Source organism: Chryseobacterium sp. YIM B08800 (genome assembly GCF_026163565.1).
GTDB lineage: Bacteria > Bacteroidota > Bacteroidia > Flavobacteriales > Weeksellaceae > Chryseobacterium.
On record NZ_JAPDKN010000017.1, the window covers coordinates 1 to 56563 of the forward strand.

General features: G+C 32.6%; 65 protein-coding genes and 1 riboswitch (1 of these 66 cut by a window edge). Of the genes, 29 read left to right on the plus strand and 36 right to left on the minus strand.

Translation table 11 applies throughout. The features are described from left to right. Positions 1–46: 46 nt before the first annotated feature. The 6 genes from OEW74_RS08145 to OEW74_RS08170 form a co-directional block, all read right to left on the minus strand. Entirely contained in the window at positions 47–2596 is a 2550-nt protein-coding gene (locus OEW74_RS08145) for a YfhO family protein (protein WP_265427996.1), read from the minus strand. A 63-nt stretch (positions 2597–2659) separates the two neighbouring features. Continuing rightward, a complete protein-coding gene (locus OEW74_RS08150) occupies positions 2660–2887 on the minus strand; it encodes a hypothetical protein (RefSeq protein ID WP_416207906.1) in 228 nt (75 codons plus the stop codon). Between the two features lie 87 nt (positions 2888–2974). Beyond that, complete coding sequence (locus tag OEW74_RS08155; RefSeq protein WP_265427997.1) at positions 2975–4021, minus strand: DUF6263 family protein; 1047 nt, start codon at positions 4019–4021, stop codon at positions 2975–2977. Positions 4022–4098: 77 nt separating this feature from the next. Further along, on the minus strand, positions 4099–4839 hold the full coding sequence (gene rlmB / locus OEW74_RS08160; RefSeq protein WP_265427998.1) for a 23S rRNA (guanosine(2251)-2'-O)-methyltransferase RlmB: 741 nt from the start codon (positions 4837–4839) through the stop codon (positions 4099–4101). Between the two features lie 50 nt (positions 4840–4889). After that, on the minus strand, positions 4890–5279 hold the full coding sequence (locus OEW74_RS08165; protein ID WP_265427999.1) for a four helix bundle protein: 390 nt from the start codon (positions 5277–5279) through the stop codon (positions 4890–4892). A 46-nt stretch (positions 5280–5325) separates the two neighbouring features. Further along, positions 5326–5796, minus strand: coding sequence for a DinB family protein (locus tag OEW74_RS08170; protein WP_219242418.1), 471 nt, complete (start codon positions 5794–5796; stop codon positions 5326–5328). Positions 5797–6047: 251 nt separating this feature from the next. Between OEW74_RS08170 and OEW74_RS08175 the strand changes: the two genes are divergently transcribed. The 9 genes from OEW74_RS08175 (at position 6048) to OEW74_RS08215 (ending at position 14378) form a co-directional block, all read left to right on the plus strand. Beyond that, the gene (locus tag OEW74_RS08175) at positions 6048–7052 is read left to right on the plus strand and encodes an AAA family ATPase (RefSeq protein ID WP_265428000.1); all 1005 of its coding nucleotides are present in this window, start codon (positions 6048–6050) and stop codon (positions 7050–7052) included. Between the two features lie 91 nt (positions 7053–7143). Next, on the plus strand, positions 7144–8007 hold the full coding sequence (locus tag OEW74_RS08180) for a DUF58 domain-containing protein (RefSeq protein ID WP_265428001.1): 864 nt from the start codon (positions 7144–7146) through the stop codon (positions 8005–8007). A gap of 80 nt (positions 8008–8087) precedes the next feature. Continuing rightward, positions 8088–8984, plus strand: coding sequence for a BatD family protein (locus OEW74_RS08185; RefSeq protein WP_265428002.1), 897 nt, complete (start codon positions 8088–8090; stop codon positions 8982–8984). Then, positions 8977–9969: a vWA domain-containing protein gene (locus tag OEW74_RS08190; RefSeq protein ID WP_265428003.1), complete on the plus strand. Its 993-nt coding sequence runs from the start codon at positions 8977–8979 to the stop codon at positions 9967–9969. The genes OEW74_RS08185 and OEW74_RS08190 overlap by 8 nt, the downstream gene beginning before the upstream one ends. After that, positions 9969–10976, plus strand: a complete 1008-nt coding sequence (locus OEW74_RS08195) for a vWA domain-containing protein (RefSeq protein WP_265428004.1) — start codon at positions 9969–9971, stop codon at positions 10974–10976. Before OEW74_RS08190 ends, OEW74_RS08195 begins: the two co-directional genes overlap by 1 nt. A 90-nt stretch (positions 10977–11066) precedes the next feature. Beyond that, entirely contained in the window at positions 11067–11801 is a 735-nt protein-coding gene (locus OEW74_RS08200; protein ID WP_265428005.1) for a tetratricopeptide repeat protein, read from the plus strand. Continuing rightward, positions 11801–13534: a BatD family protein gene (locus OEW74_RS08205; protein WP_265428006.1), complete on the plus strand. Its 1734-nt coding sequence runs from the start codon at positions 11801–11803 to the stop codon at positions 13532–13534. Before OEW74_RS08200 ends, OEW74_RS08205 begins: the two co-directional genes overlap by 1 nt. 43 nt (positions 13535–13577) lie before the next feature. Continuing rightward, entirely contained in the window at positions 13578–14180 is a 603-nt protein-coding gene (locus OEW74_RS08210; RefSeq protein ID WP_265428007.1) for a MarC family protein, read from the plus strand. Between the two features lie 3 nt (positions 14181–14183). Beyond that, positions 14184–14378 (plus strand): hypothetical protein, encoded by a 195-nt coding sequence (locus OEW74_RS08215; RefSeq protein ID WP_066681436.1) that lies wholly within the window; start codon positions 14184–14186, stop codon positions 14376–14378. Positions 14379–14449: 71 nt separating this feature from the next. Here the strand turns inward: OEW74_RS08215 and OEW74_RS08220 are convergent, their stop codons facing one another. The 10 genes from OEW74_RS08220 to OEW74_RS08265 all read right to left on the minus strand — a co-directional run bounded on the left by OEW74_RS08220 (position 14450) and on the right by OEW74_RS08265 (position 23205). After that, entirely contained in the window at positions 14450–15430 is a 981-nt protein-coding gene (locus OEW74_RS08220; RefSeq protein ID WP_265428008.1) for a chorismate-binding protein, read from the minus strand. Positions 15431–15454: 24 nt separating this feature from the next. Further along, positions 15455–16339, minus strand: coding sequence for a hypothetical protein (locus OEW74_RS08225; protein WP_265428009.1), 885 nt, complete (start codon positions 16337–16339; stop codon positions 15455–15457). A 13-nt stretch (positions 16340–16352) separates the two neighbouring features. Then, the gene (locus OEW74_RS08230; RefSeq protein ID WP_265428010.1) at positions 16353–17450 is read right to left on the minus strand and encodes an RNA polymerase sigma factor; all 1098 of its coding nucleotides are present in this window, start codon (positions 17448–17450) and stop codon (positions 16353–16355) included. A 1-nt stretch (position 17451) separates the two neighbouring features. After that, positions 17452–18528: a hypothetical protein gene (locus OEW74_RS08235; RefSeq protein WP_265428011.1), complete on the minus strand. Its 1077-nt coding sequence runs from the start codon at positions 18526–18528 to the stop codon at positions 17452–17454. Positions 18529–18579: 51 nt separating this feature from the next. After that, positions 18580–19047 (minus strand): hypothetical protein, encoded by a 468-nt coding sequence (locus OEW74_RS08240; protein WP_265428012.1) that lies wholly within the window; start codon positions 19045–19047, stop codon positions 18580–18582. Between the two features lie 63 nt (positions 19048–19110). Further along, positions 19111–19569: a protease complex subunit PrcB family protein gene (locus OEW74_RS08245; RefSeq protein ID WP_265428013.1), complete on the minus strand. Its 459-nt coding sequence runs from the start codon at positions 19567–19569 to the stop codon at positions 19111–19113. 117 nt (positions 19570–19686) lie between these two features. Next, entirely contained in the window at positions 19687–20115 is a 429-nt protein-coding gene (locus OEW74_RS08250; RefSeq protein WP_265428052.1) for a PaaI family thioesterase, read from the minus strand. Between the two features lie 109 nt (positions 20116–20224). Continuing rightward, on the minus strand, positions 20225–20821 hold the full coding sequence (locus OEW74_RS08255) for a 1-acyl-sn-glycerol-3-phosphate acyltransferase (protein WP_265428014.1): 597 nt from the start codon (positions 20819–20821) through the stop codon (positions 20225–20227). Positions 20822–21136: 315 nt separating this feature from the next. Next, positions 21137–22864 carry a PspC domain-containing protein gene (locus OEW74_RS08260; protein ID WP_265428015.1) on the minus strand — a complete coding sequence of 576 codons (1728 nt, stop codon included), beginning with the start codon at positions 22862–22864 and terminating at the stop codon, positions 21137–21139. An 11-nt stretch (positions 22865–22875) separates the two neighbouring features. Next, positions 22876–23205, minus strand: a complete 330-nt coding sequence (locus OEW74_RS08265; RefSeq protein WP_066681456.1) for a PadR family transcriptional regulator — start codon at positions 23203–23205, stop codon at positions 22876–22878. Positions 23206–23501: 296 nt separating this feature from the next. Here OEW74_RS08265 and OEW74_RS08270 point away from each other — a divergent pair, with 296 nt between their 5' ends. From OEW74_RS08270 to OEW74_RS08280, 3 genes are all read left to right on the plus strand, one after another. Beyond that, positions 23502–24194 carry an XAC2610-related protein gene (locus OEW74_RS08270; RefSeq protein ID WP_265428016.1) on the plus strand — a complete coding sequence of 231 codons (693 nt, stop codon included), beginning with the start codon at positions 23502–23504 and terminating at the stop codon, positions 24192–24194. Continuing rightward, the gene (locus OEW74_RS08275; protein WP_265428017.1) at positions 24172–24762 is read left to right on the plus strand and encodes an HD domain-containing protein; all 591 of its coding nucleotides are present in this window, start codon (positions 24172–24174) and stop codon (positions 24760–24762) included. The genes OEW74_RS08270 and OEW74_RS08275 overlap by 23 nt, the downstream gene beginning before the upstream one ends. A 73-nt stretch (positions 24763–24835) precedes the next feature. Continuing rightward, positions 24836–25066, plus strand: a complete 231-nt coding sequence (locus OEW74_RS08280) for a hypothetical protein (protein ID WP_265428018.1) — start codon at positions 24836–24838, stop codon at positions 25064–25066. A 120-nt stretch (positions 25067–25186) separates the two neighbouring features. On the opposite strand, the gene OEW74_RS08285 is transcribed toward OEW74_RS08280, so the two are convergent. The 6 genes from OEW74_RS08285 to OEW74_RS08310 all read right to left on the minus strand — a co-directional run bounded on the left by OEW74_RS08285 (position 25187) and on the right by OEW74_RS08310 (position 30415). Next, complete coding sequence (locus OEW74_RS08285; protein ID WP_074229813.1) at positions 25187–25570, minus strand: acyl-CoA thioesterase; 384 nt, start codon at positions 25568–25570, stop codon at positions 25187–25189. Between the two features lie 112 nt (positions 25571–25682). Further along, positions 25683–25861: riboswitch (cobalamin riboswitch) on the minus strand. A gap of 78 nt (positions 25862–25939) precedes the next feature. After that, positions 25940–26737: a hypothetical protein gene (locus OEW74_RS08290; protein WP_265428019.1), complete on the minus strand. Its 798-nt coding sequence runs from the start codon at positions 26735–26737 to the stop codon at positions 25940–25942. 33 nt (positions 26738–26770) lie between these two features. After that, the gene (locus tag OEW74_RS08295) at positions 26771–27430 is read right to left on the minus strand and encodes an ATP-binding cassette domain-containing protein (RefSeq protein WP_265428020.1); all 660 of its coding nucleotides are present in this window, start codon (positions 27428–27430) and stop codon (positions 26771–26773) included. Further along, complete coding sequence (locus tag OEW74_RS08300) at positions 27427–27705, minus strand: hypothetical protein (protein ID WP_265428021.1); 279 nt, start codon at positions 27703–27705, stop codon at positions 27427–27429. The genes OEW74_RS08295 and OEW74_RS08300 overlap by 4 nt, the downstream gene beginning before the upstream one ends. Before the next feature lie 65 nt (positions 27706–27770). Next, complete coding sequence (locus OEW74_RS08305) at positions 27771–28262, minus strand: YcxB family protein (protein ID WP_265428022.1); 492 nt, start codon at positions 28260–28262, stop codon at positions 27771–27773. A gap of 5 nt (positions 28263–28267) precedes the next feature. Continuing rightward, the gene (locus tag OEW74_RS08310; RefSeq protein WP_265428023.1) at positions 28268–30415 is read right to left on the minus strand and encodes an endonuclease MutS2; all 2148 of its coding nucleotides are present in this window, start codon (positions 30413–30415) and stop codon (positions 28268–28270) included. 248 nt (positions 30416–30663) lie between these two features. Between OEW74_RS08310 and OEW74_RS08315 the strand changes: the two genes are divergently transcribed. Further along, the gene (locus tag OEW74_RS08315; protein WP_265428024.1) at positions 30664–31167 is read left to right on the plus strand and encodes a GNAT family N-acetyltransferase; all 504 of its coding nucleotides are present in this window, start codon (positions 30664–30666) and stop codon (positions 31165–31167) included. Positions 31168–31176: 9 nt separating this feature from the next. After that, entirely contained in the window at positions 31177–31479 is a 303-nt protein-coding gene (locus OEW74_RS08320; RefSeq protein WP_265428025.1) for a hypothetical protein, read from the plus strand. A 90-nt stretch (positions 31480–31569) separates the two neighbouring features. On the opposite strand, the gene OEW74_RS08325 is transcribed toward OEW74_RS08320, so the two are convergent. From OEW74_RS08325 to OEW74_RS08335, 3 genes are all read right to left on the minus strand, one after another. Next, the gene (locus OEW74_RS08325; protein ID WP_265428026.1) at positions 31570–32070 is read right to left on the minus strand and encodes a hypothetical protein; all 501 of its coding nucleotides are present in this window, start codon (positions 32068–32070) and stop codon (positions 31570–31572) included. 67 nt (positions 32071–32137) lie between these two features. After that, positions 32138–33409, minus strand: coding sequence for a hypothetical protein (locus OEW74_RS08330; RefSeq protein ID WP_265428027.1), 1272 nt, complete (start codon positions 33407–33409; stop codon positions 32138–32140). A 28-nt stretch (positions 33410–33437) separates the two neighbouring features. Beyond that, complete coding sequence (locus OEW74_RS08335) at positions 33438–33974, minus strand: YceI family protein (protein ID WP_265428028.1); 537 nt, start codon at positions 33972–33974, stop codon at positions 33438–33440. A gap of 366 nt (positions 33975–34340) precedes the next feature. On the opposite strand from OEW74_RS08335, the gene OEW74_RS08340 reads away from it, so the two are divergent. Next, on the plus strand, positions 34341–34985 hold the full coding sequence (locus tag OEW74_RS08340; protein WP_265428029.1) for a uracil-DNA glycosylase: 645 nt from the start codon (positions 34341–34343) through the stop codon (positions 34983–34985). A 6-nt stretch (positions 34986–34991) separates the two neighbouring features. On the opposite strand, the gene OEW74_RS08345 is transcribed toward OEW74_RS08340, so the two are convergent. Then, complete coding sequence (locus OEW74_RS08345) at positions 34992–35471, minus strand: hypothetical protein (RefSeq protein WP_265428030.1); 480 nt, start codon at positions 35469–35471, stop codon at positions 34992–34994. Positions 35472–35480: 9 nt separating this feature from the next. Then, the gene (locus OEW74_RS08350; protein WP_265428031.1) at positions 35481–35972 is read right to left on the minus strand and encodes a DUF456 domain-containing protein; all 492 of its coding nucleotides are present in this window, start codon (positions 35970–35972) and stop codon (positions 35481–35483) included. A 117-nt stretch (positions 35973–36089) separates the two neighbouring features. On the opposite strand from OEW74_RS08350, the gene OEW74_RS08355 reads away from it, so the two are divergent. The 8 genes from OEW74_RS08355 to OEW74_RS08390 all read left to right on the plus strand — a co-directional run bounded on the left by OEW74_RS08355 (position 36090) and on the right by OEW74_RS08390 (position 44664). Then, positions 36090–37355 carry a mechanosensitive ion channel family protein gene (locus OEW74_RS08355; protein ID WP_265428032.1) on the plus strand — a complete coding sequence of 422 codons (1266 nt, stop codon included), beginning with the start codon at positions 36090–36092 and terminating at the stop codon, positions 37353–37355. Positions 37356–37402: 47 nt separating this feature from the next. Then, positions 37403–38395 carry a hypothetical protein gene (locus OEW74_RS08360; protein WP_265428033.1) on the plus strand — a complete coding sequence of 331 codons (993 nt, stop codon included), beginning with the start codon at positions 37403–37405 and terminating at the stop codon, positions 38393–38395. Beyond that, positions 38392–39117 (plus strand): pyridoxine 5'-phosphate synthase, encoded by a 726-nt coding sequence (locus OEW74_RS08365; protein ID WP_265428034.1) that lies wholly within the window; start codon positions 38392–38394, stop codon positions 39115–39117. The genes OEW74_RS08360 and OEW74_RS08365 overlap by 4 nt, the downstream gene beginning before the upstream one ends. Positions 39118–39202: 85 nt before the next feature. Further along, a complete protein-coding gene (locus OEW74_RS08370) occupies positions 39203–39994 on the plus strand; it encodes an alpha/beta fold hydrolase (protein ID WP_265428035.1) in 792 nt (263 codons plus the stop codon). A gap of 403 nt (positions 39995–40397) precedes the next feature. Then, a complete protein-coding gene (locus OEW74_RS08375) occupies positions 40398–41414 on the plus strand; it encodes an NAD-dependent epimerase/dehydratase family protein (protein ID WP_265428036.1) in 1017 nt (338 codons plus the stop codon). Next, on the plus strand, positions 41414–43186 hold the full coding sequence (locus OEW74_RS08380) for an AMP-dependent synthetase/ligase (protein ID WP_265428037.1): 1773 nt from the start codon (positions 41414–41416) through the stop codon (positions 43184–43186). Before OEW74_RS08375 ends, OEW74_RS08380 begins: the two co-directional genes overlap by 1 nt. A gap of 61 nt (positions 43187–43247) precedes the next feature. Next, entirely contained in the window at positions 43248–44306 is a 1059-nt protein-coding gene (locus OEW74_RS08385; protein WP_265428038.1) for a diphosphomevalonate/mevalonate 3,5-bisphosphate decarboxylase family protein, read from the plus strand. Between the two features lie 10 nt (positions 44307–44316). Then, positions 44317–44664: a hypothetical protein gene (locus tag OEW74_RS08390; RefSeq protein WP_265428039.1), complete on the plus strand. Its 348-nt coding sequence runs from the start codon at positions 44317–44319 to the stop codon at positions 44662–44664. 22 nt (positions 44665–44686) lie between these two features. On the opposite strand, the gene OEW74_RS08395 is transcribed toward OEW74_RS08390, so the two are convergent. Then, positions 44687–45106: a hypothetical protein gene (locus tag OEW74_RS08395; protein WP_265428040.1), complete on the minus strand. Its 420-nt coding sequence runs from the start codon at positions 45104–45106 to the stop codon at positions 44687–44689. Between the two features lie 140 nt (positions 45107–45246). Between OEW74_RS08395 and OEW74_RS08400 the strand changes: the two genes are divergently transcribed. Then, the gene (locus OEW74_RS08400) at positions 45247–45942 is read left to right on the plus strand and encodes a phosphatase PAP2 family protein (RefSeq protein WP_265428041.1); all 696 of its coding nucleotides are present in this window, start codon (positions 45247–45249) and stop codon (positions 45940–45942) included. A 36-nt stretch (positions 45943–45978) separates the two neighbouring features. Here the strand turns inward: OEW74_RS08400 and OEW74_RS08405 are convergent, their stop codons facing one another. Further along, the gene (locus OEW74_RS08405; protein ID WP_265428042.1) at positions 45979–47061 is read right to left on the minus strand and encodes an endonuclease/exonuclease/phosphatase family protein; all 1083 of its coding nucleotides are present in this window, start codon (positions 47059–47061) and stop codon (positions 45979–45981) included. A gap of 117 nt (positions 47062–47178) precedes the next feature. Between OEW74_RS08405 and OEW74_RS08410 the strand changes: the two genes are divergently transcribed. Together OEW74_RS08410 and OEW74_RS08415 are read left to right on the plus strand one after the other, a co-directional pair. After that, on the plus strand, positions 47179–47616 hold the full coding sequence (locus tag OEW74_RS08410) for a nuclear transport factor 2 family protein (RefSeq protein WP_265428043.1): 438 nt from the start codon (positions 47179–47181) through the stop codon (positions 47614–47616). Between the two features lie 6 nt (positions 47617–47622). Next, on the plus strand, positions 47623–48000 hold the full coding sequence (locus tag OEW74_RS08415; RefSeq protein ID WP_265428044.1) for a VOC family protein: 378 nt from the start codon (positions 47623–47625) through the stop codon (positions 47998–48000). A 90-nt stretch (positions 48001–48090) separates the two neighbouring features. Here OEW74_RS08415 and OEW74_RS08420 read toward each other — a convergent pair whose 3' ends face one another. Further along, positions 48091–48474, minus strand: a complete 384-nt coding sequence (locus OEW74_RS08420) for a DUF1634 domain-containing protein (protein ID WP_074229789.1) — start codon at positions 48472–48474, stop codon at positions 48091–48093. Further along, positions 48471–49301 carry a sulfite exporter TauE/SafE family protein gene (locus tag OEW74_RS08425; protein WP_074229788.1) on the minus strand — a complete coding sequence of 277 codons (831 nt, stop codon included), beginning with the start codon at positions 49299–49301 and terminating at the stop codon, positions 48471–48473. Before OEW74_RS08425 ends, OEW74_RS08420 begins: the two co-directional genes overlap by 4 nt. A gap of 87 nt (positions 49302–49388) precedes the next feature. On the opposite strand from OEW74_RS08425, the gene OEW74_RS08430 reads away from it, so the two are divergent. Beyond that, the gene (locus tag OEW74_RS08430) at positions 49389–49937 is read left to right on the plus strand and encodes a DUF1543 domain-containing protein (RefSeq protein WP_265428045.1); all 549 of its coding nucleotides are present in this window, start codon (positions 49389–49391) and stop codon (positions 49935–49937) included. Positions 49938–50089: 152 nt separating this feature from the next. Beyond that, positions 50090–51199, plus strand: coding sequence for a 5-(carboxyamino)imidazole ribonucleotide synthase (locus tag OEW74_RS08435; protein WP_074229786.1), 1110 nt, complete (start codon positions 50090–50092; stop codon positions 51197–51199). 49 nt (positions 51200–51248) lie between these two features. On the opposite strand, the gene OEW74_RS08440 is transcribed toward OEW74_RS08435, so the two are convergent. Genes OEW74_RS08440 through OEW74_RS08450 form a run of 3 tightly spaced genes read right to left on the minus strand, consistent with a single transcriptional unit; the run spans position 51249 to position 53134 of the window. After that, positions 51249–51602, minus strand: coding sequence for a hypothetical protein (locus tag OEW74_RS08440; RefSeq protein ID WP_265428046.1), 354 nt, complete (start codon positions 51600–51602; stop codon positions 51249–51251). 8 nt (positions 51603–51610) lie between these two features. Further along, a complete protein-coding gene (locus OEW74_RS08445; protein WP_265428047.1) occupies positions 51611–52174 on the minus strand; it encodes a hypothetical protein in 564 nt (187 codons plus the stop codon). Between the two features lie 42 nt (positions 52175–52216). After that, entirely contained in the window at positions 52217–53134 is a 918-nt protein-coding gene (locus OEW74_RS08450) for a DMT family transporter (protein WP_265428048.1), read from the minus strand. A gap of 137 nt (positions 53135–53271) precedes the next feature. Between OEW74_RS08450 and purE the strand changes: the two genes are divergently transcribed. After that, complete coding sequence (gene purE / locus OEW74_RS08455) at positions 53272–53778, plus strand: 5-(carboxyamino)imidazole ribonucleotide mutase (protein ID WP_265428053.1); 507 nt, start codon at positions 53272–53274, stop codon at positions 53776–53778. Positions 53779–53855: 77 nt separating this feature from the next. Here the strand turns inward: purE and OEW74_RS08460 are convergent, their stop codons facing one another. Both OEW74_RS08460 and OEW74_RS08465 read right to left on the minus strand, forming a co-directional pair. Continuing rightward, positions 53856–55406, minus strand: coding sequence for a BspA family leucine-rich repeat surface protein (locus OEW74_RS08460; RefSeq protein ID WP_265428049.1), 1551 nt, complete (start codon positions 55404–55406; stop codon positions 53856–53858). Between the two features lie 17 nt (positions 55407–55423). Continuing rightward, positions 55424–56563 carry the 3' portion of a BspA family leucine-rich repeat surface protein gene (locus OEW74_RS08465; RefSeq protein WP_265428050.1) on the minus strand. Its footprint extends 630 nt past the window's final position, so 1140 of the gene's 1770 nt are visible here — the last part of the coding sequence; its start codon lies off the right edge, out of view; it ends in the stop codon at positions 55424–55426.

Below are 56563 nucleotides of genomic sequence, written 5' to 3' on the forward strand. Positions count from 1 at the left end.
AATGAGATTCTTCACTGCGCTATGCTTCGTTCAGAATGACAGAAATTTACACAGATTTGTCAATTGAGATTTCAACTTGTTTTTTATCTTTTTTTCGGTAAATAAAATAAATTCCGAAAGCACTCAATGCGATGAATAATCCGAAGCAAAGAAGAGAAATCCATTTTCCGGTTTCGATGACTTGCGGTTCAAAAATCATTTTAATATGATGGTTTCCTGCCGGAACGTGTACTGCACGCAATAAATAATCGGCTTTGATGTATGGAACTTCTTTTTCATCAACAAAAACTTTCCAGCCATGAGGATAATAAATTTCAGAGAAAACGGCTAATTGCGGAGTTTTAGACTGAGATTTGAATTCCAATTCATTCGCTTCATATTTTGTTAAATTAATTGTAGCGGTTGAATCTGCCTGAACTGGTCTGTTATTGAAATATGATTTGTCGGAAGCATTAATAACAGCGGTTTTCTTACTGTCGATTTCTCCGATATATTTAATTTCTTCATTTGGAGTGTTTACAAATTTTAAATCACTTACAAACCATGCATTTCCATTGGCTTTAGGGTTCGGAACAACTTGTGGCTCTCCCGGATTTCCAAAAATCATGTACTTGGTGTTGAGTAAATTCAGAATTTTTGGAGTTTTTATGCTGTCGGGTTGTACGATATATTTATTTAATAGATCGTCATATCTTCTCAGTTTCACCGCATGATAACCTCCGATAGAAGCTTTGAAATAAGAAGTGTTGGTTTCGCTGGTAGTTCCTAAAACCTGATTGTAAATTCGGTAATGTTTTTTATCCTTTTCAGCAATTGTTTCCAAAGTTTTGTTCACAGGAATACTTGCTAAAATCGATTGTAAGTTGGCATTATCGCCTACTTTTTCAGCTAAATAATCTGATCCTTCAGTCTGGAAAGGGTTTTCAGCGAAGATCTTATCTACATAATTATCATCATTTAAATAACGCTTATTAACCGTCCAAAGATCAAATAAACTCACCAATCCAATAATAACCAAAGCGATGTTTTGATTTAGTTTTTGTTTTAAAGCAAAGAATAAAACGGCTACCGTAATTCCAACATACACTAATGCTTTGATAGCGTCTGTTCTGAACATACTGAAACGTTCATCAACCAGATAATCGAGCAGGAAAGGTGGTAAATATACTTTTTCGTTATCCGTTGCAAAACCTAAAATTGATTTTCCAAAAATAATTAAGATTAAAGTTAAACCTAAAGTTCCACCTCCAACATACGTAAGGATTTTCTTTTTGTAGTCTTCTTCTAAAGTTTCACTATTGAAAAATCTGTATAATCCGATAATTGCAATTAACGGGAATAACAATTCCACAACAACCAAAATAGAAGATGGCGCTCTGAATTTGCTATAAAACGGAACGTATTCTATAAAGAAGTCTGAAAGCGGCATGAAGTTGCTTCCCCAAGCCAATAATATGGTTAGAATTGTAGCACCTAAGATCCAGTAACGGTATTTTTTTGAGGCAAAAAAGAATCCTAAAAGTGCCAAGAAACAAACAATGGCACCTTGATAAGCCGGTCCGGAAGTTCCCGGTTGGTCTCCCCAATATGTTAAACTTCCAAATCCTTTAGAAATTCGGTCGTACTCGGCTTGAGAAGTTACATTATCCTGAACAAGCTGCTGTACTTTTTCCATCATCTCTTTTCCTTCAGGTTCCTGGCTTCCGCCTCCCATCAATCTTGGAATAAATAGATTTAAAGTTTCCAGCTGGCCGTAGCTCCACATCAAGATACTTTCTTTGTCCATTCCGGTATTTCCGGCAGTATGGGTCTCGGTATTCAGAATCTGTTTTCCTCTTACTGTTTCTTTAATATATTCGGAGTTTGCCATGATTCTTTGAGAATTCATTCCAACTCCGATTGCTAAAGCCGAAGCTATAATTCCTGATGAAATTAAAAAATGTTTCATCGGAACTTTCTTTTTTATTGCTCTTACTAATTCAGAAATAAATAAAAATCCTAAACCTAAGAACAGATAATACGTCATTTGCGGATGGTTTGCAGCAACCTGTAATCCGAAGAAAAGGGTAGTGACAATAAATCCGAGAACGTATTTTTTGCGGATATAAACCAATAAAATTCCGGCTAAAAGCGGTGCGAAATATTCTATGGTGTTTACTTTTCCGTTGTGTCCGGCTGCAATAATGATGTAAAAATAGGTGGAGAGCCCGAAAAATGTGGCTCCCAAAAGGGCGTATTTCCAGTTTCGGACGGCAACCATTCCTAACAGGAAAAATCCTGAGAACAATAAAAACAGATAATTAACCGGCCTTGGCAAAATATTCAGGTAGCTGTCAACTTTTTTAATGATATCGCCTTCAAAACGGCTTCCCATTTGATAAGTCGGCATTCCGCCAAACATAGAATCGCTCCAGTAGGTTTCTTTGTCGAAGTTGTTTCGATAATCAATCAACTCTTTTGCGCCACCACGATACTGTACAATATCATGCTGAAAAAGCTGTTTTCCTGTAAAAACAGGAGTAGAATATAAAAATGCTAAAACTAAAAATGCAATTAAAGAAATTGCAATGTATATAACGTTTTTGTTTTTTGCCATCTTGGTTATTAAGTAGATTTTATTTTAGATGTTGTAAAGATTCAAAATAATATTTAAATAAAACTATCTTTTCTCTTTCACCTCTTCATAGTCCACAGTTTCTGCGTCCCACTTTACTTTTTTCTCAATATTCACTTTTGAGTTTTTGGTTTCCTGCTGTTGATTGTTATTGGGTTTGAATCCCATGAAATTATAAAACTTTTTGAAGAAAATTCGCTTCAAAATATTCCAGACAAAAAAAATAACAATGGTTGCGAGAACGATCTCAAAAATTCCTTTGATAAAAGACATATTACTTTTTATTTAATAATTGAAAGTTTAAGGTTTTAAGTTGTAGAATCTCAGCTCTAAAACTTTCGGACACTCAAACCCTAAAACCTATTTAGATGAAGGGTTTACCATTACAGAAGAGTTTGAAACACTTTTCATAGACTGAGATTGTTTTCCGTCTGAAATAGTTTCTACCTGCGTTGTTTTTACACTGATGTTTTGGTTGTTAATCCAGCCTGTATTTTGATCAAACTTGATAGTTCCGTTTTGAGACAATTCACTGCTCATGCTGTGCGTCATCGAACCTTGAGATTTTTTCTCTTCTTTTTTAGGAATTCCACCAGTGATTGAAATTTCTACAATTCCGTTTCCTGCGCTTTTCAATGTATAGTTTGAAGTCACTTTAATTTTTCCTGCCTCGTCTGCATTTTCAGAAGTACTCCATTTATCACCGATTTTAGCTCCTTTTTTAGGAATTACCGAAAGATTTTTTTCAAACTGATCTTTCAATACTTTTTCGTTGAAACTTTCTTTAAGGCTTGCTACTACACTTGCTCTTTGGTTAGCATCTTTAACTAGATTCTTCAAAGCATCAGATATTTTTGTGTACACTGCTTCAAATCCGGTGATAGAAATTACGTTTCCTTTTGTATCCATCTTCATGTTCAGCTTATTTCCGGTAAGTGCTTTGTTTACATTCCAGATCATTTTCAGGTTGTCTTCTTTCGGAATTGGTAATTTTGTATCTACAACAACCGTTTTACCTTGTGCAGACTGAGAATTTCTCTTTCCGATCAGATTAATGGTCATATCGTAAACGTTTCCTTTGATATCATTTACGGTGAAGCTCATTTCGTCAGTAGATTCGCTGGTTCCGGTCATGGTTTTCCCTTGTGGATCAGTCATTGTTTTGGTATCTCTCTGATAAGTTGTTAAAGGATATGTTTTTCCTTTTTCAAGCTTAAAAGTTTGTTTGAAAACTCCCAAAGAATCTTTGATTGCCGCATCTGCTTTTACTTCTTTTATAGAATCTGCGGGAACTTCTACAGTAATGGTTTTTCCTGTTTTAGGATCTACTTTAGTGACTGTTGCTGTTTCCTTTTTACATGAAACAAGTGCTATTGAGATAAGCGCTAATGCTGCTATATTTTTCATATGGAATTTTCTTATTTCTTTAAGGTCATATGAAATCGAATTGCTCTCGATTTCATTAAATAATTTTAAAAGGTGAATTAAATTTTTGTGATTTTCTGTCTCATTGCTTCATATAAAATAGCTCCACAAGCTACAGAAACATTCAATGATTGTGTTTTTCCTTCTATCGGAAGCTTTATTTTTTCGTCTGAATGATGCAACACTTCTTTAGAAATTCCGGTTTCTTCATTTCCCATTACAATGGCGCAAGGTTCAGTAAAATCAACGTCGTAAATCAATTTTTGTGCCTTTTCAGTGGCAGAAAATACTGAAATTCCACTTTGTTGTAGGAAATCTACAACGTGAGCCAGATTTGTTTCTTTACAAATTTTGATATTATACATCGCTCCGGCTGAAGTTTTTATCGCATCAGAATTTACGGGTGCGCCTCCTTTTTCAGGAATTACAACCGCATCTATTCCTACACATTCTGCAGTTCTACAAATTGCTCCGAAGTTTCTTACATCGGTTAATCTGTCTAAAATTAAAATGAATGGCGTTTTACCTTCTTCAAATAATTCAGGAACAATATTTTCTATTCTGTGAAACGGAACATCAGAAATAAAAGCTACTACACCTTGGTGGTTTTTTCTTGTAAAACGGTTAAGTTTCTCTACAGGAACGTAGTTGGGACGTATTTTATTTTTTGCTAAAATAGCTTTCAGTTCCGCATAAATCTCTCCCTGCAATGCATTTTGTACAAAAATTTTGTCAATAGTTTTTCCAGCTTCAATAGCTTCCAATACGGGACGAAGCCCAAAAATAAAATCGTCTTTCATATGTATAGTTCAACGTTTAAGGTTTAAAGTTCAATGTTAAAATAGATTTGTTATTTAAACTTTGTCCCTTTCAAGTCTGTATTCTTTAAATAATTAATAAATGAGCCTATTTTTCTGCTCAGTAATTCTGTCTGTTCTTTTAAATTTTCAAATTTTTCAGGAGTAATAAAATTCCTGTCAAATACTCTGTATAATTGCGATCTGGTTTCTCCACATGATGCTTTCTCAATAGAAAGGAAGTTGATGAATTCTTTATTTCCATTTCTTTCAAATCCTTCAGCAATGTTATCCATGATTGAACCTGATGAACCATCAATCTGATTGCTAAGTCTAAAGTTGTTTTTAAGATTTGTAGTTTCAATAATTTCAAAAATCTCAGCGCATAAAATTCTAGATAATTTCCATATCTCCAAATCTTCGAATTTGTTGATTGTCGCCATAACTTTAAACTTTAAACTTTAAACTTTAAACTTCAAACCTTGAACCTTAATACTTTTCTCCTAAAATTGCTCTTTTCTGCGCCATTGCGTAGCCATAGTGCAGACTTTCGTGCATGTTGTTAAAAATAATTGCATCTTGAATACTCTTCAGATCCATCCCAAAACTTGTAGTGTATGGTGTGTAATCTGAAAAGAAATCACTATCGAAATCTTTCATTAAAGTTTTTGAAGTTTCGGTCAGTAAAAATTCTAAATCTTCTACTTCAGATCTTTGAACATTCAGATTCGGTAACGTTCCTTTTTTGTACGTTTCAATCCAATATTTATCAATTCTGAAAGGATTTCCACTCAGGTAATAATGCAACAATTGCTGTGTAGCAACGGTGTGAGCAATATTCCAATAGATATTGTTATTAAAACCATCAGGGATTAATAAAAGATCTTCGTGAGAAGTATCCTGCAGAATATCTAAAAGGTTTTTTCTAACCTGTCGGTGAGCTTGAAAATGATAATTCATTTTACAATATTTTAATCGTCAAAAATAGTTTAATAAACTGAAAATGACAATTCTTGACCGAAGCAATGATAGAAAATTTATAGATTTTTATGAAATAAGTGATTTTGTTGAGATAAATTTATTAAAAGACCGATTATTAACCTTACATTTAAGAAAGAAGATTTAACAAACTTTAACTCAAATATGGCATTAATTGTGTTGATTAGTGCAAGTATTTATCAGAAATTTACCCATTATTTTAATTCAAACTAATGTCAGATTCATATCAAGCAGAAGACATCCGTCAATTGACCGAAAAGGTTAAAGAACAGAATTATTTTTTTAATCTTTTGAGGCAGGAAATCAATAAAGCGATTATTGGTCAACATTACATGATTGACCGACTTTTGATAGGTCTTTTAGGGAATGGTCACGTTTTGCTGGAAGGTGTTCCCGGTTTGGCAAAAACTTTAGCGATAAAGACTTTGGCAGAAGCTGTTCACGGTGAGTTTTCAAGAATTCAGTTTACACCCGATTTGCTTCCTGCAGATGTGGTGGGAACAATGATTTACAATATCAAAGAAAATGATTTTTCGATAAAAAGAGGTCCTGTTTTTGCGAATTTTGTTTTGGCAGATGAGATCAACCGAGCTCCGGCAAAAGTGCAGTCGGCTCTTTTGGAAGTAATGCAGGAAAAACAGGTGACCATTGGTGACGAAACCATGCCTTTACCAAAACCTTTTTTGGTTTTAGCCACTCAAAACCCAATCGATCAGGAAGGAACTTATCTTTTACCTGAAGCTCAAAGCGACCGTTTTATGCTGAAATGTAAAATCGATTATCCTGAATTTGAAGATGAAAGAAAGGTGATGAGAATGGTTTCTACTTCGCATCAACCTGAAATTAAACAGGTGATTTCATTACAGAATATTGTTGAAGCAAAAGCAATTGTTAATCAGATTTATTTAGACGAAAAGATTGAGAAATATATTCTGGATATGGTTTTTGCAACCCGTTATCCTGAAAAATATGGTCTCTCTGAATTGAAAAATTATATAAGTTTTGGAGCTTCACCAAGAGCATCAATCAACTTAGCTATTGCTTCAAGAGCGTATGCTTTTTTGAAAGGAAGAGCTTTTGTAATTCCTGAAGATGTAAGAGCTTTAGCACAGGATGTTTTAAGACACAGAATCGGGCTTACTTTTGAAGCAGAAGCCGAAGAAATTACTTCCGAAGAAATTGTAAACAGAATTTTAGCGAAAATTCAAGCACCCTAATCGCAATTTGAAAATTTGAGAATGTAGAAATTTGAAAATTATCATCTTTCTCACTTTCAAATTCTCAAATTAGCACATTTTCAAATTGATTATGCAAATAAAAGATATTGTAAAAAAGGTCAAGCAAATAGAAATCCGTACCAGAAGGAAAACGGAAGCTACTTTGATGGGGCAATATCACAGTGCTTTTAAAGGACAGGGAATGACGTTTTCTGAAGTTCGCCCTTACCAATTCGGAGATGAAATTCGTAGGATTGACTGGAATAAAACGGCTCGTTTTCGTGAACCTTTCGTCAAAGTGATGGAAGAGGAAAGAGAATTGACCATGATGATTTTGGTTGATATTTCTGCATCAATGGATTACGGTACGAAGACCCAGTTGAAAAGAGAATATGTTGCAGAAATTGCAGCAAGTTTAGGATTTTCGGCAGCGGGAAATAATGATAAAGTAGGATTGATTTTATTTGCCGATAAAGTATATAAAGTGATTCCGCCACAGAAAGGAAGGAAGCATGTTTTATCGATGATCAGTCATATTTTGACAGCTGAATATGTTCCTACAGAATCAAAAATTGATAAAGCTTTAGAATATATGATGGGGATTTTTAAAAGAAAGTCTCTTGTGTTTTTGCTTTCGGATTTTGAGGATGATTACGATTCTAAAATTCTGAGAGTAGCTTCTAAGAAACACCAACTTTTGGGAATGAGAATTTATGACGAAAAAGATAACGAAATTCCCGATGTAGGTTACACTTTGCTATACGATGCTGAAACAGGAAATCAGGTTTGGGCAAATACTTCAAGTGCAAGATGGCGATACACTTTTGCTGAAGCACAAAAACAGAAACAAAGAAATCTGGAAGAAGATTTTGCCAATTCTTCCGCCGAGTTTATGAACATCAATACCGGAGAAGATTACTCAAAAATGTTGTATAATTATTTTCAGAAAAAATAAAATATTCAATAGGAGCGGACTTTAGTCCGCTTTACATGATAAAATAGAAAATAGGCTTTAGCCAAAATTTAGTATTTAAATTGAAAAAAATATTCTTATTACTCTCATTTTTTATCTGTGTAAATTCTTTTTCACAGCTTCTTTCTTCTAAACTGGAGAAAACAACGCTTGCTTTGGGAGAAGTTAATCATTTGGTGATAAAAATAGACAATCTTAAAAGTCGTGCGGTGATCACGGCTCCAAAAGATGAATTATTGCCTTTTCATTTTGAAGAAATTTCAGACAGTATCAGTATCAACGCCAATACGTATGAAAGAAAAATAGAATTTGCTGTTTATGAAGAAGGAGTTTTTAAAATTCCGGAGCTCGAATTTAAAGTGGGAGATAAGCTTTTAAAAACAATTCCTTACGAAATTGAGGTCATTAATACTGCGATGAAAGAAGATCAGATTAATGATATTATGAGTAATAAGGAAGTTGATTTGGAGATAACCGATTACTGGCAACTTTATAAATGGTATGTTTTAGCAGCTATCGTTTTTATCTGTTTAATATTTGCGATTGTAATGTTTGTGAAATACGGAAGAAGAAGTAAAGATTCACCTGTTGTAGCGACAAATCAGACTTTAAAAGAACTTGATTCATTAAAGAAGAAAAAATACATCGAAGACGGAGATTACCGTTCATTTTATGTGGAATTAATCGATATTTCCAGAAAATTCATCACCAAACAATACCGAATTCCTGCAGATATTTTGCTGACGGATGATTTAATTGTTTTAATGAAAGAAAATAATACGATTTCGCAGGAGAATGAAAAAATTGTGGAAGATGTTTTCTTAAGAGGAGATTTGGTGAAATTTGCCAAAACATTTCCTGATAAACAGTTGATGGAAAAAGATTTTACTGAAATAAGAGACTTTGTGCAGCGCTCTTCCAAGGATTTAGAATTTGAAAACCTGAGAAAAGATGTTTGATTTTGAATTTTACAGTCCGTGGTTTTTTCTTTTGTTTTTGGTGTTTATCCCGCTTTTATTTAGAGATTTAAGTCAGAAAAAAAGAAAAGGAATAAAAGTTCCCACTATCAAAAATATGAATAGCAGTAATGGTATTCTGCCTGTGCTTTTCTTATTGAAAATCTCAAAATATATTATTCTTTCTGCTTTGATTATTGCCATGGCAAGACCGAGAACTTTTTCGGTGTCTCAAGACAGAGATGAAACGAAAGGCATTGATATTATGTTGGCTGTAGATGTTTCGCTGAGTATGTTGTCTAAAGATTTTGAGCCGGATCGCTATGATGTATTGAAGAATATTGCAGTAGATTTTATCAACAAACGACCAAATGACCGATTTGGTTTGGTGAAATATAAGATGGAAGCTTTTCTGAAAGTACCTTTAACGTTTGATCATGATGCCGTAAAGGAAGAAATTGTGAATATGAATCAGCGTGAAATGGCAGACGGAACTTCTGTAGGAGACGGTTTGGCGGTTGCCGTGAATCACCTGATGAAAAGTAAAGCGAAAAGTAAAGTGATTATTTTGATGACCGACGGTGTAAACAGCCCCGTGAAAAATCTTTTTTCTCCAGAGCTTGCCGCGACTCTTGCCAAAGACAATCATATTAAAGTATATTGCATAGGAATAGGAACTAATGGCTATGCCTTAATGCCTGTTACTTATGATGAATTTGGATATATTTATGATGAAAGAGAAGTTTCTATTGATGAAAATATGTTGAGAGAAATTGCTGCAACTACCGATGGTAAATATTACAGAGCAGATTCTGAAAACAGATTGCAGGAAATTTATTCTGAAATTAATAAACTTGAAAAAACCGACATCAATATTTCTAAATTGTATAATTATGAAGAGTATTTTAAAATTTTTCTTTGGATCGCTTTAGGAATGCTGGTTTTTGATGCTGTTTTACGTTGGATACTATATAAATTTTTAAGCTGATGGATTGGTATTTAGGAAATTACTGGTATCTTTTGTTATTGCTGCTTCTGCCGCTTTTATCATTTTTTCTGATGAGCTATCTTCGTTGGAAAAAAAGGAAAAGAGCATTATTTGCAGAGACAAAATTCCATGAAAGTTTATTTGAAAAGAATTCAGGATTTATAAAATTATTTCCTGCACTTTATTTTCTGGCAACACTTTTCCTGATATTCTCAATTATCGACCTTTTAAGTGGAGCAGAAAAGATACAGACCAAGCAAAAGATGAATAACGTAATGTTTGTATTGGATGTCTCTAATTCTATGAATGCCGAAGATATTAATCCAGATCGACTTACTCAGGCTAAGAATCTTATCATCAATACAATGCATGAACTGAAAAACGATAAAATAGGAATTGTGATTTTTGCAGGTGAAGCGGTTTCTATCATGCCATTAACAACAGATTACAGTTCAGTAGAAAATTATATTACAGATTTAAGTACAGATAATATTACCATTCAAGGGACAGATTTTCTTTCAGCAATGGAAACTACAGCGACCAAATTTAAAAATATCAACAAAGGTGCAAGAAAAGTAGTTTTGATAAGCGATGGTGAAGATAATGAGGGGAACGACAACGCTGCAATACGATTAGCAAATAAAGAAGGAATAGCGATTACTTCTGTTGGGGTAGGAACTGATGAAGGCGCACCCGTACCGATTTATAAATATGGCCAGCTTATAGGCTATAAATTTGATCAGAATGGCGAAACTGTGATTTCTAAAAGACAAACCGGAGCTCTTAGAAAAATGGCAGAATCTACAGGCGGAACTTACATTGATGGAAACAACATGAATGATGCTCCTAAAAGAATTGCTGACGAAATCAACAGAACGGTGTCAGATACTGTTACAACGGTTAATTCTCAAAATGCTAATCATTATTATCAGTACTTTTTAGGTGTTTCTATATTCTTCTTTTTATTGATTTTCTTATTTAATCCTAAAAGAGATTTTAATATTTAAAAAGAAATCTATTTTTAATTGAATACTTTAACCCAATTTTAACAAATAAGACGCTGTTTCTTAACATATAAAGGGATAATTTTGCAAGGGATGAATACTAAAATTGTATTTTTAGCGTTACTATTTGCTTTTTCGTTCTCAGGTGCATTATTTGGGCAGGAAAGTTATAAGACTTTAGTCTTTGAAGGCAATCAAAAATTTAATGCTAATGACTATGATGGCGCTTCTTCAAAGTACATGGAAGCTATAAAATCAAATTCAGGTGATTTTACGGCACATTACAATCTAGGAAACGCTTTGTATAAAAGAAAAATGTATCAGGATGCGAAAGAAGAGTATGCAAAAGCAGAAAAACTTTCTCAGACTTTACCGGATAAAGCGGCAACGCTTCATAATTTGGGAAATACAATGATGCAGATGAATCAGCCGGATAAAGCCGCTGATTATTACAAACAATCTCTAAAACAGGATCCTTATAATGAGGCGACAAGAAAAAACTATGAGATTGCTAAGCTGAAGCAGAAGGAAAAAGAAAGGAACAACAGCAAGAAAGACCAAGGCTCCGGTAAAAACGGAGGCGGACAAGATAAAAACAAAGGAGAGAAAGGAGATTCTAAAAATCAAAAACAGGAGCAGGGCAACGGTCCTCAACAAAATAAAGGAGAGGATGATAAACCCAAAGGGAAAGGCGGCGAAGGCAAACTTCCCAAAGAAATAGAAAAAGCGATCCTGGACAGTATCAATGGCAGAGAAAGAAAAACTGCCAAAAGAATTTTAGACGAAAAATCTTATTCAAAGCCGCAAAGCAACGAGAAAGATTGGTGATGAAACAAAAATTTATTTACGCAATATTTACCCTTATATCTGTAATTTCTTACGGACAGGTACAACTGTCGATGAGATCTGATAAAACGGATTACAACGGTAGAGAAATCGTAAATCTTACCATTGTTTTAGAATTAAACGGAAACAATCTGGAGCAGAAAAGTAAAATCATGCTTCCGGATTTGTCTAAGTTTAATATGATCGGTAGCGGATCATTCAATCAAATCGTTAATGACGCCGACACCAATACGGCAATGGATCAATACATTACCCGAATCGCTCTTGAACCTAAACAGAAAGGGAAAATAAGAATTGGTTCAGTTCTGGTAAATGTTAACAACAAAATTTATAAAACCGAACCTTTTGATATTTTCATAAAAGACATTGATAAAAAACCAATAGCAAATATTGCTAACGACGTTTATCTGAATATGGAAATTGAAGACCGTGAAGTGTATCAGGATCAGCCTACAGTTGCCGTTTTGCGCGTTTATTCAAGAAATATAGATAATCTTAGAAGAGTAAAAAACGTACGACTTCCGCAGCAGGAAAATATCAATGTACATCCAATCAGTTTAAAAAGATCAGAGATTGATCCTTCCGGTTACGCCAATATGGCATCGCAGGTTTTGGCTGTTTTCATGGTGTTTCCCAACGAATCTGGTTATGTAGAAGTTCCTTCGGTTTCTGCTTTGGTAAACACTTTTTCAACTAAAAATAAAATTGCTTCCAATAAAGTAAGGCTTAATGTAAAAAAACTTCCTGAAGGTTCACCGGAATCTTTTAAGAATGCAGTAGGTAATTTTAAAGTAGATATTTATTGTTCACCAAAAGAAAAAATTGAAGCCAAAAAACCTGTAAATGTTACCGTAAAAGTATCTGGTGAAGGTAATCTTGCAGATATGAGTCTTCCTAAAATTGAAGAATCCCCAGATTATGAAGTGTTTGCTCCAAAAATTACTTCTCACGTAAACACTGGTCTTACAGGAATGAAAGGGGAAATTTTAGCTAAATATATTTTAATTCCTAAAAAAGCAGGTGAATTGGTTGTTAAAACAGAAGCTTTTGCTTTTTTCAATCCTGCGGAAAAAGAATATGTAAATCTTGGACAGGAAAAATTAGGCTTAACCGCTTTTTCACATGATCAGGTTTTAGAAGCAAGATCAACAGTGGAAAAGGTAAATGACTATACGAATACATTGCTTGAAACGGTTGATAGCCCGGTTTTGAAAACCACTTCATTTAAAGTAAAAGAAAAAAGTAAATTCAACTGGAATGTACTTTTTGTGAATATAGGTATTTTGATTGGCTTGTTTATCGTTTATATGCTTTTTAAATATTGGCAAAAAAAACAAAGTAAAATTAAAGAAAAACCAAGCCCAAAACCTTTAGGATCTGTTGCAGAAACAGAAAAAGAGATAAGAGAAAGCTTAAAAACCGACATCAACGATTATTTTGCTTACCTCGAAAACCTGAAAGCTTCCGGAGATTATCCTAAGTTTTTTGAAACCTTTGAAGAAATGGATGCAGAAGTAAGAAGCCAGTATTTCCAAAGCTCTAAAGAAGATTTTAAAGTGTTTCTTGAAAGACAAAACGGCAGATCTGTTGCAGAAAACTATCAGGAATTATTGCAAAAAGTTCAGATAGAGAAGTATTCTCCAATCACCTCAGAAGATTCTTTAAACGACTTGTTAAAAGATATTGTTAAATTATATTCCGTTATTAGTAAATAATCATTTTTTATTTATATTTTTGCGAAATTAATAATCGTAAGAAATGGAGGTTTTCAACAGTTTTTCTTTTAAAGAAGTAATTACCTGTTTTATGGTACTTTTTGCGGTCATCGACATCATCGGCTCAGTGCCGATTGTGGTAAGCTTACAGCAGAAATTCGGGCAAATTGAAGCCGGAAAAGCATCAATTACTGCCGGATTGATAATGATTGTCTTTCTTTTTGTAGGAAACAAAATCCTAAAATTTATCGGAGTAGATGTCAATTCATTTGCTATTGCAGGTGCTTTTGTTATTTTCGTGATTGCGCTTGAAATGATTTTAGGCATTGAAATCAACAAAACAACCGAAGCAAAATCTGCCTCCATTGTTCCGATTGCGTTTCCTTTGGTCGCAGGAGCAGGAACTTTAACGACTACTTTGTCTTTAAGAGCAGAGTTTCATGATATTAACATTATTTGTGGAATCATTCTCAATACAATTTTCGTATATTTGGTGCTGAAATCTGCGAAGTGGATTGAAAGGAAAATGGGAGAGGCGTCTTTGGCAATTCTTCAGAAAGTTTTCGGAATTATTCTACTGGCAATTTCAATTAAATTATTTACCGCAAATTTTGCGCAGCTGGTGCAGAATTATATAAATTTTTAGATCATGCAGAAGTTTTATAAAGTATTTTTAATCGTATTTGTCGTAATCATCGCTATCAATACGTATGCAATCGACTGGAATTCAGATATTACATCTGAAGATAATGTTAAATTTTTAATTTCAATCGCTTGTGGATTGTTGGGTGTTGGTTTACTTTTCATCCTGAATACTTGGAGTAAAATAGGCGCAAAGAAGTAATTCTTTGTAAATAAAATATAAAACCTCTTTCGTTTTGAAAGAGGTTTTTTGTTGGCTTAAATATTTTATTTTTATGAATGTATTATAACTAAATTTTTCAAAACAGCTTCAGACTTAAGCTCAGTCTCATTCCATTCTTTTTCGGGGTTGCTTTGAGCGGTAATTCCGCCTCCAACAAAGAGATGAACCGAGTTTTTATATAATCTTGCGCAACGTAGATTAACGAAATACTGAATGTAATCTTCTGTCTCAATTTTGATATATCCAGCGTACAATTCTCGTGGGAATTTTTCAACTTTTTCTATAACTTCTCTGCAAAAATCTTTAGGAATTCCACAAACTGCAGGAGTGGGATGAAGTTCCTGAATAATAGAATCTAAATCTTCAGGATTTATTTTTATCTTAAAATCGGTTTTTAGATGCTTAATATTTCCTGAAATATGATCGTAGGTTTCCGACTCTTCGACTTCGCTCAGAGTGGCAAATTTTTGTAAAATATTTCTGATATAAGACGAAACAGGTTTCTGTTCTTCAATCTCTTTTTCAGTCCATTCTTCAGAAACGGGAATTGTCCCGGCAATGCTCATCGTTTCAAACTTGTGAGTTGATTTGTTGAATTTTCCTAAAACTTCGGAAAAAGCTCCAATCCATGATGTTTCGCCATCGAAGAATAAATATTTAAATGCGTTAGGATAATTTTTGCACAGGTTGTTGAAACTTTCTTTTAAATCTATTTCATTAAAATCTTTGAAGATTTTTCTTCTGGAAAGTACCAGTTTCGGAAGATTATTTTCTTTGATAATTTCAATGACTTCTTCGAGTTTTTGCAAATATTCTTCTTGAGTTTCTGCAATAAACTGAGTTTCATCTTCCGGTAAAATTTTCGAACTGATCTTTATATTTTCAAATTCCGAAAGTTTTTTTTCAATAACTTTTCCGGCAATATCAATTTTTTCAATATTATTAAAAGAATGAAAGTTGATTGAATTTATAGTAGAATTTTCGTCTGTAGAATAGAGTTTCTCGTCAAAAGGAAATTTGAAATAGATCATAATTTTGAATCTTTCAGAAAACCATTATTTAGAAATAAAATAAGAAATTCCTAAACTGATTTTTCTTTCAGCAAAGGTATTATTAGTCTTAAAAATGTCAAAATCAAATGATGAGTTTTTTAAAGAAAGATTCTTTATTTTATAATGTTGATATTCCACATCAATCAAAAATCGACTGAATATTCGATATTGTAAACCTAAAGAAAACCCAAAATTGATTTGATTGCTTTTAAAGTCATCCAATTTATTCAGAACATTATTTTCCGGTACCAAAAACTGCATTTTGTAATTGTTTTTATTGACTAAAAATCCAACAAAAGGTCGCAGGTTTTTCCATTCGTAGATTGATTTTAACTGCAAAACATATTCAAAATGTTTATTGTTAAATCTTTGGAAGAGTAGAGGTTGATCATCTGCAGAAAAATAATAACCGTCGAGATAAGTTTCTTCTTTATTGGTATCGAGATCAAATGTAGAATTCCAATGATGAAGATTTGCGGAAAGCATTAATGAAAAATTAGGATCGATAATACTTTTAGAAACCCAAATTCCAAAATTTTGTCCAAATTGTTGATTTTTTTCTGACAGCATTTCTGCCCAGCTTGCTTTTTTGAAATCAACTCCTGCCTGAATTCCGTATTGAAAGCTTTTCGTTCTAAGTTTTTTTATTTGTTCTTCAAGTTGTAGTTTATCGAAATTTCTATTGATTTCTTTAATTTCTTCTTCCTCGATTTCCAAAGAAGAAAACATAAGATTTGCAGGTTTTAATTTTACTGCTTTTTCAAGATAAATAGTGTCGTACACAATCACTTTTTCATAAACATAAATGGTGTCTGTTTTTTTGCGTTGAGCAAAAGCGAAAGTGATGAATATAACAGAAAAAAGTAAAATTATTTTTCTTAAAAGCATTGTTGGTTTAGTTTTATCTTTCTATAAATACAGTGTCTCTCTGGATGATTTTTTTTACCACAATCACTTTGTGAGAAACGTTTTCAGCAGAATCTTTTTGTGTTATAGGCTTTGAAGATACTACGTTTTTTGTTGTAAAGGAACGATTTTCTGATTTTAAATCTTTATTGTTTTCTGAAACTGAATTTTGAACTGTTTTTACATTTTCTAAGCCTTCATTTAAAGGTAATTTATTGTCCGTATTTAATTTGATTTGGTTGATCGTTGCGCCACTTTCTATTGGTTTAGAGCTTGAAATGTTGGAATTAAATGTTTTTATTAAAGAATTTTTAGGACTAAAAAATAAAATAAACCCAACGATAATAATGAAGAAAGTAGTTCCGATAATTGCTTTCTGTTTCCAGAAATTTTCGGTTGAAGAAAACAAAATTGTATTCGAATCGATATCAGACGGAATTTCAAAATTTTTCGATAGCGGAATAGTAAAGTCTGAAAATTTACTTTGAAAATTTTGCGCCCATAACAAGCCACCAAACCCAAGAAAAACTAAAAGTTGTGCCGTTTTATTTTTCGGAGTTTCATGGTTGACGAAATGAGTCATTAAATAGCTTTGTACCGATTTTTTAGCTCTCATCAAATGAGATTTTGAAGTATTAATTGGAATTTTCAGCAAACTTGAAATCTCAGCGTGAGAATAGTTTTCGATATAATATAAATTGAAAACCGACTTGTGATGAGAAGGTAAACTATCGATAGATTGTAATAGTTCTTCTCTCGTAAAATCGTAGGCTAAAATATGTTTTTTTTCGTCCATTGCAGATGCGGTCATTTCGGTCAATGTATCTGATATTTCTGAGGTTTCGGATGTAATGAAGGTGTCTTTACTAGCCTTTCGGATAAATTGCAATGCATTGTTGACAACAATTTTTTTTAACCAACCGAAAATTGCTTTTTCATCTTTCAGTTGATGATTTTTCTGAATTGCCGTTATAAAACTATCCTGCACAATATCTTCCGCAGTCTGTAAATCTGTGATATATCTGCGACAAATCCCCAAAAGTTTTGGGGAATGGTCGAGGTAGATTTTTTGCCAGTTGAGTTTATTTTGCATTTTAATTTTGAACTACATAAATGGAGCTGAAACTTCCTGTAGGGTAAAAACCAGTTCCTGCGTTGCTTATACTCGTTATATTTTGCGATTCTATGTTATTTATGAATAGCTTAGCATTGTAGGTAGAATTTGGATTGTTGGGATTAGGATAAAGATTATTATCATATTTTATCATATAAATATTGTTATCTAATACAAACATATCCTGAATATAGGGTAATGTAGAAAATGTAGGAACAATTTCTACATTGTTTTTAAAATAATGTCCACCAGATGAACTTTGAATTGTATATAAATCATTATTCAGATTATGAGATATTATTTTACCCAATACATGAACTGGATGATTGTAATCACCAATTAAAGCATCTGTATTGGTACTAATATTTTTAGAATAATATTTAAAATTATTCTGAAATAATAAATGAATTCCGTTACCGTTTTTCGTAAAATTATAAACGTAGCTTGATGGTATTGAATTAAAGGTTCCATTCTTATAATAACCAAATTCTATATTTTGATTATTATTAATTTTTGAAGTAGAAACATATACATCTAAGCCATCAATAAAGATATTTTCTGTTGCAAAAGAATATGCACTTTTATGAAGTATGGTTTTTGTTCCGTTTTTCCAATAGCAAGTTTCATATCGGTCAAATGCGCTTGTTGTTACCGGGTTTTCTACATACCCTGAAAAATAAACATCGCCATTGTTTACGGTAAAAGATTTAATATAATACTGAACGTTATTCGGAATGTTAAGATATTGCTTAACGGTAGTTCTCACGTTGTTTTTCCAAAAATATTCTATTCCATTATTTGCTGTATTGGGTAGTGTAACTCCGGTAACGTAAACATCACTATTTTCAACCTTAATATTAATTGTGTTTATACCATCTCCATTGCTTAGATCAGTTTTAATCATATTTTTCCAAAAACATGCTTTACTGTTTTCTCTTCCTGCTATGTAAACATCATACGAAGCATTTTTTTGTTCAAGCCCTTCATCAATATCATTTTCCCTGCAAGAAAATACAAATGTTAACAATAAAATGAAAAGTAAAATTAAGTTTCTCATGGTCATTCTTTTCTTTAAAGATGTGGAAATGTAAAAAGGTTGCAGTAGATTTTAATTAAATATCACAGGTTTTTGAATTTTAGGTATTTTCACGATGTGATAGGGTTGAGTTACAACAGTTGTTACGTTTCCCTGAAGTAATTTTTCTACATCAATTTCAATATTCTGAGCGTTTTCATCAACGGTCATAATATCAACGGAATGTCCGCCGTTTGGATAAACTGCATCAATAACGATGATAACCATAAATTGATTAAAATCGATATTGGTTTCCGTAAAACCTGCCGAAGGATGATTGTTTGGACTGTCTATTTGATTTAAAAAATTATTCCATTGCGTAGAGGTTGTAATCACTGTGTTTTGTTGGGCTGCGTAATTTCCCACAAAGTTTCCCTTTCCAATTAACTGAAAATTAATTTGGTTTTTGCTCTCCAATTGTTCCTCGTTATCGTGATTATCACTACAGGAAATCGTCATAAAAAAGATGGAACATAATAAAAGAAGTAAATGTTTTTTCATGATGTATAAATTTAAGGGTTTCTTTATATAAGATGAAAAAAAATAAAAAGGTTGCAGGAGGCTTTAATTAAATATTAAAGATTTAGCTGTTTTAGGAATTTTCACAATATGATAAGGCTGAGTGATAAAAGATGTGACGTTTTCATTTAACGATTTCTCTACATTGATAGTAATATAACTAGGGTAGTCTTCCATTTTCGTAATCTCGATTGAGTGTCCACCGCTTGGATAAGTTTCATCTACTACAACGATAACTATAAATTCGTTAAAATTAATATAAGTTGTTATAAAACTAGCAGAAGTTTGATAAGTTGTGCTGTCTATTTTATTCAGAAAATTATTCCATTGTATAGAGTTTGTAATAATGGTGTTTTGAGGATTAACGTAATTTCCTATCAAATTTCCTTTTCCAATCAATTGAAAGTTAATTTGATTTTTATTCTCAATGTTTTCATCATCATTACGACATGAAGTTACAATGAATAATACGGAATATAATAGAATAATTAAATGTTTTTTCATGATGTGTAAATTTATGTTTTTCAATTACATAATAAATGAAAATCTAAAAGTTTTGTTGTAACATAATAAAAAAGACTCAAAAATTTGAGTCTCTAAATTTTATTTAAAATAAATTTCTTATCGGTTGATAATATTGTTCGTCATCGTCGTATGATTGATCAATTGACCTTTTTCGTCACGAATCTCAATCTCTGATACATGCATTGTTTTTCCTTTTCTGATGAAACGTGCGACTGCAGTTACAATTCCGTCTTTTTTACTTCTTAGATGATTAGAATTGATATTGGTTCCTACACCAAAATATTTGCTTCCGTCGATAAAAATATTAGAAAGGCTAGAACCCATTGTTTCTGCTAAAACGCAACTTGCTCCACCATGCATAATCCCGAAAGGTTGATGAATTTTTGGTGAGACAGGCATTGTTGCGGTAAGTGTTTCGTTTTCCACATCGATGTCGATAAATTGTATTTTGAGTGTTTTGGCAAAAGTTTCTTCACCCCAATTGTTGATGAATTCTAATATTTCTGCCTTGGTTTTATCTTTAATGTACATTTTTTATGGGTAATAAGTAATTGGTAATGATTAATTTTTTAAGTAAAAAGTAAAAAGTAAAAAGTAAAAAGTAATTTTGCTCCTAACTCCTAACTCCTAACTCCTAACTCCTAACTTCAGCATCGTTCCCCATAATATCCGGATTCCAGTTGGCGGGAATTTTTGGACCGATATCGTTTTTAATATAATAATCCTGAATCTCCTTCATTATCTCAGCGAAACTTGCTGTTTCCAGTCTTTCATAAGGGATTTGGTAACCTAAATAGACAATATTTCTTTTAAAATCACCTGCTGCCAAAACAATAGGAACTTTAGCTGCTAAAGCCATGTGGTAAAAACCTTTTCTCCATTTCGGAACCCAACTTCTTGTTCCTTCAGGTGTAATTACCAAGCTGAAATCTTCTTTTTTAAACTCATTAGCAACAAAATTAATAAGATCGTTTTTCTGGCTTCTGTCGATCCCGATTCCGCCTAAACCTCTTACTACTGCTCCATACCAAGCTTTAGTATGAGCATCTTTGATGATGATTTTTAGTTTTTTTCCTAATTTCCAATAGGCTAAATTTCCCAATAGATATTCCATATTGTGAGTGTGTGGTGCTACAACGAGTATACAACGATCGAGATTGTTGACATCGCCCTGCAAAACTACTTTCCAACCTAGAATTTTTAGCATTAAACTGCCTATCAGTTTTTTCATGTATTTTATATTTAAAACAAAAAAGTATAACCAAACTTTGGATATACTTTACAAATATATTGAAATATTGTCGCTCTTAAAACAAACTGCTAATTAAATCTGCGATTTTCACTGCAATTTCTAAAACTACTTGTACCATGACGTTAAATTTTTTTGTGTTTGTTTTTATGGAATTTGAATATACGAATATAATACTTTTTTATGACATAAAATAATTTTTTTAGAAAAATATTTGTCTATTTCTGAGAGTAGAAGAGTGTGAATTTCAAACGGTTGTCTTTCATTCACACCTTCCGTCACTCTCTGAGGTTTGAATTATTTGGTTTTTATAGAAACTTTGCTGTCTCCGTCTTTGATTTCGATGCTTTTTATTTCGTTTTCGTTTTGCTTGATGATGTTTTTGATAGAGTCAATTTTCTTCTTGGCATCTCTTTCAGAAACTTTTACTCCATTGATAATTACGCTATCTTTATCATCTGAATTGTACTCGATAGTAGAACCATTGATAGAGATTTTGTTTTTTTCGATGCTGATATTTCCGTTTTCGTTATCATCAGACTCTTCATTATCGTTGATTCCGTTTCCATCGGTATCGCCATCAAAATTCATCTGATCTTTTTTCAATGGAATTACCACTGCATTTTGTGGAATTACCAATTCGTAATCAATGCTGTAATCTCTGAAACGGTGCTCGTAAGGATATTTAACGTAGTTTGGAAGTATCACTTTATTATCTACAATTTCTACAGGAACACTTACGTTTAAAGGGTAATTATAGCCTTTTGCTTCTTTCTTTATAATTAGATAAGGTGTTTTGATATCCGCTTTTCTTGTCACATCTACATGAATCCAGTCTTTTTTGAAAACAGAGTTTTTGTCAGAATAAAGATCATCGTCGTATGCTGTAAAATTCTGAGGAATCGTTACGTTTTTCATATCAACATAGATGGTATCTGAGGTTGTATTGATGGCAACTTCTTCCACATCTTCTTTATGACCTTTAAAAATCATATCTCTTTTTGCCATACTTACTCCAAAGTAAGCGCCTAAACCCATTAAAGAGATAAATAATGCTCCTAAAACCCAACCGATATTTCTAAGTTTAGTTTTTGGCGAGAAGATTTTAATACTCAACAGACTGAATAGAATAGCCGGAATTAAAGATCCTACAATGATAATTGCTGCTAAAACATTATACAGTCCGTCGTCATCGAAATAGAATTTCATTTCATTAGCTCCCGGAAAATTTGAATCAATTCCAAAAAGTCCGAATACCACAAATACTCCTATAATACTTCCTACTGCCATCAAAGCGAAGAATGCACCGATAATATATTTTAAAACATTCCAAACTCCGTTTCCTGCGTTATTGATGTAAGGTTTGTTTTCGGTGAAAATTTCACCCGCTCTTGTACTTGTTTCGTTGGCAAACTGTACAATTTTGCTTGATTCTTCTTTTAGATTATCAAAATTTAAAGGTTTACCCTTCATCTTAAGAAAATCTGATGCAGATTCTGCTTTTGGTAAAACTGCCCAAAGAATAAAGTATAAAATAATTACAAGGAAAGATGATCCCGGTGCAACCCATAAGAATAAAAATGCACCTACCCAGATTAATCTCATCCAAGAAATTTCCATTCCGGAATATGCTGCTAAACCTGCGCAAACCCCTGCAATTTTTTGTTTCTCAGGATCACGGAACAATTGTCTTTTGTCTGTGTAGTTTGTTCCTGTAGAATTATTCTTATTCGATTTTGTATTTTTTTCTGAATAATATGCTTCTTCTTGCTCTTCTATTTTCTCAGGAGTACCAATCTGTGCAATTACTCTTTCTACATCACCGTCGTTGATTACTTCGCGTTTTCCTAATGAATCTCTGAAGATTTCAACCATTCTGATTTCTATATCGTGAATTACCTCATCAGCTTCAGAAATATCCAAAGAGCTTCTCAGAGCATTCAGATAATCGCTAAGCTTTATGTATGCGTGTTCTTCTATAGTGAAAGAAAAACCTGCGAGTCCTATTGAGAGTGTCTTGTTCATAGCTTTTGTTTTTAAAGTTTTTGAGTGATTTGGTTTACAGAATCTGTTAATTCTTTCCAGGTGATTTGAAGTTCAGATAAAAACGTTTTGCCTTTTTCTGTAATTTGATAATATTTTCTGGGAGGTCCTCCTGTAGATTCTTCCCATCTGTAGGAAAGAAATTCTCCATTTTTCAATCTTGTTAAAAGAGGGTAGAGGGTTCCTTCCACTACATCCAGTTTTCCTTTTTTCAGCTCATCTATTAAATCAGAAACATACATTTCGCGATTGTTGATAAGGCTTAAAATACAGAATTCCAGAATCCCTTTTCGCATTTGCGCTTTGGTATTTTCGGTATTCATCTTTAATAGGTTTTGTTAATTAGTTATATAATTTTCAGTTTTCGGTTCCTAGCTAGTTGAACCTATTCCGATTTTACATTACAAAGATATGTAATTAAAATGGTAATATGCAATACAAAGTAGTGAAATTATTTTTAAAATAAATTTAAATAACTGAAAATCAGACTAATAATTTTCATTCATGATTTTGAACTATTATTAAATATTAGAAATAAACTGAATATTTGAGCTCAAATTTTTATATTTGTTATAGATTTTTCGGGTTTTAATTTGAAAAATTATAAAAACTACCAACCATGAATTACAAGAAATTTCTAATGACATTCGTTCTTTTAGGAGGACTTTGTAGTGCGCAAAATTATTTTGAGTTAATCAATGTTTCCAAAAGCTTTAATGTTGTTGTCAACATAGAGACGTGTACTGAAAGGAAATGTAGTGGAAAAGCAATAGTTGATCTTTACGATAAAAATACAATGAAGAAATATCAAAGTTTCTCTTCCAGTGATTTTTATTTAGATTTAAATGAAAACCAAAAACCTGTTTTTGATTCGTTGAAAAATTCGGTTGTTTTTGGTGATTTTAATTTTGATGGAGCGGAAGATCTTGCCATTAGAAACGGAAATACGAATCATCAAAGTCCTTTTTATGAAGTATATTTGAATGATAATTCTAAACAGCAGTTTGTGTTGAATGATGAACTGACGAATCTTGTGCGTTCAAATTCCGGAATGTTTAAAACAGATCCAGAACATCAACGAATTATTGCTTATCTAAAAAATGGATGTTGCTGGAATCTTACCTCAGAATATTTATTGGTCCCCGAAAGAGGATTATTAAAAGTATTAGAATTTGAAGAAGATACAAGAGATTCTAAAAAAGTGACAACCGTAAAAAGAGAATTTATAGATTACAAGTGGTTTGCAAAAACGACAATCTATCCTAGAGAACTATATTTTAAAGAAGAAAATGAAAATACAGAAAGAAATTGATTTTATCCTTGCAGTAGACGCATTAAAAAATGTGCAGAGACGAAATTACAATGCAGATGATTCCAGAAGAGAAAACACAGCCGAACATTCGTGGCAGATTATTATTTTAGCCCAAATTCTTTTTCCTTACGCCAAAAACAGAGCAGATATCGATTTGTTGAGAGTGATCAGAATGCTTTCTATTCATGATTTGGTGGAAATTGAAGCAGGTGATACTTTTCTTTTTGATGAAGCAGCGATGATTGGGAAATTTGAAAGAGAAAAACAATCTGCTCAGAATATTTTCGGAATTTTAGACGAGCCCATTCGTTCAGAATTTTTTAATCTTTGGCTTGAATTTGAAGAAGAGCAAACTCCCGATGCCATTTTTGCTTGCGCTATCGACAGAATTATGCCTTTTATTCTCAACTCTTACACCTCCGGAAAAAGCTGGACTGAAGCTAAAGTTACGGAACTTCAAATAAGAAATATGCTTGAAAATGCAATCAGCAGAGCTTCAGACGAAATGGGTGAAGCTTTTCATTATCTGATGAATCTTAATCTAGAATCTGAAAAAGTAGCAAAATAACAAAACATATCATTAAAATAAAGAACTTTTAAATTTTTGGTCTGCAGATTGTTTTTGATACATTAAAAAAGTTATGCAAACAAAAGATTACAATCGGGAAGAATTACAATATCATCAAAGTGAAAATAATTATACGCTTATCGTTCCTAAGAAATTTCTCAGTGCTAAAGATATTATAGTTAAGAAAAAAAATCCTGATGGAAGCTTTTCTACTGCTGATGTAGAAGTAAGAGATGAAGACAATCATATATTGATAATAACGACCATTCCTATAGATATCCGTCTTGAAATTTTAGAGGAATAAATTGATTATTTTACAAAATTATAAAAAGTTTCGGTGGGCCAAAGGCCCACCGAAACTGCGAAAAAAACATTTGAATTTAAAATCGAATTTCGGCGACCGAAGGTCGCCGAAATTCTTTATTTATAGTATTTGAATTGGTTTCTTAAACTCATCAATCGCCACAAAAGTAAAATCTCCCACAATGGCTTTCTCTCTTTCGTAAGAATACATTTGCTCGGTGTAGATCTCAACATTCACTTTCATACTCGTTTTTCCAACGTGTGAAACTTTTCCGATTAATTCTACAATCGTTCCTGCAGGAATAGGTTTTTTAAAATCGATTTTATCGCTGCTTACGGTTACTACGCGTTTTCTTGCAAATCTTGTTGCGGTAATAAAGGCAACTTCATCCATCAATTGCATAGCGGTTCCTCCAAAAAGCGTGTCGTAATGATTGGTTGTATTAGGGAAAACGGCTTTGAAAATTCTGGTTTCCGATGATTGAATTCTTTCTTCTGTAGTCATATTTCATTATTAATTAAAGCGAAAATGAAATGATATTGGAACCAACAGAATTATTCAGGAACATGAAATTCCTGAAAAGACTATAAGATCAATCAACTTCAAATCGCGAAAGTTTTTGTCTAAAGAAAAAGGCAGGTCTCCTGACTTGTAACATCTTTATTCCTTCCCATGCTTTTGCACAGTGGTTTTTTATAAAGACTTCGGTTACTTACAGTTGCGCGACAGTTCGTGATTTTCACACGATTCCCTTTTAATCTGTAGTTAAACAGAACCAATTTCCCGAAAAATATCAGCATAAAGCGATATGCTAAAAGCTAAAGACTTTTCGGTTGCAAAAATAAGAATAATAAAAGAATATATGGTAAAGAATTATTCCGGGTTGCTGTAAATAATCTGGCTGATTGCTCTACCTTCCTTAATTGTCCAGAAAGTAGTGTATCTGTGTTCACCCGAACCATTAATCATATAAAGAAAAATATGATCGTCATCAATTGAAGTAACTCCCATGTTTTCAAAATCCATTGTAGGATTAAACATGTTTTTAATCGCTTCTCTTACGAAAACAGAGCCTCTTCCGGGTTGTTGTACACGGATTGATTTTATTTCCTTTAGATCTTCAGGAAGCTCCTTTCCAAGTCCCCAGGTTTTTTGTTTGTCTATTTTAACGATATTTCCTTCTGCATCTTTTTCCTGTTTTTTAAATTTTGCGCTTGAAGGATAAATATCAATCACCACTTTCGTTCTTTGAGCAGTCGGTATTTTTTGATTATTATTGTCGGTAAAAGTAATCGATCTTCCGTTTTTAGATAATACCGGAGTAAATTTTGGAAGCTGATCGATAAATGCAATACGACCTTTATTCACCATTCCTTCTTTATTAAGACTATCGTATCTCACAAATGGTTTCGGAAGCTCTTCTTTTTCAGGATATTTTATCCAGATCCATTCAGTTTCTCCGGGAGCGGGTTTTACATATACAAAAACATCACCTCTTTTCATCCTGATTTTATCAACGATTTTGCGGTAATCTTCTTTATGTACACGTACCATTGCATAGCCTTCTTCGGCCTTTACAACACCAAAAGGAACTTTATCTTGGGCGTTGATTAAAGTACAAGAAAAAATACTGAATATCGATAAATAGATTGCTTTGTAGATGAAAGTCATTGTAAATGAATATTTATGGCTCAAAGATATAAATTAAATATTTTTTGGAAGATAATTAAACCTTTTCAATTCTGTTAAATCTTTAATTGGTTTTAAATGACCATCAGAAAGAAGAAAAATATCATCTGAAATATCTAAAACATCATGATATTGATGATCCGAAATAATAAAACCTTTATCAGTTTGTTGTTTAATAATTGTTTTTATTTCAGCTACTGCTTTTGGAGAAAGGCTGTGAAAAGGCTCATCCAGCAAAATAAATTCTGCTTTAGAATAAATAATCAGCAAAACTTCTACAATTCTGAGCTCTCCTCCTGAAAGTGTATTCGGAGTTTCATTTAAAAATGGTTGAATAAATCTCGATTGAGAAATTTTTGTACTGTTTTCCTTATCACAAAACAAATAAATAAGATTTTTGATCTTTATATTTCTCGGTAAAAATGAATATTGAGGTAAATAAGCGATTCTGTTTTTTCGGCCAGATTGATTTTTTAAAATTATATTATCGAATTTTATATATTGTGTATCACCTTTAATCGTTCCAAAAATAATTTGAAATAAAGTTGATTTTCCGGAACCGTTTCTTCCTAAAAGTCCTGAAATATTTCCGGTTTCACAGCTTAAGTAAATATCTTTCAGAATATCTTTTTCACCAAAAGATTTTGTAATACTGTCGATGTGAAGCTTGCTCATAGAATAGCCGAAATAAGTTGTAAGATAATACTAAAACTAACTGTAATCATCCAAAGTGATATTCTTGAAAATCCAAAATTGGCATAGAAAAGATATTCGTTTTTCAGTCTTAATTCATAGATGAAATAATGCATCAACGAGAAAATAAATAAAAAACCAAAACTAAAATTTTTAAAATCTATTCCTGCAGGAATGGAGGCTAATATCGAAAATATAACTCCCGGAATAAGAAGTTTCCTGTAAAAAATCCACAATATTTTAAGATTGACAAGCATGTTCAAAAATAGAAATAAAAACAAAAGAGAGCATCATTATTTTGGCGCTCTCTTTTGTTTTAAAATTAATTATTTAAAAGCTTTGCTTTCACATTGCTATTTTTAATCATGTTTCTGAGTTCTGAAATCTGGCTATGAGAAAAGTCTTTTTTCGGAACCATATTCATCGTCGTTTTACTTTGATAAATCAAAAACCAGTCTTTGGTTTCTTTTATTTTGTAGACTGTATTCCAAGTGAAATCGCCATCGAAAGTTTCGCCTTTTGTAAAAACTTTTTCATCAGTGAAAGTATAGGTAATTTCTTCCTGAATTTTCTTGTTAGAATAAAAAGCATTTTTCAAACGGAAATAAGAACGAATGATGATAAAAATAAAGGCCACAACAAACCAAATCGATGCAGATTTCAAAATATTCTGCGTATCATTTTCAGTATTGTAAAAATTTAAACCCAAGAATAAAAGGATAATGAAAGAGAAAATAATAATTCTCGGCATTGAATTCTTAATATTAAAATTCAAAAAATCCTTAAATGTAATATGGGTTTTTGCTGTTATCATTTTGATTAAATCCTTTCCAGTTCGTCTGCATCAATCGTTGTCTTAAAAGTACCGTAATTGACCGTCACTTTATTTCTCGAGATTTTTTCAATCGTTCCTACACTTGTACTTCCGGTAATTCTCACACGTTGCCCGATTTTCATCCAGACAGCGCGGTCGGTTTTACGTTTTTCTTCGATTTTTTCGTTGGTTTCAGTAATCTTTTCGATAACTTCTTCCTTCTTCAGTTGTTGGGTAATTTTTCTTTTTACCACCTGAAGTCGTTTAGTTTCATCTTTATCTGCACCAATCTTTCTGAATTTTTCCTGCTCCAGAATTTTTACGAAATCTTTCACAACATCTTTCCTCGATTTACCTTTTACATAGCTGTCGATGAAGCCTTCTATTTTAGTTCCGAACTGAAGCTTACGATGCTCATCTTCGTACAATTTCTGAAAATTGAATAGCTTTTGCTGTAGCTGCTCATTCAGTTTTTGCAGATTATCACGCTTATCTTTTACCGATTCTTTTCTTTCGGCAAGATCAGTTTTCAGTTTTTCAACTTCGTATTTTTCCTGTTGAAGCTTTACAATCGTTTTATCTAAATTCACAATATCATGTTCCACTTTTTTCTTAGCAGAATGAATTATAAATCTTGGGATTTTATTTTTTTCAGCAACTTCAAACGTAAACGAACTTCCGGCTTGTCCGATCTCCAGTTTGTACATCGGTTCAAGTGTCTCTTCATTGAAAAGCATTGCCGCATTTTGCGCATTCGGAAGCTCTTCTACAACCAATTTGATATTGGTATAATGCGTCGTAATAATCGCAAAACTTTTCTTATCATAGAAAAACTCAAGGAAACTTTCAGCCAAAGCACCACCCAATTCAGGGTCAGAACCAGTTCCAAATTCGTCGATCAGTAAAAGCGTATTTGCATCGGCTTCACGGATGATCCCACCCATTTTCTTCAATCTTGATGAATAGGTCGAAAGGTGATTTTCAATAGATTGATTATCCCCAATATCGGTCATTATTTTATCAAAGAAAAACATCTCAGATTTCGGATGTGTCGGAACTAAAATTCCGCTCTGAATCATTAATTGAAGCAATCCTACAGTTTTCAGGGTAATAGATTTTCCTCCTGCATTCGGTCCGGAAATACAGATGATTCTGTTGTGATCCGTTAAACTTAATGTTTGTGGGAAAATAGTTTTGTTTTCCGCTTTATTTCTCAAAAACAACAAAGGATGAAAAGCTTCTCTTAATCGTAACGTTTTATGACGGTTGATTTTCGGTAAAACACCGTTAATTAACTCTGCAAACTTCGATTTGGCTCTCGTTAAGTCAAGATCGAAAATATACATTTGATATCTCCAAAGCTGAGGTTGAAATTCTGCCAATTCTGCAGTTAACTTTCTCAGAATTTTATCGATTTCCTTTTTCTCTTCTTCCTGACTTTCTTTAAGTTTAAAATGATGCTTTACCACAGAATCTGGCTGCATATAAGTGATAGAACCTGTTTTTGAAAGTCCTAAAACTCTTCCTGCGACTCTTTTTTTGTATGCAGATTTTACCGCCAAAACTCTTTGGTCATCAATAATCGTTTCTCGAATATCATCTAGAAATTCACTTTGTCCGTAATTGAACAAAGCCCTGTTGAAATTTTCTGTAATCGCTTTTTTAGCATGTTGAATTTCTGTTCTCAACTCTTTCAAAATCGGAGAAGCTTCACTTTTTACTTCACCAAAACGGTTAAAAACTTTATCAACTTTATCAATGATTTCCTTTTTAAATTCTAATGCAGAAACATCCTTAATCAAATTAGGAAAAGTTTCGGGCATTGTTGGGAAAAACTTTTGCAGTTTCCCGATTTGCTCCGTTAATGTTTTTATTTTGATAAAAGCAGAATTTTCCAATCGATAATTTTCGATCAGCATTACTTTTAGCTCAGTTTCAATATCTTCATATTCATCAAATGGAATCGCATTCGAACTTTCAAAACTTGATAAATATTCTGAAGTTTTTTTTAATGAAACTTCTGCTTCGTCAATTTCCATCGGACGAAGTTCAAGGATTTTATCTCTCGTCTTCGGAGAATATGCAAAAGGAGCAATTTCCGCAAGCAATTGCGGAAATTCTAGTTCGTCTAAATCTTCTTTATTTATATACACAGTGCAAATTTAGTGAGAAAATGTGAAATTAATTTGAAAATGAGGTAATTTGAGAATTTGAAAATGTATTTTTAAATTTTCACCATTAAGGTTTTATTAAAGAGTTAAGGATAGTAAGCTGATTTTCAATTTTGACATTTTTGCTTTAAAAAGATCTATTTGATTTTCCTTAATGACCTTAACTTCTTAAACTGTCTTAATGGTTCAATTTTCAACTAACTTCAATATGGTTTTATTACTTTTGAAATATGAAACTGGAAACCGAACGATTAGTTTTAAAATCAATCAACGAAAATCACGCAGAAGATATTCTGAAGATCCGCAGTAATGCGGAAATCAATAAGTTTTTAAAAAGAATTCCGCCACAAAACAACTATGATGCGTTGAGTTTTATTTTAACAATTAAACAACGAGTTGAAAATAAAGAAACGATTTTCTGGGGAATTTCTTTAAAAAATCAACCGGAGCTTATAGGAACAATTTGTCTGTGGAATTTTTCTGAAGATCGAAAAACTGCCGAAGTTGGCTATGAATTGTTACCTGATTATCACTGGAAAGGAATAATGTTTGAAGCTTTGAAAGCAGTTTTGAATTTTGGTTTTAAGGAATTATATTTAAATGAAATTTTAGCTTTCACCAATAAATTTAATGAAAATTCAAAGTCATTACTTCTAAAACATCAATTTACTTTGGAAGAGGGGAGGGTTGATGAAGGTTTTCCTGAAAATTTGGTTTTTAGTTTAAAGAAATAATTTAATAAAATGGCAAAAATAATTATTAACCGCACAACAGAATTTTCAAATTTAATAAGGTCTATAGAGATTTATTTAGGAAATGAAAAAATAGGAACAATCAGAGATGGAGAATCTAAAGAGTTTGAAGTTGAAGCAGGAGAATATGAATTGAGGGCAAAGATTGATTGGTGCGGTTCAAATAAAATAAATTTTACGATTAGAGAAAATGAAGTTCTTCGATATAACTTGAGTGGAACCAATCCTTTTTTCGGCTTATACTATATTACTTTTGGAAAAGACAGATATTTAAGATTAAAACCGATTAAATAAAAAGCCTGTCACAAACGCAACAGACCTTCTCAATATTAACCAAATTCGATTGATTTGAAAGTATAAAATTATTAATAGAATGTTTTTCTTTTAAGTGGCATCCAATGCGAAGACTAAATTTAAATCGTCTTTTACAACAATCATTCCGCCCATTTTTTTCGGAGGTTTTATATTGAAATCACTGAACTTCACGGTTCTTTTTCCGGTGAGTTTTCCGTTTTCCATACAAAGGGTGATATTGTAGATTTTGCTTTTGTTCATCATCCTTACTTCAATTTGGGTGTTGTAAATATTTTTGTTTTTATCAATATTCAGAAATTTTATATTTAAGTAAGGATGTTCATCTGCAGAAAGCGTTTTCTTGAAATCTGAAGTCATTATTTTATGATGGCAATCAAAGTCATCTACTTTTAGACTGAGATTTGGAAGTTGCTTATTGCTTAAGTTTAAGGCAAGATTTGATATTTTAAAAGACGTATTGATACACTTAAAACTGTTGATGTTTGTATTTCCGTTAATCTGAACGAAATTTTCCTGTGCAGAAATAAAAATTCCGAGAAAAAACAGAATCATAGTAGCTGAAGTTTTCATAATTCTGGTTTTTTAAATCGGGGGAAGTAGCTGTCGGAAAATATTCCCCCGATTCTGGTTATGTAGTTTAGAAAGATATTGCTGCTTCCAAAACAAACCCGTTGAAACCGCCTTCATTTAAGATGCTTGTTGTAGGATAGCCGTTGTATTTTTGATTGACATATTCTACTTTGGCAAGAATATTTTTAGTCATAAACCAACCTCCGCCAACATTGTATCTTGTAACATCTACTTTGTCTCCGGTTGCCAGTTTGCCTTTTACCATATTGTATCGACCTCCGAAATAAAGATTATCATCATTTCCAAATCTGTATAAAAGTTCTGCTGCATATTGATTCCAGGTTCTTCTGTCGGTTTCTGTGAAATTTCTTCCTGATGCATTTTCAAAAGTTCCGAAAAACTCAAGACCTTTATATCTTACGAACGGATTAATCATAAATGAAATCACTTTGTTTTTGAAATCCGGAACTATTTGCCCAGATCTGAAGTTTGAAGAAGAAGTTGCTGCTGCATTTTCCATTACAAAATAATATCTAGATCCGGCTCTGTCGCCATCGTAAAAATCGAGTCTTTGAGTATCTGCTGCGTTGTAAACTGATCCGGTTAAACGTACTCTCAAATCATTGTTAAGTTGCTTGTCATAACCTAATTTAGCATAAACTGACGGACTTGTTCCTCCTGTTGCATTCTGATTAAGTCTTCCGTTGGTAACACCACCCATTCCTATGAAACCATCTTTTCGGTAATATAATTCGGCAAAAATCATCGTTGCATAAGCATCCATCAGATAATTTCCTACAAACGGGTTTTGTGTGGTATAAGCATTGTCGCTTCTTCTGAAATGCGCATCACCGTAGTTAATTTCATCATGACCAAATTTAATGGTTGCATGTTTCATAAAATCACTTAAAAAATCTTTTTGGATGAAATCTAATTTATCAATCTGAATGTAACCACCTTTTACGTAGGTTTCATTGTGGTGACGAGAAGAAAGAAATGTTCTCAGATGTAAATTAATACCATCATATAACGCAACGTCTAAATCTAGGTTGGCCGTCGGAAGATTAAAGTTGTTTCCAATATCGTACAATTGAGTGGCAGGAACAGTTTGGTCAGCTCCGCTTTCGTGTTTCAACCCTTGAAATTGAAGAGCAAAAGCTCCGCCGACTCTTACTTTTAGTTTTTCAAAAGTGGTCACAGAATCTTTCGGATTTTCAAACATATTGATTCCTCGCTGATCTCTCGGTTTCAGATTGTCTAAAGGGAATTGCTGCGCATTTACAAGGCTTGTGAGTAGTATTGCTCCAAGTAGTCCGATTTTTATAGTAGTTGATTTCATAATGTTTATTTTTTTAAGTTTATTCAAATTACTCTGCTATAATGTTCACTTTTACAGTGACTACATCTCCAGTTTTTACTCCCATAAATCCGGGTCTTTCCATTCCGAAGTCTGAAAGTTTAAGTGTTTCGGTTCCGTTGATGGTGTAAGTGTTTGCATTTTTTACGACAGTTACAGGAAATGTTACGTTTTTAGAAACTCCTGCGATGGTCATTTTACCACTAAGATTGCTTTTTCCAACAGCGATTGATGATGAACTGAAAGAAATAGTAGGAAACTTATCTGCTTTAAGTGCGGAATGAGCTTTATTATCCATCATTTTACCTTTTTTGCTGGTAATATTTTTTACAGGAATGGTAAATGTTGCATTTGAGATTGCGTTTCCATTGACTGTTCCTGAAAAAGTAGCCGAAGAACCATTCATTTCCCAATCATGAAGAGAAGAAGTTCCGTTGATGATAATCGAAGTCGTTTTTTGATTTATTTTTTGAGCAATTCCAAATTGAGAAAATAGCAAAGTTCCGCATACGATTGTTGCATTCAAGAATGTTCTTAAATTTTCCATATTCTTAAAAATTATTGATTATTTTATTAAATGTTTGTCACTTTTCTTATGGTAAAGGTCGTGTTATTGGTTAAATATCACTAATAATTTAATATGATAATAATCTTATGAATTTTTGTATTTGAATATTTTTTAATGAAAATCAATTATGATTATCATTTTTATTAATAAATAATTTAACCTAACGAATGTTAGTTAGTTTTTGTGAATTGTTTTTATTGAAAAAATAAATCATACAAAACTGATGACGAATTTTTGTGATGAAAGTCAGTAGGAATTTCTTGTCAGTTTTAGCTTGAATCGTTAATTTATTAAGTGAAATAGGCAGAAGTTTAATATCTTTGAAGAGGATTTTACAGAATGAATATGGCAAACTGGACAGAAATTTTAGCCCCAATAAAAAGCACAGAATATTTTACTCAACTTTGGGAAAAAGTAAAACAAGAGTATGCAACAACAAAAGTATTCCCTCCGAAAAATCAGATTTTCAGAGCGTTGGAATTAACTGCTTTTGAAGATGTGGAAGTGGTAATTATTGGTCAGGATCCTTATCACAACGATTTTCAGGCAAATGGTTTGTGTTTTTCAGTTTCAGAACAGGTTACAGCGCCACCTTCGCTTAAAAATATTTTCACTGAATTAAAAGACGATGTAGGTGTAGAGCGAACTTCAAAAGAATTAGATGACTGGGCAAAACAAGGTGTTTTGTTATTAAATGCAACGTTAACCGTTCGTGCGCATTCCCCAAACTCTCACAAAGATTTAGGCTGGGAAAAGTTTACCAATTTTATTATTAAAGAAATTTCAGATAAAAAAGAAAATGTAGTTTTCGTTTTGTGGGGAGCTTTTGCACAGAAAAAAGCCGAATTAATCAATCCGGCTAAACATTTTATTATAAAATCGGCGCATCCATCACCTTTTTCTGTGTACAGAGGTTTTTATGGAAGCAAACCTTTTTCGAAAATTAACGAATATCTTGCTTCAAAAGGTAAGAAACAGATTTCCTGGTAAATATTTTTAGTTATTTTCTTTAGTGATTTCAATTCCTATTTTATACAATCCTGCGAGAGATTTTGTACCATTTTGTGCTGTAGGATGAGGTGTAATTTCTTTTAAAGAAATCGTGTATCCGTTAAATGACTGCGTTTTGTGGTAATCTTTACCTTTAACTTCTGCGGTTGAGAACTGTAAAGTCATAGGTCTGCTTGTGGTGCTCATTAATTCAATATTCGCAACGGCAACTCCTGCCCAAACGCACTGTGTTCCTTCAGGACAGCGGCTATCTTCTGCAATGTTTTTGAAGGTGACATTCATCTGGAATTCCTGCAAGAATTTATTTTCTCCTTCACGGAAATAGATAATCTTACCTTCTTTTTTTAGAGGTGTTTCGTTCACAATGGTAGCTTGTTGGGTTGTAGTTTGTTTTGTGGTTTCTTTTTGTGCATTGCAGTTTACTAAACTGACAACACTTAAACCTATGATTATATTTTTATACATTTTTATAAATTATATGACGTTAACGATGTCTAAAATTACAACTAAAAGCATTGCAATTCCTACAACTAAACTAAATCCTGTTCCATAAATAAAACCAATAAAAGCTCCTTTTGTAGATTTTAATGCTTTGTTCATGTCTTTACTGTCGTGTAAAAGTTCACCAATAAAAACTCCGGCAAACATTCCTACCAAAAACCCGAGAGGAATTGGAATGAAAATACCTACAATGGTACCGATAACCGATCCGATGCTTCCCCACCGTGTTCCACCATATTTTCTGTTAGTTTTTGCAGGGATTACATAATTTAAAACCGCAGAAGCAAGAGTCAGAATCACGAAAGCCCAAATGTAAAGAACCGAAAGATCAGAATCTGTCCCGTATTTATAAATTAACAATCCGGCAAGACTTAAAACAAGACCAGGTAAAACGGGTAAGAAAGTTCCTAAAATTCCAAGAATTAAAAGAATGATGCTGATGAAGCTAATTAAAGTGGTATCCATTATGATTGAATTAAATATAAACTAATTTAAATATATTTTAATTTTTGGGATGATAGTTGCTGATAATATTGAGATTTATAAACCAAAATCATTCCTAAATTTCCTAAATTTGTTGTAATGAAAGACGAAATAAAAGATACCAAAAGTTTTTTTCAGGAAACTAGTGAACAACTTTATATTTATGTAAGTAAAATCTCTCCATCAGGAATGGACTGGATTTTTCATATTATTGTTAAGATTGGATTGCTGATTGCTATTTTTTTATTGTTTGATTTTATTTTTAAGCTCATCATCAATTATACTTTTCGGTTTTTTCGTAACGAAAATAAATTTCCTGTTTTAAAATCTGTTTATCAGTCGAAGATTACTAATTCGGTTGCACATTTTATAGCATTGAGTTTTATTGCTTCAATGCATGAATTTATTTTTGTAGGTGCGCTTACCAAAACCACAGTTTTTATTCATCGTTCGGTTAATTTAGGTATGGTTCTTATCCTCGCCGGAATGCTCTATCGCTCTTTAACAGGTTTTAGATATTATTTCACAATTCAACAGGATTATTATAAAGTGATGGCAATCAATGCTATTTCAGAAACGGTAAAGATTCTGGGGATTTTTATTTTTACTGTCGTAAGCATTTGTGTGATTTTTGGTATTAAAGGAACTACAATTGTTGGAAGTTTAGGAGCGATAACGGCGGTTTTGGTTTTGGTTTTCAGAGACACTATTTTGGGTTTTGTAACGGGTATTCACGTAGCGACTTCTAAAAGTTTGAAAGTAGGCGATTGGATCGGAATTCCTAAATATAATATCGAAGGAAATATTTTGGATATCAGTTTGTTAACTACGAAAATTGCCAATTTCGATAAAACAATTTCCTCCATTCCAACGTACGATTTGTTGACTACTGAGATAAAAAATCTTCAGGTAATGTCTGAATCGAATACCCGAAGAATTAAAAAATCTATTTTCTTTAATATCAATTCTTTTAAATTTTTAAATAATGAAGAAATTGAACGTTTAAAAGAAATCAATCTTATTTCAGATTATCTGAATGATAAAACTTCTGAAATCAATCAGGAAAAAGAATCAATCAACCATAAAGATAAAGTGATTAACGGAAGACAGCTTACCAATGTTGGAGTTTTCAGGTATTATGCACAAAAATATCTGGAAAATGATCCTGAAATCGATAAAGAAAGTGCGATTATGGTTCGTCAGTTAGAAATTACCACACAAGGTCTTCCGATGGAGGTCTATTGTTTTACCAATGATTCGAATTGGCAACGTTTTGAGGAAATTCAGGCAGATATTTTTGATCATTTATTGGTTGCATCAAAAGAATTTGATCTTCAGATTATGCAGATAGGGTTAAAAGTCTGATAATAGAAAATAGGTATCTTTGGCGTTTTAACAACAATCTGAATTCAATGAATGTTAAGTCTGGGGTAAATAATATTGAGCTTTTAAATTGTTTGATGCTTATGCTTTCAATGTTGATCGCTTGTGTATTGCCTTTCGAAACTTTTTTATTTTCCTATGCAGTTTTGGGGCCATTGCATTATCTTACAGAGTTGCACTGGCTTAATAAGAAAGATTTTTTTCTTCCAACAAGAAAATACATTTTCCTGTTTATTGCTTTGTCTGTGTTTATTGCTTTGTCTGTGTTTATTATTGTTTTTATTCTGCTTAATTCATTTAATATTTTCACTTCTTATAGAGCCGGTATCTCAGGTTTGCTTTTGTTTCTTTTCTTCTTATTTTGTGTATATCTTTTGTATATATCAAAATCGGTTTTATTAAAAATATTTCTTATACTTTTAATAGGGTTTACCTTGTTCTTGTTTTATGTAAAAGTAGGTGTGTTTGTTTTGTTAGGGCTATTTTTACCTACAATTCTGCATGTTTACCTTTTTACGGGATTATTTATGCTGATGGGATATTTTAAATCTCCTAATATTGTAAGCCTTATAAGTCTTATTCTGCTTTTTGTTGTCCCTTTTGCTATTTATTTTCTGCCATTCGAAAATTTTATTCTTCAATCTACGATGGGTGGAGAAAAAGTCTATACTGCTACAAGTTTTAAATATATAAATGAATCGTTTGTTTTTTTATTAGGAACTGATAAAGAATCTGAAAAAATATTCTTTCTAAAAGCACAGATATTTATTGCTTTCGCTTATACTTATCACTATTTAAATTGGTTTTCTAAGACCTCAATTATTGGGTGGACAAAGACATTAAGCTTAAAAAAAATGATTTTGGTTTTAGGAATTTGGATTTTATCAATAGCTTTGTATCTGTATAATTATCAAACAGGTTTGACGGTTTTATTTTTACTTAGCATGATGCATGTTCTTGCAGAATTTCCTCTCAATGCTTTGTCTATCAAGACTGTTTTCCAGAAACTTACAAATAAATGACAAAACTAAGTGTAAACATTAATAAAATTGCCACTTTAAGAAACGCAAGAGGCGGTGAAACACCAAGCGTAACTGAGGCTGCAATAAAAATTCAAGAATTTGGTGCACACGGAATCACCATTCATCCAAGACCTGATGAAAGACACATTACCAGAAAAGATGTATATGATCTGAAGCCTTTGGTAACGACTGAATATAATATTGAAGGAAATCCTCACAGAGAATTTATCGACATGGTTTTAAATGTAAAACCTGAACAAGTTACTCTGGTTCCGGATGCAGATGATGCTATTACGTCAAATGCAGGTTGGGATACTAAAAAACACTTTGATTTTTTAAAAGAGATTATCGCTGAGTTTAAAAATGCAGGAATCCGTACTTCTATTTTTCTTGATCCTAATCCTGAATTGGTAGAATATGCTGCAAAAACCGGAACTGATAGAATCGAATTGTACACAGAAGCGTATGCAAAAAATTATACGATCAATAAAGAAGAAGCGATTAAACCTTATTATGAAACGGCTGTAAAAGCTGCTGAATTTGGTTTGGGAATCAACGCAGGTCACGATTTAAGTTTAGAAAATTTAAAATATTTTGCGGACAATATTCCAAACCTTTTAGAAGTTTCTATTGGTCATGCTTTGGTTTCTGAAGCTTTGTACATGGGAATGGAAAACACGGTTCAGGCGTATTTAAAAAGATTAGCAAAATGGGATAAATAGAAACTAGAAGTTAGATATTAGAAATTAGTTTTGCGCACTGTTTTACTAACTTCTAATATCTAATTTCTAACATCTTATAAAAAATATGGAAATTTTACATTCAAAAATATTTGGCGAAAACTTGTCGTCAACACCGCTTTTAGTATTTCACGGTTTGTTTGGAATGCTTGATAATTGGGGAAGTTTCGGAAAAGAATTGGGCGATTTTTTACCAATTCATTTGATTGATTTAAGAAATCATGGCAGAAGCTTTCATTCTGAAGAGATGTCGCATGATGATTTGGCAGATGATATTGCCAATTATATGAATCATTACGGAATTGAAAAAGCTCACGTTTTAGGACATTCTTTGGGTGGAAAAGCTGTTATGCAGTTTGCCATTAATTATCCTGAAAAAGTAGAAAAATTAATCGTTGTGGATATTTCTCCAAAAGCTTATCCGCCGCATCATCAGGGAATTATCAAAGCTCTGGAAATGGTAGATTTTAATACCGTTACTTCCAGAAGTGATGTTGAAGCGGTTTTAACTCAATATATTCCTGAGAAATCAACGATTCAGTTTTTAGCTAAAAATCTGTATTGGGAAGAGTCTGGTGATAGTAAAAAACTTAACTGGAGATTTAATCTGAAAACGCTTGCAGAAAAATACAATCAATTTGTTTCTAATGCAATCAAGTATGGAGTTTTTCAAGGTGAAACTTTATTTATTGCCGGTGAAAAATCAAATTATATTTTACCGCAGGATGAGTTTTCTATTAAACAGCAGTTTCCAAAAGCTCAGTTTGTGAAAATCAAAAATGCTGCACATTGGGTTCAGGCAGATAATCCCGTAGATTTTGCAACTGTATTAAAAGATTTTCTGAATTTAAATAATTAAACATCTGTTTTAAATATTGTTAAATTTTTCCCAATTATTTTATTTTTAAATATTGTGAATTATTTTATCGTATATTAGATTTGTCAAGTTGATAATAGTATTTGCTTTATGAAAAATAATTGATTGTTTAATTTTTATTTTAATAAAAATATTTTACAAACTTGATATGTTTTAATATTGAATTCATATTTAACAAATTTATATCAGAAAGGAAACTTAATACTTAGGTTTCCTTTTTTTATGACCTCAGATAATCTGAATAATTATGAAAATCTAATGAGTTTTGACTGAAAAAGTTGCAAATTTGCACAAATTGTTTTTCGGTTGAAATTCAACTCAAATCAATTCTTTATAAAAAATAAAATCGACCCAATTTTGAAGGTCATCAATTAGAGTTAAATTCATGGTTTTTGTAACAGGAGCAACAGGAATTTTAGGCAGAGTCATTGTTTTAGAGCTTTTGAAAAAAGGTAAAAAAGTGCGTGCTGCAAAAAGACCTTCAAGCAACATCAATGAAGTAAAACATTCTTATCAGTTTTATACCGAAAATCCGGATGATTTTTTCAATAAAATCGAATGGATTGATGTCGATTTTGATGATATTAATGCTGTTGAATCTGCCTTAAATGAAGTTACTGAAGTTTATCACTGTGCTGCAAAAGTAAGTTTTCATCCGAAAGATGAGAAAGAGATGTATCACACCAACATTAAGGCTACAGAAAACCTTCTTTTTGCCTGTGAAAATTCTACAGTAGAAAAATTTCTTCACGTAAGTTCAATTGCTGTGCTCGATTTATTGAATGAAAAAGGCGAGCTCGACGAAAGTTCAGACTTTAATCCTAAAGAAGAACATTCGGCTTATGCCATTTCAAAGCATCTTTCTGAAATGGAAATTTGGAGAGCTTCTGCAGAGGGTTTAAACACAATTATCATCAATCCCGGAATGATTATCGGAACCGGAAACTGGGGAAAAAGCAGCGGCGATATTTTTCCGACTTTTGAAAACAACAGCTTTACTTTTTCTGGCGGAACAAGCTATGTTGACGTAAGAGATGTGGCTGAAATTTCAATCCAGCTAATGGAAAATAATGCTTTCGGAGAACGTTTTATCATCGTTTCTGAAAGTAAAAAATACGCTGATCTTGGAAAACAGATCAGAACAAAATTAGGGTTAAAAGAAGCCAGAATTCTTTCAAAAAGTATTTTGCAAATCGGAAGAATTGCCAATTGGTTTTTCGGATGGGTTTTTCCTCAACTGAAAATGGCCACCAAGTCAAATATTGATGCAGTTTCTTCTCTCAATGTGATTTCTAATCAGAAAATTAAGGATCAATTGAATTTTAAATTTATTCCGGTACAGGAAAGCATCGATTTTCATCTCAACAATTATATTAACGACAAAAAGCTGAACAAAAAATAATGAATCTTGCAGAGGCAATTATTAAAAAAAATATAGAAAAGCATCCTTTAAAATCGGCAGTAGGTTTCAAAAAAAAGGAGGGCTGGAAAGAATTGAGCTGGAAAAAATTTGGCGAAATTGTTTTTAAAACCGCCAATGCGCTGAAAGATTCAGGTGTTGAGGAAAATGATAAAGTAGCAATTTATGCAGATAATTCTGCAGAATGGATGATATTTGATCTTGCTGCTATGTCGATTGGTGCTATTACAGTTCCTATTTATTCTACCAACAATGCAGAGCAGGCAGAATTTATATTGAAAGATTCGGGTGCAAAAATTGTTTTGGTCGGAGATCAGGTACAATATGATGGCTGTCTTGAAATTTTGAAAAAAGAAAGCATCGATAATCCGCTTAAAACAATTATTGTTTCTAAAAAAGCAGTGTGGATTAAGAAAGAATTCAGCAGTTTTTACCTTGAAGATTTTATTGCTAAATCTTCTCCGGAACTTGAAGTTATTTCTAAAAATGAAGACGATTTAGCCACTATTATTTATACTTCCGGAACTACAGGAATGCCAAAAGGAGTGATGTTAACGCATGGAAATTTCACTAAAGCATTCGATGCGCATTTTGAGTTTTTTAAATTTAAAAATTTCGAAGAAGAACTTTCATTGGCATTTTTACCCTTAACGCACGTTTTCGAAAGAAGCTGGAGCTTGCTTTGTTTATACGGAGGTGCAAGAGTTTATTTCCTGGAAGATCCGAAAAGTATTGCCAAAGCTTTGGAAGAAGTAAAGCCAACGATGATGTGTGCGGTACCGAGATTTTTCCAGAAAGTGTATGCTGGAGTTTTAGAAAAAGCAGAAGAAGGTTCATCGCTAAAAAAGAAAATATTTAATTGGGCTTTAGAGATTGGAAAACAAACCGGAGAGTTTAGAAGAACAGAAAAACAAATTCCATTCGGTTTAAAAATAAAAGAAAACTTTGCAGAATTGCTGGTTTACAGCAAGATTAAAGAAAAAATGGGCGGTAGACTTTGGTTTATGCCTTGTGGTGGCGCTTCTTTGTCGCCGGAAGTTACTCAGTTTTTTGAATCGGTGAACATTCATCTTACCGTTGGTTACGGCCTTACGGAAACTACCGCGACTTTAACAGCTTTTCCTTTCACAAATTTTGAACATGGAAGCTGTGGAAAACCTTTGCCGGGTGTAGAAATTCGTATTGGTGAACAAGACGAAATTCAGGCAAAAGGAAACGGAATTATGAAGGGATATTACAATAAACCCGAAGACACCGAAAAAGTTTTCACTCAGGATGGTTGGTTCAAAACCGGTGATGCCGGAAAGTTTGATGAAAAAGGGAATCTTTTTATTACCGACAGAATCAAAGACCTGATGAAAACATCCAACGGAAAATATATTGCCCCGCAAATGATCGAAAATTTGTTGACCAATAATAATTTCATCCAGCAAATTGTTTTGATCGCAGAAGGTAAACAATTTGTTTCGGCTTTAATTGTTCCAAATTTTGAGTTTTTGAGCGATTATCTTAAGAAAAAAAATATTTCGTTTACCAATTGGGAAGAATTGGTAAAAAAGAAAGAAATAATCGATTTTTACAAAGAGAAAATAAACGAATTACAACAGCATCTTTCTGATTTCGAAAAGGTGAAAAAATTTACTTTAATGCCTGCCGAATTTGAAATTGGTAGCGGAGAAATCACCCCAACTTTGAAGATCAAACGAAATATCGTGCTGAAAAAATATGCAGATATTATTGAGAAAATGTATTAATTTGAGGTTGAGATTTAGGTTGAGACAAAAGGTATAAAATTAAAAGTTTAGTAATTAAACGATGACAACACAAGAATTTTTAGGAAAAGAAAATTTTACGATACAAAATAAAACAGTTTCAGAAAGCTGCCCGTCAAATATTGCCTTAATCAAATATTGGGGGAAATATAAAGATCAGATTCCGGCAAATCCGAGTATCAGTTTTACATTAAATCATTGTAAAACAAATACAGAGATGGAGTTTGTAGCCAATGAAACATTTTCTGTACAAACTTTTCTTGCAGGAAACAAAGAAGTGAAATTTGCCGAAAAAATTGAAAAATATTTTAAAAATATCGAGCAGTATCTTCCTTGGATTTTAAAAGGAAAATATATCATAAGAACCGAAAATACATTTCCTCACAGTTCAGGAATTGCGAGTTCAGCATCAGGTTTTGGAGCGATTGCAAAATGTCTGATGAAATTGGATGAAAGTTTTTCCGGAAAAAATTCAGATGAAGAATCTTTAACGAAAGCATCTTTTTTAGCAAGATTAGGAAGCGGAAGCGCTTGCAGAAGTCTTTACAACGGGTTGGTTGTTTGGGGCGAATCTGATGAGGTTGAAGGGAGTTCAGATCTGTTTGCTGTACAATATCCTAATTCTGAAATTCATGATATTTTCAAAGATTTTAACGATTGGGTTTTGCTGATCCATGAAGGAGTAAAAAGCGTTTCTTCTACAGTTGGTCATGGTTTGATGAATACCAATCCTTATGCGGAAAGAAGATTTCAGGAAGCAAGAGAAAATTTTGTTCCTATGAAAGAGATCTTGAAAAGCGGAGATATGCAAAGTTTTATAAAATTAGTAGAACACGAAGCCTTGACGCTTCATGCCATGATGATGATGAGCGATCCGGCATTTATTTTAATGAAAACAGGAACTTTAGAAGTGATCAATAAAATTTGGGATTTCAGAAGAGAAACCAATTTGCCGTTATTCTTCACTTTAGATGCGGGTGCAAATGTTCATTTACTTTTTCCAAATGACGGTTCAGAGGAGAAAATAAAAACTTTCATCGAACAAGAATTACTTCAGCATACTCAGAAAAATGGAGTAGTGAAGGATGTGATGAAGTTTTAGAATGTATTTTATGAAAATTAAAGTAAAAGCTCAGTTTATAGATTATTTATTGATAGTAATTGCAAATCTAGCTTTTGCTTTAATTTTTATTTTTGGATATTATAGATTAGAATGGTTCGGTGTCATTCCGGGATATGCACCTTATAATTTTGCATTTAATGTTGGATTGATTCTTCCACTTACATTTGTCTCTTTTGTTTTGTCTGTTTTTGTTTTTTTTAGAACTTTACAGAATTGGAAGAAAAGACCAAATAAATTAGATAATTTTTTTTTGATTTTTTTCTCTTTGCCAAGTATTACTTTAGTTATTAAGGTTTTTATCTCTCTGGTGTTTCATATTTTCACTTCCAATTATTAGTTTTGAAGGGGGTATTAAAGAATCAATTGCTGTTGATCATCTTTCTCAATTTAAGATAATAAAAGATCCAAATTAAAAAGTTGATCCAAGGAATAATGATAAAGTATTCTTCAGCTGAAAACTCTGAAAGACTTACCAAAATTAAAGACAGATAAAGAAAATAGCCTGCGAAAAATGCCAGAAATACAAAGTATTTACTTTTTCTGATTTGTTTGAACAGAATTAAAAAGGCAGGTAAACTAAGAAAAACTATAAGTATCTGAATTCCTATTGCAATTCCGTATTGCAAACCACCAAAACAGTTCATTTTCGGTCTGCCATCTTCATAATGATTTGGAGTTTGCATATCGATTATGATTAAAAATACAATCATAAAAATGGTTCCTACCAAAAAACTGGCAAGTATTCCTGAACCTATTACTTTTGCGATTTGTTTTTTCATATTCAGTCAGAATCAATCTATAGGTTTATAGATATGAAAATTATTTATCTTTTTTAAATTTAAAAAAAGATAATCTTTCTTTTATAAAATAATTTGCATCAAATTTGCAACCCAAAATTACTTAATAAACAATTCAATTTATGCTATTCAAAAATGAATTTCTGAGTGATTTCTCAACCTATCTCAAAGATAAAAGAAAAACGCTTTTTCTGTGTTTTTCTATTTTTTTTATTCTTGTTTTTCTTCTTTTGAGTTTTTATGTGGTTGATTCTTCTCCAAAATCCTGGGATCTTCTTGTTTCTCAGGAACTGCAGGAAGAGCCAAGTGCGATTTTAGACGTTTTAATGAAAGGCTTCAGTTGGTTGGGAACCGTTTATGTTGCAGCAGTTATGGTTGTTGTATTTTCTTTGATTTTCTTGATATTTAAATATATCAAAGAAGCTCTTTTTGTCTTGTCATGCCTTTTATCAGGCGGTGTAAGTTATGTTTTAAAAATGCTTATCGATCGTCCGAGACCTACAACAGATTTTGTAAGAATTGTTGAAGAAACGCACTATCAAAGCTTTCCGAGCGGTCATGTTTTATTTTATACTGCTTTTTTCGGGACATTGATCGTGATTGCAATCTCTTCGGGAATTTTAAAATTATCCTGGAAAATAATGATCTCTGCAATCTGTTCGGCAATGATTGTTTTGGGAGCCGTTTCCCGTATTTATTTGGGTGCACATTGGTTTACAGATGTAATCGGCGGATTCATCGTTGGTGTTCTTTTCGTGATGTTTACAGGAAGTGTTTATCTCAGAAGTATAAAGAAATCATCTCTTATTCAGGAATAATTATTCCATTAGAATTGTTAAACTTAATTTATACTTTTAATCTTCGATAACGACTGCATCACGTTCCCCATCTTCTTCTTTTCCTTCTTCGATCATTTCTTCAGCTTCGGCAATTTCTTCAGAATCTGCCTGCTCTACACGCTCTTCCTGGTCATCATTGTGATGGTCGATAAAGAATTCACAATAAATTGGAAGGTGATCTGAACCGAAATTTTCTAATGTTTTTAAATCTTTAATGAAAATATCTTCACTGTGAAACATCAGATCGATAGGAAATCTAAAAAGCCAGTATTTTGCATGAAAAGTAGATACAAAAGCATGACCGACTCTGGGATCAATCAAATGACTTGTTTTTCTGAATAAGATAGAAGATTTAGACCAAGCAACATTATTGAAATCTCCCACAACAATCACCGGTTTTTTTATTTTGGTAACTCTTTTTGCAACGCTGAGAATATCGCCATCTCTTTCTTTTGAAGTTTCTTCTTCGGTCGGACTTGGTGGTGGAGGATGAACTCCAAAAAATACAAATTCAAAACCATCTTCGGTTTTTAAATGTGCTTCAATACTCGGAATATCATCCGCTACAAAATAATGCGTTTTCGATTCTTCAACTTTTATTTTAGAATAAAAATGCATTCCGTAAGTATTTTCAAGCGTTACTTTATGTTGGTAAGGATAATCTTTTTCTAAAACCTGAAGCGCTTTTTCCCAATCGCCGTTGCTTTCCATTGTTAGAAATATATCTGGCTTATTTTTGTTAATGAGATTAATAAATTTTTCAAAATCAGTATTAAATTGATACACATTAGCCGAAATGAAGTGATATTTCTTAGACGATTGATTGGTTTGTGGATGTTTTTTTACTTTATAAAGCGGAGTATATTTAATCAGCGTAATTCCATGATAAATAATCATTGCCAATAATAAACCTTGCAGATACCAGAAATAATCTGTCTTTTCGATGATAAATCCTAAAACGAAAGTAAAAATAGTAAAATAAGTAATCTGAATTTTACCAAAATCGGGAAACCGAAAAATCCAATGTGGGCTCGGAATTTTTGGCAATACGGTTAAAATCAGCAATAAAGCACTTAGAACTAGGTAAGTTTCCCACATATTTCTTTAGATATATAAATAAAAATAAGATATTTTCAGGTAATTTCGTGCCAGTTTTGATGTAAACAGTGATGATGAGCGATATATTTTTTAATTTTAAAGTTTAAAACTCATAGTATGGGAAAGTTCTTTATCGTTTTATTGTTTTTAAGCTCATTCTGTTTCGCTCAGAAAACTGAAAATGATGCCATAAAAGAAAGTGTGGAAAAGCTTTTTACAGGTATGAAAAATGCAGACACCATCATGATAAGATCTGTTTTTGCTGACAATGCAATTTTACAGACGATAACAAAAAATGATGTGGTGAAAACAGAAAAACTGGGCAATTTTCTATCTTCTTTTTCTAAGTTATCAAAGAATGATGCAGACGAAAAAATTAAATTTGAAGCAATTCATATGGATGGAAACCTGGCGAGTGTTTTTACACCGTACGAATTCTATTACAAAGGAAAGTTTTCACATTGCGGAGCTAATAGTTTTCAACTTGTAAAGCAAAATGACGTCTGGAAAATTCAATATTTAATCGATACAAGAAGAACAAACTGTAATAAATAATTTTAAATGAAAATCCATCATATCGCCATTATCTGCTCAGATTACGAAGTTTCAAAAAAGTTTTATACCGAAATTTTAGGTTTAAATATTATCCGTGAAGTGTATCGAGAAGAAAGACAATCTTATAAACTGGATTTAGCCATCGGAGAACATTACGTTATCGAGCTTTTTTCTTTTCCTAATCCTCCGCAACGACCTTCAAGACCAGAATCTTGTGGTTTAAGACATTTAGCTTTCTCTGTGGAAAATGTTAATAAAAAACGCGAAGAATTAATTCAAAAAGGATTAAACTGTGAAGAAATCCGCATCGATGAGTTTACCGGAAAAGAGTTTTTCTTTACGCAAGATCCGGATGATTTACCGCTGGAATTTTATGAGAATTAAATTAAGATACCAGATTTTAGATGTCAGATCCAAGACTTAAATTACTGTTTGTAAGTCTGATGTCTAAAATCTTGCGTCTATTATCTATTATTAATGTGCATAACCCGTAAAGAAACTAATCGCCATAATTGCCAAAACAATTGAAGAAATGATTACATAAACATAATCTTTTTCTTTAAGATAACCGATTAATGCAAAAATGATCCTCATTAAAGGCGTGAAAATAAGCATCAGAATTCCCAGTTGAATAATTGCCATTCCTTCACCTTTGCAAAGGGTTTCCCAAAAATGGCTCCAGACTTTTTCTGAAGAAGTTCCCATGTCGAGAAGCTTGTATTTTCTGGGCATTTGAAAGCCTTCCATGAAAAGCTTCACAAAACCAATCAATGAAGTGATAACCGATAAAATAACGCCCAAACGAAGGAGATTTCCAACAGAACGGTTAAGATCAACATCTGTAAAATCTTTTCTCATGAGAAATTGCTTCTAATACCGTTATACATCATATAAACTGAAAGAATCGTAATAACAATTGCGAAAAATGTTTTCAGTTTTTTTGTTTTTGAAACCATTAAAGTCTTAGATCCTATAAAACTTCCAACCACAACACCTACTAAAACGGGTGCTACAATTACAGGAATAATTTCTCCTCTCTGGAAATAAATCAATGAACTTGCAACAGCAGTTACACCAATCATAAAATTACTGGTCGTTGTAGAAACTTTGAAAGGCAGCCTCATCATATTATCCATTGCCAATACTTTCAAAGCACCGGAACCGATACCTAAAAGTCCGGACATTGCTCCTGCAAACATCATCATAAAGAATCCGGGAATGGTATTTCTTGCTGCATAGTTTTTTACAACACCTTTATCGGGGAATGTTCCGTATAATTTCAGTTTATCTTCCAGGCTTCCTTTAATTAAAGCTTCCTGATGGTCGGGTTTTCCTTTAAGATTTAAAATAACTGTAAGCAAAAGAATACTTGCGAATATAATCCCGATGGTATTAGGATTTAGCATTCCGGAAACTAAAGCTCCCACAATTGCTCCTGAAGTGGTTGCAATCTCCAGAAACATTCCGATCCTCATATTGGTAAAGCCTTCTTTTACGAAAGCAACGGCTGCTCCGGAAGAAGTTCCGATGACCGAAATTAATGAAGCACCAATTGCATAATGCATAGGAACACCGAAACCAAGCGTTAATAAGGGGATAATGATAACTCCACCTCCCAAACCGGTGAGCGAACCTAAAAGCCCGGCCGAGATAGCGCCAAGAAAAAGAATAATGATCTCCGACATGGTACAAATATAAAACTATTGCGGTTTTCAGGCAAACATTCATCCAAGATTATTTTTTGCCGTATTTTTGCAAAAATAAAATTCAAAATGAAGTTATTTTATATCATCCTTGGTGCAACGCCAAAAGGCAGAAATATAGAACAACATGATGTTTTCTTTGGTATCGCAGAAAGTCTCAAAGATTTAGTTCCGGATATTAAAGATTTCTGGAAAGAAGCCGAAGGGAAAATTCATCTCGACTGTTATCAGGAAGTAAAATTTGCTGATGGTTTTGAAGTAAAGATCGTAGAAAAAGGAGAAGAAACTTCAGAAGATCAACTCTATTTTATCAATTTAGGCGGTTATAAGAAAGGTTATTTTGAAGAATTTCATGAGCAACATTTGATGGTGGGAACTTCAATGGCAGATATTGTGAAAAAAGCAAAACAGACCGATTTTTATAAAACGATGGGTTTTGAAGGTGCGGTAAGTCATATTGACGATAAACACGGTGTTGATATTGATGATATTTTTAATGTCAACGATATTCTTCCTGAAAAAATGAAAGAAAAATATTCAATTGTTTTAGTGAAATCTGATACTGAAAATCAGGAAAATCCGGTGGGATTGGGGTATTTGAAAATTGATAAAATATAGCTTCATTCTGTCATTCTGAATGTAGAAAAGCGAAATGAAGAATCTAAGCTTTTTAATTTTTTTAGAGATTCCTCCTTCGTCGGAATGACAATTCGGATGTTTAAAAGCTTTATTAAAAAAAATTAAATCTAATAGAAAAAATAAAAGTAAAAATGAAAATAGGAATTTTGGGAGGCGGACAGCTCGGTAGAATGTTGATTCAGGAGGCGCTGAAGTATGATGATGAATTTTACACGTTAGATCCGGCTGCAGATGCACCTTGTCATAATATTTCGCATTTTACACAAGGGAGTTTTAATGATTACGAAACCGTTTTGAATTTCGGAAAAGATAAAGATGTAGTAACTATTGAGATTGAGCACGTGAATGCAGATGCTTTGGCTGAGCTGGAAAATCAAGGGATAAAAGTGGTTCCGAATGCACAAATCATTAAAACCATTCAGCAGAAAATTCTTCAAAAGCAATTTTATAAAGCTCATGATATTCCAAGTCCGGATTTTGAAATTATGGATGGAAGCTCAGACGAAATAAAAATGCCACTTCCTTTTGTACAAAAAATGAATACAGGTGGTTACGACGGAAAAGGGGTTCAGGTTATCCGTACAAATGAAGACATGAAAAATCTTTGGATACAAGATTCTGTACTTGAAAAATTAGTTGATATCGACAAAGAGCTTTCGGTAATTGTTGCTAAAAATGAAAACGGAGAAACTCAAATTTTCCCTGTAACAGAAATGGTTGCCGATCCTAAATTAAATTTGCTTGATTTTAATATTTGTCCGGTTTTTTTAAGTGATGAAATTGAAGATCAAATCGATTCGATTACTGAGAAATTCCTGAATGCCGTAAATTCTCCAGGACTTTTTGCTATTGAATTATTTTTGGATAAAGAAGGAAAAGTTTGGGTGAATGAAACCGCTCCGAGACTTCACAATTCAGGACATCAAAGTCAGGAAGGAAATGCCAATTCTCAATTCGAACAAATGTATCGCGTGGTGAAAAATCTTCCTTTGGCAGACACTGATGCCGTTATTTACAGTGGAATGCTGAATTTGGTTGGAGCAGAAGGTTTTTCAGGAAAAGTAATTTATGAAGGAATGGAAGAAGTCTTAAAGCTTCCGGAAACCTACATTCACCTTTACGGAAAAACAGAAACCAAGCCTGGAAGAAAAATGGGACACATCAATGTTTTGGCAGAATCCAGAGAAGAATTGATGGAGAAACTGATCCAAGTAAAAGCGATGGTAAGAGTAATTGCTTAACGTTTTAAAATATATTGAGAAAGACTGCTTTTGGGCAGTCTTTTTTGTTTTATTTAATTTTCGGCTCATCAATTGTCCATTTTTTCTCAGTTGAATTCCATAATAAATAAGGGCCACCTAAACCATCATCATATATCAGTTCGTAATTTCCTATTTCATCTTTGTTATAGACTGGTTTTGCGGGATCATCTTTTTGTAATCCTAATTGCTCTAAAGTTTGCCAATCATTAACTTCAGGAAGTTTGTAGCTTTTTTGACGGTAACTTTCAATATTTTCAATGATTTTGTTTCCGTTTTTAATATCAGATTTTCTTGTGATTTCTATCGGAAGATTCCAATAAATGGTAATAGATAAGACAATAAGAACGATTAATGATAGGGAAATAATGAGTGTTTTTTTCATTTATTTTTTTATTTTAAAAGATCCTTAAGTTGGAAATAATCAGTATTTGATCCAAAGTTTTTAGTATTGGCATTGGTTCCGAAAATACGATATTGATGACAATTAAAACAAATTTTCATAATTCCGTTGATTTTTTTATCCTTTTTAAAAATTAGAATATCTCTGTAAACGGGAGCACATGCTCTAACTTCCATATCTTCTTCGGGCTTTTCAATAAAAATTTTATTTAGTGCTTTAAACTTTGAAGAATCAACTTTACTTTTAGAATAACCAATCTTCTCAATGAATTTTAGAAACTCTTGGTCTGTGATATCATTTGGAGTTTCTCCAGCAATAACTTCGTATTTTATTTTGTCGATTTTAGATTTGTCTTGACTATTATATAAACTTAAAATAGTACTATTACTTGTATCAATATAATAATGGTCTAACTTGTTATAATCAAAAAAATGTTTTCCATATTTTATTTTAGGTGACGGATATGGTTTTTCGATTTTTAAATTATTAGTATTTTGATTCGCATCTTTACAATTGAATAAAATAAGCAGAACTAAAAATAATAACCTTTTCATAAAAGAAAAACTTTGCTTAATGCAATTTAATTATTTCTCTATTTAAATCGAGTTTTCTTCAATCTTTTTTCTCTTAAAAAGTTCCGGATTATAATTAATAATAAAAACTCCGGCGATAATCAGTACTGCTGCAATGATAAATTTAGCCGAGATTTTTTCATCTAAAATCAGCCAGCTTAAAAATATAGAAATAATCGTATTGATATAAGCTAAAATTGAAACCTGTACTGGAGAAATTTTTGTTAAAGCATAATGAAATGCAAAGAAAGCCGCTACAGAACCGAAAACTGCAAGATAAAGCATTGCTGAAATACTTTTTATACTCCAGTTTTCAAAGTTATAAGATTCTGAAAAAAGAAAAGCGAAACAAAGCTGTACAATTCCTGCAAAAAGAAATTGGTAGAAAAGATTGAGCGTAATATTCTTGCTTTGAAGATTCAGCTTTTTGGTGAAAATAGTTCCCGATGCCCATCCTAAAATAGCAATAAAAAGAAAAATAATGCCCATTAAATAATCAGGATTTGAGAGGTCATTTAAACCATCCCAAAATATAAAAAGTATCCCGCTGAAACACATGATGATCCCTATTAAAGCCCGAAAACTGAATTTTTGTAATCCAAAAGCCACACTTCCTAAAAATACTGCAATAGGTGAACAGGCGCTCATTAATGAAGCCAAACTGCTGGTTACGGTTTCTTCCGCAACGGTGGTCATTCCATTAGCAATAACGAGCATTAAAGTTGAAAAAATAATTTGATACCCTAGATTTTTCCAGCCAATCCATTTGAATTCTTTTCTGTAGAAAAGTATGATCAACATGATGATCGCCGCTAAAAACTGACGGATTCCTGCAACAAACCATGCCGGAATAGTTTCTACAGCCACACGAATGGATAAAAAGGTAGTTCCCCAAACTATGGCTACGGTGAGAATGGCTAAAATAAGTTTGTAGTTTTTCAAAATGCAGTGAATCGTCTGCAAATATAGAGATAATGAGTCAGAACAAATGGGTACAGAACAGCAGAATTTAGAAGTAACAGAATTGGCGATTCACTTTTTTAAAATCCTTATCTTTGAAGTCTAATAAAATTGAAAAAATGGTAGGAATTATTATGGGAAGTCAGAGTGACTTACCGATTATGGAACTGGCGGCTAATTTTCTAAAAAGTTTAGACATTCCTTATGAGTTGACTGTAGTTTCTGCTCACAGAACTCCGGAAAGAATGTTTGATTACGCAAATACAGCCAAAGAAAGAGGGTTGAAGGTAATTGTTGCCGGAGCTGGAGGAGCTGCTCATCTTCCGGGGATGGTTGCAAGCTGTACCACTTTACCTGTAATTGGTGTTCCTATACTTTCCAGCAATTCTATTGACGGGTGGGATTCTGTTTTATCTATTTTACAAATGCCGGGCGGAATTCCTGTAGCAACAGTTGCATTAAACGGAGCATTAAATGCGGGAATTTTAGCAGCAAAAATATTAGGAAGCGGAAATGAGGTAATTGCAGAAAAATTACAGGTTTACCAAGATACTTTAAAAGATAAAGTTTTGGGAACGGTAGATGATATTAAAGCAAAACATCCTAATCAATATGATATTAATTAATTGTGAATTGTAAATTTTTTTAGTAAAATTTATTCTCTTTTATAAATGGAAAAGCCTCACAATTTGTGAGGCTTTTGTTATTTTTTAATGAATTTGAAAGATTGTATTTTTTCTTTTGTAATAAGTTCTAAAATATAAGTTCCGGAAGTCAAATTCTGAATGTTGATAAAATCTTTGTTTAATAAATCTTTCATCACCATTCTGCCACTCAGGTCTGTTATAACAAAGCTTTTTACATTAGAAATGTTTTTTAAATAAATAATATCTTGCGCCGGATTGGGGTAAATAGCAATTTTTGGTTTGGTTGTTTCAGAAGTTGAAAGACCTTCTTTGATTTGACAGGTTCCTAAAGTATCTCCGAAGATTGTCCATCCTTTACTGATTAATATATTTCTGTCTACAACGACATCAGGGGAATAAGAAAGCATTATCACAGGAGATATCGAAATATTGTTTGGGGTATTGGGGTTTTGCGCCCATCCGGAAAGAGTATAACTGTAATTAGCGCAATTGATTGATGTTCCGCTAAGTGCTAATGAAGCATTGGTAAGTGACGAAAGATCCCAGCTCCCTAAATCTTGATTAAAATTGTCTGCACCAGCAAATATTGCGCTCATATTTTGAACATTACTCGTATTCCATGATGATAAAGGTTTATTAAAATAATCTGCATCATGGAACATATTAGAAATATCAGTTACATTAGATACATTCCAGCTGTTAATAGATTGATTAAAAACAGCGCTATTAAACATATGAGACATATTGGTAACCATTGAAGTATTCCAATTATCTAAAGGCTGGTTAAATGCTTTTGTTCCATAAAATAAGTAGCTCATATTTGTTACGTTTGAGGTATTCCAACCGTTAAGGTTTTGATTAAATGCCAGTCTTGCTTCAAACATATGACTTAGATCTTCGGCTGATGAAATGTTCCAATTACTTATCTGAGGATTAAATGTATCATTAGGAGAAGCAACTGAACCTCCAAACATCCCTTTAAAGTTTTTAATTGTAGAAACATTCCAATTAGCGATAGATGTGCTTACAGTGAGTGGTGAAATATTATAAAACATATAAGATGCATCGGTAACATTATTGAAATTTGGAGTGTCTGTTGCCGTGATTTTCAAATTTCTACAGTTTGTAAATGCGCTGTACATTGATGTCCATTGAATGTTTCCCCATTGCTCAACTTCTAATATTCTTTCGATGCTTCCAAGATTTTCAAAAACTGCAACTGCATCTGCAACTGTATTTGGGTAGATCAAACCAAAGCGAATTTGGTTAAAACTTCCATTACCATTACTTACTTTTACTCTGTATTTTACATCATCCGGGACGGGGTTTAGAGCAACACCAAAGTCTATTAAAACCTGAGTGGTAGAAGTTACATTAGGCATAGTTCCGTTGTGTTGCGGGTAGCCAACTTCCTCCCAATTGATCGTGTAATTTTGCCCTACTCCGGGGAACCATATTTGATTGGCAGCAACCTGATGTGGTGCAACAACCATTTCATCCATATTGATAGCTGTAGTAGGCTTCCAGATGGTGATAAATTCGTTTTGAGCTTTTGAAAATTGTCCTAAAAATGCAAAAAGGATAAAAGCGGATAGTTTTTTTAACATATTTTTATTTTAATAGGTTACTTTTTAATAAACTTAAAACTCTCAATATTTTTATCAGTTATGATTTGTAAAATATAATTTCCGGAGCTAAGATTTTGAATAGTAATAAAGTCTTTTGTCAAAGAATCTTTCATGATAATTCTTCCGCTAGAATCTGTTATGATATAACTTTTTGCCCCTTTGGAATTATTTAAATAAATAAAATCTGATGCCGGATTAGGATAGATTGAAAGACTGTTTTTTAACTTATTCTCATTTACTGCAAGCTTTTCACATTCGCCCACAACATCTCCTGTAAAGAGCCATCCTTTATTGATAAGAATATTTCTTTTGTTCACAACATTTGACGAATACATGAGATTCATAAGTGGACCTAAATTGATATTATTGGCAGTATTAGGATTATCTGCCCAACCCGAAAGCGTATTACTGTAATTGGTACAATCTATTCCTGTTTGGGTAATTGCCAGCAAAGCAGTTGTAAGTGCTGGAAGATTCCAGTTTGCTAATGTTTGATTAAAAGCTGATGCTCCTTGCAAAAAAATATTCATGTCGGTTACCTTGCTTGTGTCCCAGCTGTCAAGTGGTTGATTAAATGCTGTACAGTTGTGGAACATATGAGATATATTGGTAACATTTGAAGTATTCCAGCTGTTTAAAGGTTGATTAAAATTAGGAATCAAATGAAACATTAGAGACATATTTGTAACATTCGAGGTGTTCCAATTATTCAGGGGTTGATTAAATGCAATGCAGACAGCAAACATTGAACTCATATTGGTAACACTTGAGGTATTCCAATTATTAAGAGGTTGATTAAAGACAGTGCAGGATTCAAACATAGCGCTCATATTGGTAACATTTGCTGTATTCCAACTGTTTAACTGCTGATTAAAGTTAAAAGCTGAATAAAACATACGAGACATATCTGTAACATTTGAAGTGTTCCAGCTGTTAAGGGGCTGATTGAAAGCGTAACAGCCTTCAAACATAGCACTCATATCAGTAACAGTTGAGGTATTCCAGGAATTTATATTTTGATTAAAAACCTTTCTGTTTTCAAATAATGATTTAAAATTGGTTGCAGCAGAGGTATTCCAATTTCCAATGGCTGGATTAAATGTGTCGGGAATTTGATACATATTTAAATGAGCAAA

Coding starts and splice junctions, on each gene's coding strand:
- OEW74_RS08145 (WP_265427996.1), bottom strand. CDS start 2,596: ATGGCAAAAAACAAAAACGTTATATACATTGCAATTTCTTTAATTGCA.
- OEW74_RS08150 (WP_416207906.1), bottom strand. CDS start 2,887: ATGTCTTTTATCAAAGGAATTTTTGAGATCGTTCTCGCAACCATTGTT.
- OEW74_RS08155 (WP_265427997.1), bottom strand. CDS start 4,021: ATGAAAAATATAGCAGCATTAGCGCTTATCTCAATAGCACTTGTTTCA.
- rlmB (WP_265427998.1), bottom strand. CDS start 4,839: ATGAAAGACGATTTTATTTTTGGGCTTCGTCCCGTATTGGAAGCTATT.
- OEW74_RS08165 (WP_265427999.1), bottom strand. CDS start 5,279: ATGGCGACAATCAACAAATTCGAAGATTTGGAGATATGGAAATTATCT.
- OEW74_RS08170 (WP_219242418.1), bottom strand. CDS start 5,796: ATGAATTATCATTTTCAAGCTCACCGACAGGTTAGAAAAAACCTTTTA.
- OEW74_RS08175 (WP_265428000.1), top strand. CDS start 6,048: ATGTCAGATTCATATCAAGCAGAAGACATCCGTCAATTGACCGAAAAG.
- OEW74_RS08180 (WP_265428001.1), top strand. CDS start 7,144: ATGCAAATAAAAGATATTGTAAAAAAGGTCAAGCAAATAGAAATCCGT.
- OEW74_RS08190 (WP_265428003.1), top strand. CDS start 8,977: ATGTTTGATTTTGAATTTTACAGTCCGTGGTTTTTTCTTTTGTTTTTG.
- OEW74_RS08195 (WP_265428004.1), top strand. CDS start 9,969: ATGGATTGGTATTTAGGAAATTACTGGTATCTTTTGTTATTGCTGCTT.
- OEW74_RS08200 (WP_265428005.1), top strand. CDS start 11,067: ATGAATACTAAAATTGTATTTTTAGCGTTACTATTTGCTTTTTCGTTC.
- OEW74_RS08205 (WP_265428006.1), top strand. CDS start 11,801: ATGAAACAAAAATTTATTTACGCAATATTTACCCTTATATCTGTAATT.
- OEW74_RS08210 (WP_265428007.1), top strand. CDS start 13,578: ATGGAGGTTTTCAACAGTTTTTCTTTTAAAGAAGTAATTACCTGTTTT.
- OEW74_RS08215 (WP_066681436.1), top strand. CDS start 14,184: ATGCAGAAGTTTTATAAAGTATTTTTAATCGTATTTGTCGTAATCATC.
- OEW74_RS08220 (WP_265428008.1), bottom strand. CDS start 15,430: ATGATCTATTTCAAATTTCCTTTTGACGAGAAACTCTATTCTACAGAC.
- OEW74_RS08225 (WP_265428009.1), bottom strand. CDS start 16,339: ATGCTTTTAAGAAAAATAATTTTACTTTTTTCTGTTATATTCATCACT.
- OEW74_RS08230 (WP_265428010.1), bottom strand. CDS start 17,450: ATGCAAAATAAACTCAACTGGCAAAAAATCTACCTCGACCATTCCCCA.
- OEW74_RS08235 (WP_265428011.1), bottom strand. CDS start 18,528: ATGAGAAACTTAATTTTACTTTTCATTTTATTGTTAACATTTGTATTT.
- OEW74_RS08240 (WP_265428012.1), bottom strand. CDS start 19,047: ATGAAAAAACATTTACTTCTTTTATTATGTTCCATCTTTTTTATGACG.
- OEW74_RS08245 (WP_265428013.1), bottom strand. CDS start 19,569: ATGAAAAAACATTTAATTATTCTATTATATTCCGTATTATTCATTGTA.
- OEW74_RS08255 (WP_265428014.1), bottom strand. CDS start 20,821: ATGAAAAAACTGATAGGCAGTTTAATGCTAAAAATTCTAGGTTGGAAA.
- OEW74_RS08260 (WP_265428015.1), bottom strand. CDS start 22,864: ATGAACAAGACACTCTCAATAGGACTCGCAGGTTTTTCTTTCACTATA.
- OEW74_RS08265 (WP_066681456.1), bottom strand. CDS start 23,205: ATGAATACCGAAAATACCAAAGCGCAAATGCGAAAAGGGATTCTGGAA.
- OEW74_RS08270 (WP_265428016.1), top strand. CDS start 23,502: ATGAATTACAAGAAATTTCTAATGACATTCGTTCTTTTAGGAGGACTT.
- OEW74_RS08275 (WP_265428017.1), top strand. CDS start 24,172: ATGAAAATACAGAAAGAAATTGATTTTATCCTTGCAGTAGACGCATTA.
- OEW74_RS08280 (WP_265428018.1), top strand. CDS start 24,836: ATGCAAACAAAAGATTACAATCGGGAAGAATTACAATATCATCAAAGT.
- OEW74_RS08285 (WP_074229813.1), bottom strand. CDS start 25,570: ATGACTACAGAAGAAAGAATTCAATCATCGGAAACCAGAATTTTCAAA.
- OEW74_RS08290 (WP_265428019.1), bottom strand. CDS start 26,737: ATGACTTTCATCTACAAAGCAATCTATTTATCGATATTCAGTATTTTT.
- OEW74_RS08295 (WP_265428020.1), bottom strand. CDS start 27,430: ATGAGCAAGCTTCACATCGACAGTATTACAAAATCTTTTGGTGAAAAA.
- OEW74_RS08300 (WP_265428021.1), bottom strand. CDS start 27,705: ATGCTTGTCAATCTTAAAATATTGTGGATTTTTTACAGGAAACTTCTT.
- OEW74_RS08305 (WP_265428022.1), bottom strand. CDS start 28,262: ATGATAACAGCAAAAACCCATATTACATTTAAGGATTTTTTGAATTTT.
- OEW74_RS08315 (WP_265428024.1), top strand. CDS start 30,664: ATGAAACTGGAAACCGAACGATTAGTTTTAAAATCAATCAACGAAAAT.
- OEW74_RS08320 (WP_265428025.1), top strand. CDS start 31,177: ATGGCAAAAATAATTATTAACCGCACAACAGAATTTTCAAATTTAATA.
- OEW74_RS08325 (WP_265428026.1), bottom strand. CDS start 32,070: ATGAAAACTTCAGCTACTATGATTCTGTTTTTTCTCGGAATTTTTATT.
- OEW74_RS08330 (WP_265428027.1), bottom strand. CDS start 33,409: ATGAAATCAACTACTATAAAAATCGGACTACTTGGAGCAATACTACTC.
- OEW74_RS08335 (WP_265428028.1), bottom strand. CDS start 33,974: ATGGAAAATTTAAGAACATTCTTGAATGCAACAATCGTATGCGGAACT.
- OEW74_RS08340 (WP_265428029.1), top strand. CDS start 34,341: ATGGCAAACTGGACAGAAATTTTAGCCCCAATAAAAAGCACAGAATAT.
- OEW74_RS08345 (WP_265428030.1), bottom strand. CDS start 35,471: ATGTATAAAAATATAATCATAGGTTTAAGTGTTGTCAGTTTAGTAAAC.
- OEW74_RS08350 (WP_265428031.1), bottom strand. CDS start 35,972: ATGGATACCACTTTAATTAGCTTCATCAGCATCATTCTTTTAATTCTT.
- OEW74_RS08355 (WP_265428032.1), top strand. CDS start 36,090: ATGAAAGACGAAATAAAAGATACCAAAAGTTTTTTTCAGGAAACTAGT.
- OEW74_RS08360 (WP_265428033.1), top strand. CDS start 37,403: ATGAATGTTAAGTCTGGGGTAAATAATATTGAGCTTTTAAATTGTTTG.
- OEW74_RS08365 (WP_265428034.1), top strand. CDS start 38,392: ATGACAAAACTAAGTGTAAACATTAATAAAATTGCCACTTTAAGAAAC.
- OEW74_RS08370 (WP_265428035.1), top strand. CDS start 39,203: ATGGAAATTTTACATTCAAAAATATTTGGCGAAAACTTGTCGTCAACA.
- OEW74_RS08375 (WP_265428036.1), top strand. CDS start 40,398: ATGGTTTTTGTAACAGGAGCAACAGGAATTTTAGGCAGAGTCATTGTT.
- OEW74_RS08380 (WP_265428037.1), top strand. CDS start 41,414: ATGAATCTTGCAGAGGCAATTATTAAAAAAAATATAGAAAAGCATCCT.
- OEW74_RS08385 (WP_265428038.1), top strand. CDS start 43,248: ATGACAACACAAGAATTTTTAGGAAAAGAAAATTTTACGATACAAAAT.
- OEW74_RS08390 (WP_265428039.1), top strand. CDS start 44,317: ATGAAAATTAAAGTAAAAGCTCAGTTTATAGATTATTTATTGATAGTA.
- OEW74_RS08395 (WP_265428040.1), bottom strand. CDS start 45,106: ATGAAAAAACAAATCGCAAAAGTAATAGGTTCAGGAATACTTGCCAGT.
- OEW74_RS08400 (WP_265428041.1), top strand. CDS start 45,247: ATGCTATTCAAAAATGAATTTCTGAGTGATTTCTCAACCTATCTCAAA.
- OEW74_RS08405 (WP_265428042.1), bottom strand. CDS start 47,061: ATGTGGGAAACTTACCTAGTTCTAAGTGCTTTATTGCTGATTTTAACC.
- OEW74_RS08410 (WP_265428043.1), top strand. CDS start 47,179: ATGGGAAAGTTCTTTATCGTTTTATTGTTTTTAAGCTCATTCTGTTTC.
- OEW74_RS08415 (WP_265428044.1), top strand. CDS start 47,623: ATGAAAATCCATCATATCGCCATTATCTGCTCAGATTACGAAGTTTCA.
- OEW74_RS08420 (WP_074229789.1), bottom strand. CDS start 48,474: ATGAGAAAAGATTTTACAGATGTTGATCTTAACCGTTCTGTTGGAAAT.
- OEW74_RS08425 (WP_074229788.1), bottom strand. CDS start 49,301: ATGTCGGAGATCATTATTCTTTTTCTTGGCGCTATCTCGGCCGGGCTT.
- OEW74_RS08430 (WP_265428045.1), top strand. CDS start 49,389: ATGAAGTTATTTTATATCATCCTTGGTGCAACGCCAAAAGGCAGAAAT.
- OEW74_RS08435 (WP_074229786.1), top strand. CDS start 50,090: ATGAAAATAGGAATTTTGGGAGGCGGACAGCTCGGTAGAATGTTGATT.
- OEW74_RS08440 (WP_265428046.1), bottom strand. CDS start 51,602: ATGAAAAAAACACTCATTATTTCCCTATCATTAATCGTTCTTATTGTC.
- OEW74_RS08445 (WP_265428047.1), bottom strand. CDS start 52,174: ATGAAAAGGTTATTATTTTTAGTTCTGCTTATTTTATTCAATTGTAAA.
- purE (WP_265428053.1), top strand. CDS start 53,272: ATGGTAGGAATTATTATGGGAAGTCAGAGTGACTTACCGATTATGGAA.
- OEW74_RS08460 (WP_265428049.1), bottom strand. CDS start 55,406: ATGTTAAAAAAACTATCCGCTTTTATCCTTTTTGCATTTTTAGGACAA.